Annotated in this window: 41 protein-coding genes and 1 pseudogene (1 of these 42 only partly in view); 23 read left to right on the top strand and 19 right to left on the bottom strand. The window is 73.0% G+C overall.

The window, feature by feature from the left end:
* The first annotated feature begins 88 nt into the window (after nucleotides 1-88).
* From ABD369_RS03500 to ABD369_RS03490, 3 genes are all read left to right on the top strand, one after another.
* Complete coding sequence (locus tag ABD369_RS03500) at nucleotides 89-559, top strand: PH domain-containing protein (RefSeq protein WP_344634686.1); 471 nt, start codon at nucleotides 89-91, stop codon at nucleotides 557-559.
* Nucleotides 560-830: 271 nt separating this feature from the next.
* Nucleotides 831-2,162 carry a hemolysin family protein gene (locus ABD369_RS03495; protein ID WP_344634685.1) on the top strand — a complete coding sequence of 444 codons (1,332 nt, stop codon included), beginning with the start codon at nucleotides 831-833 and terminating at the stop codon, nucleotides 2,160-2,162.
* A complete protein-coding gene (locus ABD369_RS03490; RefSeq protein WP_344634684.1) occupies nucleotides 2,159-3,202 on the top strand; it encodes a hemolysin family protein in 1,044 nt (347 codons plus the stop codon). The genes ABD369_RS03495 and ABD369_RS03490 overlap by 4 nt, the downstream gene beginning before the upstream one ends.
* Nucleotides 3,203-3,275: 73 nt before the next feature.
* Here ABD369_RS03490 and ABD369_RS03485 read toward each other — a convergent pair whose 3' ends face one another.
* The 3 genes from ABD369_RS03485 to ABD369_RS03475 all read right to left on the bottom strand — a co-directional run bounded on the left by ABD369_RS03485 (nucleotide 3,276) and on the right by ABD369_RS03475 (nucleotide 7,219).
* Nucleotides 3,276-4,019 (bottom strand): SDR family NAD(P)-dependent oxidoreductase, encoded by a 744-nt coding sequence (locus ABD369_RS03485; RefSeq protein ID WP_344634683.1) that lies wholly within the window; start codon nucleotides 4,017-4,019, stop codon nucleotides 3,276-3,278.
* Between the two features lie 120 nt (nucleotides 4,020-4,139).
* Nucleotides 4,140-6,218, bottom strand: coding sequence for an AAA family ATPase (locus ABD369_RS03480; RefSeq protein ID WP_344634755.1), 2,079 nt, complete (start codon nucleotides 6,216-6,218; stop codon nucleotides 4,140-4,142).
* A gap of 419 nt (nucleotides 6,219-6,637) precedes the next feature.
* Complete coding sequence (locus ABD369_RS03475) at nucleotides 6,638-7,219, bottom strand: uridine kinase family protein (RefSeq protein ID WP_344634754.1); 582 nt, start codon at nucleotides 7,217-7,219, stop codon at nucleotides 6,638-6,640.
* 288 nt (nucleotides 7,220-7,507) lie between these two features.
* Here ABD369_RS03475 and ABD369_RS03470 point away from each other — a divergent pair, with 288 nt between their 5' ends.
* Entirely contained in the window at nucleotides 7,508-8,668 is a 1,161-nt protein-coding gene (locus ABD369_RS03470; RefSeq protein WP_344634682.1) for an acyl-CoA dehydrogenase family protein, read from the top strand.
* A gap of 199 nt (nucleotides 8,669-8,867) precedes the next feature.
* On the opposite strand, the gene ABD369_RS03465 is transcribed toward ABD369_RS03470, so the two are convergent.
* The gene (locus ABD369_RS03465) at nucleotides 8,868-9,320 is read right to left on the bottom strand and encodes a hypothetical protein (protein WP_344634681.1); all 453 of its coding nucleotides are present in this window, start codon (nucleotides 9,318-9,320) and stop codon (nucleotides 8,868-8,870) included.
* Between the two features lie 320 nt (nucleotides 9,321-9,640).
* Between ABD369_RS03465 and ABD369_RS03460 the strand changes: the two genes are divergently transcribed.
* The 4 genes from ABD369_RS03460 (at nucleotide 9,641) to fxsA (ending at nucleotide 14,427) form a co-directional block, all read left to right on the top strand.
* Nucleotides 9,641-10,081, top strand: a complete 441-nt coding sequence (locus tag ABD369_RS03460) for an Lrp/AsnC family transcriptional regulator (RefSeq protein ID WP_344634680.1) — start codon at nucleotides 9,641-9,643, stop codon at nucleotides 10,079-10,081.
* A 50-nt stretch (nucleotides 10,082-10,131) separates the two neighbouring features.
* The gene (locus tag ABD369_RS03455; RefSeq protein WP_344634679.1) at nucleotides 10,132-11,733 is read left to right on the top strand and encodes an amidohydrolase; all 1,602 of its coding nucleotides are present in this window, start codon (nucleotides 10,132-10,134) and stop codon (nucleotides 11,731-11,733) included.
* 260 nt (nucleotides 11,734-11,993) lie between these two features.
* Entirely contained in the window at nucleotides 11,994-13,808 is a 1,815-nt protein-coding gene (gene lnt / locus ABD369_RS03450; RefSeq protein WP_425557529.1) for an apolipoprotein N-acyltransferase, read from the top strand.
* 49 nt (nucleotides 13,809-13,857) lie between these two features.
* Nucleotides 13,858-14,427 (top strand): FxsA family membrane protein, encoded by a 570-nt coding sequence (fxsA, locus tag ABD369_RS03445; protein ID WP_344634678.1) that lies wholly within the window; start codon nucleotides 13,858-13,860, stop codon nucleotides 14,425-14,427.
* Nucleotides 14,428-14,610: 183 nt separating this feature from the next.
* Here fxsA and ABD369_RS03440 read toward each other — a convergent pair whose 3' ends face one another.
* The 3 genes from ABD369_RS03440 to ABD369_RS03430 form a co-directional block, all read right to left on the bottom strand.
* The gene (locus ABD369_RS03440) at nucleotides 14,611-14,985 is read right to left on the bottom strand and encodes an RNA polymerase-binding protein RbpA (RefSeq protein ID WP_045300891.1); all 375 of its coding nucleotides are present in this window, start codon (nucleotides 14,983-14,985) and stop codon (nucleotides 14,611-14,613) included.
* A gap of 241 nt (nucleotides 14,986-15,226) precedes the next feature.
* Nucleotides 15,227-16,855, bottom strand: coding sequence for a P-loop NTPase family protein (locus ABD369_RS03435; protein ID WP_344634677.1), 1,629 nt, complete (start codon nucleotides 16,853-16,855; stop codon nucleotides 15,227-15,229).
* 94 nt (nucleotides 16,856-16,949) lie between these two features.
* Nucleotides 16,950-17,144: a hypothetical protein gene (locus ABD369_RS03430; protein WP_344634676.1), complete on the bottom strand. Its 195-nt coding sequence runs from the start codon at nucleotides 17,142-17,144 to the stop codon at nucleotides 16,950-16,952.
* A gap of 310 nt (nucleotides 17,145-17,454) precedes the next feature.
* Between ABD369_RS03430 and ABD369_RS03425 the strand changes: the two genes are divergently transcribed.
* Both ABD369_RS03425 and ABD369_RS03420 read left to right on the top strand, forming a co-directional pair.
* On the top strand, nucleotides 17,455-17,898 hold the full coding sequence (locus tag ABD369_RS03425) for an ankyrin repeat domain-containing protein (RefSeq protein WP_344634675.1): 444 nt from the start codon (nucleotides 17,455-17,457) through the stop codon (nucleotides 17,896-17,898).
* A 44-nt stretch (nucleotides 17,899-17,942) separates the two neighbouring features.
* Entirely contained in the window at nucleotides 17,943-18,428 is a 486-nt protein-coding gene (locus ABD369_RS03420; protein ID WP_344634674.1) for a GNAT family N-acetyltransferase, read from the top strand.
* 43 nt (nucleotides 18,429-18,471) lie between these two features.
* Here the strand turns inward: ABD369_RS03420 and aspS are convergent, their stop codons facing one another.
* The 3 genes from aspS to ABD369_RS03405 all read right to left on the bottom strand — a co-directional run bounded on the left by aspS (nucleotide 18,472) and on the right by ABD369_RS03405 (nucleotide 21,744).
* Complete coding sequence (gene aspS / locus ABD369_RS03415) at nucleotides 18,472-19,746, bottom strand: aspartate--tRNA(Asn) ligase (protein WP_344634673.1); 1,275 nt, start codon at nucleotides 19,744-19,746, stop codon at nucleotides 18,472-18,474.
* 342 nt (nucleotides 19,747-20,088) lie between these two features.
* On the bottom strand, nucleotides 20,089-20,916 hold the full coding sequence (locus tag ABD369_RS03410; protein ID WP_344634672.1) for a DsbA family protein: 828 nt from the start codon (nucleotides 20,914-20,916) through the stop codon (nucleotides 20,089-20,091).
* 195 nt (nucleotides 20,917-21,111) lie between these two features.
* Nucleotides 21,112-21,744: a hypothetical protein gene (locus ABD369_RS03405; protein WP_344634671.1), complete on the bottom strand. Its 633-nt coding sequence runs from the start codon at nucleotides 21,742-21,744 to the stop codon at nucleotides 21,112-21,114.
* A gap of 485 nt (nucleotides 21,745-22,229) precedes the next feature.
* Between ABD369_RS03405 and ABD369_RS03400 the strand changes: the two genes are divergently transcribed.
* The 3 genes from ABD369_RS03400 to ABD369_RS03390 all read left to right on the top strand — a co-directional run bounded on the left by ABD369_RS03400 (nucleotide 22,230) and on the right by ABD369_RS03390 (nucleotide 23,873).
* On the top strand, nucleotides 22,230-22,448 hold the full coding sequence (locus ABD369_RS03400) for a hypothetical protein (RefSeq protein WP_344634670.1): 219 nt from the start codon (nucleotides 22,230-22,232) through the stop codon (nucleotides 22,446-22,448).
* Nucleotides 22,445-22,831, top strand: a complete 387-nt coding sequence (locus ABD369_RS03395; protein WP_344634669.1) for a hypothetical protein — start codon at nucleotides 22,445-22,447, stop codon at nucleotides 22,829-22,831. The genes ABD369_RS03400 and ABD369_RS03395 overlap by 4 nt, the downstream gene beginning before the upstream one ends.
* A gap of 199 nt (nucleotides 22,832-23,030) precedes the next feature.
* A complete protein-coding gene (locus ABD369_RS03390) occupies nucleotides 23,031-23,873 on the top strand; it encodes a CHAD domain-containing protein (RefSeq protein ID WP_344634668.1) in 843 nt (280 codons plus the stop codon).
* A 44-nt stretch (nucleotides 23,874-23,917) separates the two neighbouring features.
* Here the strand turns inward: ABD369_RS03390 and ABD369_RS03385 are convergent, their stop codons facing one another.
* Nucleotides 23,918-24,691 (bottom strand): uracil-DNA glycosylase, encoded by a 774-nt coding sequence (locus ABD369_RS03385; protein WP_344634667.1) that lies wholly within the window; start codon nucleotides 24,689-24,691, stop codon nucleotides 23,918-23,920.
* A 161-nt stretch (nucleotides 24,692-24,852) separates the two neighbouring features.
* Here ABD369_RS03385 and ABD369_RS03380 point away from each other — a divergent pair, with 161 nt between their 5' ends.
* Both ABD369_RS03380 and ABD369_RS03375 read left to right on the top strand, forming a co-directional pair.
* The gene (locus ABD369_RS03380; RefSeq protein WP_344634666.1) at nucleotides 24,853-26,010 is read left to right on the top strand and encodes a slipin family protein; all 1,158 of its coding nucleotides are present in this window, start codon (nucleotides 24,853-24,855) and stop codon (nucleotides 26,008-26,010) included.
* Nucleotides 26,007-26,435, top strand: a complete 429-nt coding sequence (locus ABD369_RS03375; protein ID WP_344634665.1) for a CBS domain-containing protein — start codon at nucleotides 26,007-26,009, stop codon at nucleotides 26,433-26,435. Before ABD369_RS03380 ends, ABD369_RS03375 begins: the two co-directional genes overlap by 4 nt.
* Nucleotides 26,436-26,580: 145 nt before the next feature.
* Here the strand turns inward: ABD369_RS03375 and ABD369_RS03370 are convergent, their stop codons facing one another.
* The gene (locus ABD369_RS03370; RefSeq protein ID WP_344634664.1) at nucleotides 26,581-27,330 is read right to left on the bottom strand and encodes a Mut7-C RNAse domain-containing protein; all 750 of its coding nucleotides are present in this window, start codon (nucleotides 27,328-27,330) and stop codon (nucleotides 26,581-26,583) included.
* Nucleotides 27,331-27,908: 578 nt separating this feature from the next.
* On the opposite strand from ABD369_RS03370, the gene ABD369_RS03365 reads away from it, so the two are divergent.
* The gene (locus tag ABD369_RS03365; RefSeq protein WP_344634663.1) at nucleotides 27,909-28,865 is read left to right on the top strand and encodes an adenosine kinase; all 957 of its coding nucleotides are present in this window, start codon (nucleotides 27,909-27,911) and stop codon (nucleotides 28,863-28,865) included.
* A 265-nt stretch (nucleotides 28,866-29,130) separates the two neighbouring features.
* On the opposite strand, the gene ABD369_RS03360 is transcribed toward ABD369_RS03365, so the two are convergent.
* Entirely contained in the window at nucleotides 29,131-29,700 is a 570-nt protein-coding gene (locus ABD369_RS03360) for a nucleoside-triphosphatase (RefSeq protein WP_344634662.1), read from the bottom strand.
* Nucleotides 29,701-29,715: 15 nt separating this feature from the next.
* Nucleotides 29,716-30,663, bottom strand: a complete 948-nt coding sequence (locus ABD369_RS03355; protein ID WP_344634661.1) for a formylglycine-generating enzyme family protein — start codon at nucleotides 30,661-30,663, stop codon at nucleotides 29,716-29,718.
* Between the two features lie 538 nt (nucleotides 30,664-31,201).
* On the opposite strand from ABD369_RS03355, the gene ABD369_RS03350 reads away from it, so the two are divergent.
* From ABD369_RS03350 to ABD369_RS03340, 3 genes are all read left to right on the top strand, one after another.
* Nucleotides 31,202-33,559, top strand: a complete 2,358-nt coding sequence (locus ABD369_RS03350) for an arylsulfatase (RefSeq protein ID WP_344634660.1) — start codon at nucleotides 31,202-31,204, stop codon at nucleotides 33,557-33,559.
* Nucleotides 33,560-34,059: 500 nt separating this feature from the next.
* Nucleotides 34,060-34,686 (top strand): DUF6230 family protein, encoded by a 627-nt coding sequence (locus ABD369_RS03345; protein ID WP_344634659.1) that lies wholly within the window; start codon nucleotides 34,060-34,062, stop codon nucleotides 34,684-34,686.
* Between the two features lie 69 nt (nucleotides 34,687-34,755).
* A complete protein-coding gene (locus ABD369_RS03340; protein WP_344634752.1) occupies nucleotides 34,756-35,253 on the top strand; it encodes a DUF6114 domain-containing protein in 498 nt (165 codons plus the stop codon).
* Between the two features lie 180 nt (nucleotides 35,254-35,433).
* Here ABD369_RS03340 and ABD369_RS03335 read toward each other — a convergent pair whose 3' ends face one another.
* Entirely contained in the window at nucleotides 35,434-35,775 is a 342-nt protein-coding gene (locus tag ABD369_RS03335; protein WP_344634658.1) for a hypothetical protein, read from the bottom strand.
* 94 nt (nucleotides 35,776-35,869) lie between these two features.
* On the opposite strand from ABD369_RS03335, the gene ABD369_RS03330 reads away from it, so the two are divergent.
* The 3 genes from ABD369_RS03330 to ABD369_RS03320 all read left to right on the top strand — a co-directional run bounded on the left by ABD369_RS03330 (nucleotide 35,870) and on the right by ABD369_RS03320 (nucleotide 37,618).
* Nucleotides 35,870-36,337 carry a hypothetical protein gene (locus ABD369_RS03330; protein ID WP_344634657.1) on the top strand — a complete coding sequence of 156 codons (468 nt, stop codon included), beginning with the start codon at nucleotides 35,870-35,872 and terminating at the stop codon, nucleotides 36,335-36,337.
* Nucleotides 36,338-36,406: 69 nt separating this feature from the next.
* Nucleotides 36,407-37,081 carry a hypothetical protein gene (locus ABD369_RS03325; RefSeq protein WP_344634656.1) on the top strand — a complete coding sequence of 225 codons (675 nt, stop codon included), beginning with the start codon at nucleotides 36,407-36,409 and terminating at the stop codon, nucleotides 37,079-37,081.
* Between the two features lie 189 nt (nucleotides 37,082-37,270).
* Nucleotides 37,271-37,618 carry a YidH family protein gene (locus ABD369_RS03320; RefSeq protein WP_344634655.1) on the top strand — a complete coding sequence of 116 codons (348 nt, stop codon included), beginning with the start codon at nucleotides 37,271-37,273 and terminating at the stop codon, nucleotides 37,616-37,618.
* A 51-nt stretch (nucleotides 37,619-37,669) separates the two neighbouring features.
* On the opposite strand, the gene ABD369_RS03315 is transcribed toward ABD369_RS03320, so the two are convergent.
* The 4 genes and pseudogenes from ABD369_RS03315 to ABD369_RS03305 all read right to left on the bottom strand — a co-directional run bounded on the left by ABD369_RS03315 (nucleotide 37,670) and on the right by ABD369_RS03305 (nucleotide 40,297).
* Nucleotides 37,670-38,242 carry a hypothetical protein gene (locus ABD369_RS03315; RefSeq protein WP_344634654.1) on the bottom strand — a complete coding sequence of 191 codons (573 nt, stop codon included), beginning with the start codon at nucleotides 38,240-38,242 and terminating at the stop codon, nucleotides 37,670-37,672.
* Between the two features lie 446 nt (nucleotides 38,243-38,688).
* Nucleotides 38,689-39,582 carry a hypothetical protein gene (locus ABD369_RS03310; protein WP_344634653.1) on the bottom strand — a complete coding sequence of 298 codons (894 nt, stop codon included), beginning with the start codon at nucleotides 39,580-39,582 and terminating at the stop codon, nucleotides 38,689-38,691.
* A 157-nt stretch (nucleotides 39,583-39,739) separates the two neighbouring features.
* Nucleotides 39,740-39,997: pseudogene (locus tag ABD369_RS41055) on the bottom strand (AfsR/SARP family transcriptional regulator); the annotation flags it as partial.
* A 165-nt stretch (nucleotides 39,998-40,162) separates the two neighbouring features.
* Nucleotides 40,163-40,297, bottom strand: coding sequence for a hypothetical protein (locus ABD369_RS03305; protein ID WP_344634652.1), 135 nt, complete (start codon nucleotides 40,295-40,297; stop codon nucleotides 40,163-40,165).
* Nucleotides 40,298-40,641: 344 nt separating this feature from the next.
* Here ABD369_RS03305 and ABD369_RS03300 point away from each other — a divergent pair, with 344 nt between their 5' ends.
* Nucleotides 40,642-41,075: the 5' end (the start) of an FAD-binding oxidoreductase gene (locus ABD369_RS03300; protein WP_344634651.1), read on the top strand. The gene runs 934 nt beyond the window's last position; only the first 434 of its 1,368 coding nucleotides appear in the window; the start codon lies at nucleotides 40,642-40,644; its stop codon lies off the right edge, out of view.

Here is a 41,075-nt window from a genome sequence, read left to right as displayed (position 1 = left end):
CCCGCGACGCCGCGGGCCCTGTCGCCGGCCGGTCTTGGACGACCCATCGGGCGGGGACCGGCCCCCGCCCGCACTCGGGAGAAGCACCGTGACCACCTCCACCCAGCCCACCACCACGCCCGTCGAGTCCGTCGCGCTCCCGGTCACCTGGGCGCCGCGCCGCAACCGGGCCGTGCTGCTCACCCTCTGCTCGGTACTGCTGGTGCTCTTCACCGCGATCGCCTTCGCGATGCCCGACAACTGGCAGCTCAACGACCGGGTGGCGATGGTCTGCAGCGGTCTGCTGTTCGCCGCGGTCGGTCTGATGCTGGCCCGGCCCCGGGTGAGCGCGGACGAGCAGGGCGTCACGGTGGTCAACTTCGTCCGCAGCCGCCGACTGGCCTGGGCCGAGATCCTCCGGGTCAACCTGCGCCAGGGTGACCCGTGGGTCACCCTCGACCTGGCGGACGGCACCGCGCTGGCCGCGGTCGGCATCCAGCCCGCCGGCGGCCGGGACCAGGCGGTCCGCGCCGCCCGCGCACTGCGCGACCTGGTCGAGGAGCGCGGTACCTCGCGCTGAGCACGGTGCCCGGAGCCTGCCGGGGAGGTGGCTTCCACCGGCCGGGGCAGGCAGCACCCTGCAAGATCCTTACCCGCGCCCCGGTATCGTCTACGCTGGTAAAGCCGGGGCAAAGGCCCCGCCGGTCTTCGCATGCCTTCCGGCCCCGTGGCCTTCGAAGGCGAGACCGTTTCACCCCATGACCTGAGGAGTGACACCTCCCCTCGATGGACGATCCGTCCGGTAGTACCCGCGCCGCCTCACTTCCGGCCCCCGGAAGGCGGGCGGCACTGTGATCACCGCCTGGCTGCTGCTGTTCGCAGCCTTCCTGCTCATCCTCGCCAACGGCCTCTTCGTGGCCGCCGAGTTCGCCCTGATCACCGTGGACCGCGGCAGCGTCGAACGCGCCGCCCAGGCCGGTGACCGGAGGGCGGCCGGTCTGGCGAAGGCCCTGCGCAAGCTCTCCTTCCAGCTCTCCGGTGCCCAGCTCGGCATCACCGTCACCTCGCTGGTGGTCGGTATGCTCGCCGCGCCGGCGCTCTCCACGCTGCTCACCCCCGCGCTCACCGGGGTCGGACTGCCCCGGGCCGCCGCGGCCACCGCCGCCGTGACCGGCGGCATGGTGCTGGCCACCGTGCTGCAGATGGTGATCGGCGAGCTGGTCCCCAAGAACTGGGCGATCTCCAGGCCGCTCCAGGTCGCGTACGCCGTGGTCGGACCGCAGCGGCTCTTCTCGGCCGTCTGCCGTCCGCTGATCAGCTTCCTGAACGGCTCTGCCGACCGCATGGTGCGGGCACTCGGCATCGAGCCGCAGGAGGAGCTCGGCCACGCCCGCACCCCGGCCGAGTTGGTCTCGCTCGCCCGGCACTCCGCGAGGGCCGGAGTGATGGACGAGCAGTCGGCCCGGCTGTTCGTCCGCACCCTGGGCCTCGGCGAACTGACCGCCGAGAGCGTGATGACCCCGCGCGTGGACGTCGTCGCCCTGCAGCGCCACGCCAGCGCCGCCGACGTCCTCAACCTCACCCGGGCCACCGGCCTGTCCCGGTTCCCGGTCTACGGGCACAGCCTGGACGAGGTCAGCGGCACCGTGACCCTCAAGGACGCCCTCGCCGTCCCCGCCGATCGGCGCGCCCGGATCCGGGTCGCCGATCTGGCCTCGGCACCGCTGCTGGTCCCCGAGACGCTGCCCGCCGAGCGCCTGCTCGATCAGCTGCGCCGCCAGCAGCCGATGGCCATCGTGGTCGACGAGTACGGCGGCACGGCCGGCGTGGTCACCATCGAGGACATCGTCGAGGAGATCGTCGGCGAGGTGCAGGACGAGCACGACCCCGAGGACATCCCCGAACTGCGTCAACTGCCGCCCGCCGACGGCCACCCGGTCTGGGAGGCCGACGGCCGCGCCCGGCTCGACCAGCTGGAGGCCATCGGCCTGCAGGCCCCGGACGGACCGTACGAGACGCTCGGCGGCCTGCTCGCCGACCTGCTCGGCAAGCTGCCCGACCCCGGCGAGCGCGCGAGCCTGCCCGGCTGGCGGTTCACCGTGCTGGAGGTCGAGCGGCACCGCACCAGCCGGGTGCTGATCGAACGCCGCCTTGACGACGAGGCCGAGGAGACCGACCGATGACCGCCCTGCAACTGGTCGCCTCCCTGCTGCTCCTGCTCGGCAACGGCTTCTTCGTCGGCGCCGAGTTCGCGGTGATCTCGGTCCGGCGCAGCCAGATCGAACCGCTCGCCGAGGCGGGCGACAAGCGCGCCCGCACCGTGCTGCACGCGCTCTCCAACGTCTCCGCGATGCTGGCCGCCGCCCAACTGGGCATCACCGTCTGCTCGCTGCTGCTCGGCGCGCTGGCCGAGCCGACCATCGCCGGACTGCTGGAAGGCCCCTTCCAGGTCGTCGGCCTGCCGGAGTCGCTGGTCCAGCTGGTCGGCTACGCGCTGGCGCTGGCGCTGGTGGTCTTCCTGCACATGGTGGTCGGCGAGATGGTCCCCAAGAACATCGCGATCGCCGGTCCGGAGAAGGCCGCGCTCTGGCTCGGCCCGCCGCTGGACCGCCTCGCCCGCTGGCTCGGGCCGGTCATCCGGCTGCTGAACGCATTCGCCAACGGTGTGCTGCGCCTGGTGAAGGTCGAGCCCAAGGACGAGGTCGCCTCGGTCTTCACCGACGAGCAGCTGCTCCACCTGCTGGCCGACTCCCGGGCGGCCGGACTGCTGGACGAACGCCGCCAGGAGCGCCTGGAGGACGCCCTGGAGCTCGGTCGCCGACCGGTCACCGACGTCCTGCTGCCGGCCGACCAGCTGGTCACCGTGGGCCCCTCGGTGACCGCGCTGGAGATAGAGCGGCGGGCGGTGGAGACGGGTTTCTCCCGTTTCCCGGTGATCGACGAGGCCGGGACCCTGCACGGCTACCTCCACGTCAAGGACATCCTGGACGTGGACGACCCCGAGGCCCCGCTGCCGGCCCGCCTCTGGCGCCCGGTGACCGTGCTGCGCGCCGGCATGCCGCTGGACGACGCGCTCGGCGCCATGCGCAGGGCCGCCGCCCACCTGGCCGCCGTGGTCGACCAGGAGGGCCGTCGGCTCGGCCTGGTCGCGCTGGAGGACGTCCTGGAGGAACTGGTCGGCGAGATGCACGACCCCGACCACCGCCAGACGGCCCGCGCCTGAGGCCGACTGCTCTCCGGCGGCAGCCTCCGGTCGGAGGCCTCGCGGGGGCGGCGGGATGCCGCCCCCGCGAGGCTCAGGCGGCGAAGCCGCCGTCCACTGAGATGGCGGCGCCGGTGATGTACCGGCCGCCGTCTCCCGCGAGATGGGCCACGGTCGCGGCGACCTCCCAGGGCTGCCCGTACCGGCCGAGCGCGGTGAGGCTCCGCTGCAGGTCGGCCGACGGCCCGTCGGCGGGGTTCATGTCGGTGTCGATCGGTCCGGGGTGGACCAGGTTGACCGTGATGCCCCGCGGGCCCAGTTCGCGGGCGAGCGACCCGGTCAGGCCGATCAGGGCGGTCTTGCTCAGCGCGTACAGCGAACCGCCGCCGAACGCGGCCCGCTCGGCCATGCAACTGCCGATGTTGATGATCCGCCCGCCCTCGCCCAGGTGCCGCACCGCGGCCTGGCAGACGAGGAACGGCGCCCGCACGTTGACCTGCAGCACCCGGTCGACGTCCGCCGGCCGCAGGCCCTCGAGGGGACCCAGCACACCGATCCCCGCGTTGTTCACCACGACGTCCAGCCGTCCGAACTCCGCGGCGGCCCGGTCCACCGCCTCCCGCACCGCCGACGCGTCCGCGCCGTCGGCCCGCACCGCCCAGGCCCGCCGACCCAGCGCCCGGGCCTTGTCGACCACCTCCGCCGCGCGCTCGGCGCCGTCCCGGTAGGTCAGTGCTACGTCGGCCCCGTCCTCGGCCAGCCGGAGCGCCACCGCCTCGCCGATGCCCCGGCTGCCGCCGGTCACCAGTGCCACCTTGCCGTCGAGTACCGCAGTCATGCTCGCTCGATCCTCCTGTCGGGTTCGCGGACATGACGATGCTGCCGCGCCGGCACGCGGATCTCCGGCGGCATTCGGACGTCGCGTTGGACGGCCGGTCCCGCGATCGCGTACCCCCGGCTACCGGCGGCCGTCGATCAGTTCGCCATAGGCCTGGAGCAGATCGGGCAGGCGGAGGGTGGCCAGGTCCTCGCGGGTGGGCAGGGAGCGGAGCGAGGAGAGCCGCAGGTCGCGGTAGGCGCAGGACTTCTCGTACAGGGTGCGGATGAAGCGCCCGTTGCCGAGCTCGTCGATCCAGCCCTCGTGCACCACATGGCCGCAGATGCTGGCGAGTTCGTCGGCGGCGTCCGCGTCCCAGCCGTCGCCCCCGGAGGAGGCCAGGGCGCGCCCGATGGCGGTGAGCTCGGCGGGGCGGTAGCTCGGGAAGTCGACCCGGGTGGTGAAGCGGGAGTTGAGGCCGGGGTTGGTGGCCAGCAGCCGGTTCATGCCCTCGGGGTAACCGGCCAGGATCACCACCAGCCGGTCGCGGTTGTCCTCGGCCCGCTTCAGCAGCACCTGGAGCGCTTCGTCCCCGTACGCGTCGCCCTTGCTGTAACCGGAGTTGGAGAGGCTGTACGCCTCGTCGATGAAGAGGACGCCGTCCAGCGCCGAGTCGATCAGTTCATTGGCCTTGACCGCCGTCTGGCCGAGGAACTCGCCCACCAGGTCGGCCCGTTGGGCCTCCACCAGGTGGTCGCCGGAGAGCAGACCGAGGGAGTGGAAGACCTGGCCCAGGATGCGGGCGACGGTGGTCTTGCCGGTGCCCGATGGGCCGGAGAAGACGAAGTGGCGCTTCGGCGGCTGCACCGGCAGGCCCTGCTCGGCGCGCAGCCGCGACATCCGCAACTGCGCCGACAGCGCCCGGACCTGGCGCTTCACCGGCTCCAGGCCGACCATCTGCTCCAGCGCGCCGAGCGCCGCGTCGAGCCCCTGCTGACCGCGCAGTCCGCCCCGGTGCGGGGAGCCGGCCGGCGGCGCGGCGCGCTCACCGCCGTCCCCTCTGGGCGGCGGCCCGGGGGCGGGGTCGGCCGCCGCGCCGGAGCGCTCGGGTGCCGCCTTGGGTGCCGGCGCCCCGGTGGCGGCCGGAGCGGCACCGGACTCGCCGATCCGGTAGTCGGCCTCCGTACCGAAGTCGCCCTCGCCGCCGTACCCGTCGCCCGGACCGTACCCGTCGCCCGGACCGTACCCGTCGCCCGGACCGTACCCGTCGCCGTCGGCGAACTCCCCGTCGTAGCCGGCACCTTTGGCGTACCCGCTCCCGCGGTCGTACCCGCTCTCGCCGTCGTACCCTGCGGCGGGGCCGTATCCGGGCTGGTACTCGCCGTCCGGCCCGAACTCGGCCACGGGCCCGCTGCCCGGCGCCCCGGCCGACTCGAAGCCGGCCTCCGCGATGGCCAGTTCACCAGGAAGCGTGGAATCGTCCCGGCCGTCGCCGAGCAGGCCCTCGACCACCCCGTCCTCGGTGGTGATCGCCGCCAGCCGGGCCGCCGTGTCCATGAAGGCCGGGTCGGCCCGGTGCACCGCCCGGTACAGCGGCAGGGCCGCGGCGCTGCGTCCGGCCCCCTCGTAGGCCCGGGCCAGCCAGTACCGCAACTCCTTGCGCTGCGGCTGCTCCGAGCGGCAGCGGGCCAGTGACGCGGCCAGCGGCCGCTGCGCCTGGGCGCACATGTCGAGGCGGACCCTGGCCATGCCGGCGAACAGCCCGGCCTCGATGCCGAGCATCGGGTCGTCCAGCAACCGGTCGGTGTCGCGGATGAGTTGCTCCCAGTCCTTCAACAGGTAGGAGCGGCAGGCGTGCAGGAAGCGCACCGACGGATCCCGGTCTGGCGGCGGGCAGGCCGTGAGCGCCCGGTCGAGCTCGGTCAGGTGACGGCCGTCCAGCCAGTGCGAGGCGTGCGCCAGGGCCAGGTCGCGAGTGTCCTCCAGCACCGGCTGGACCCACCAGCCCAGCCAGTACCACGAACTGAGTGGCCGCCCGTGCCTGGCGCGCTGCTCGCCGAAGCGGTCCTGATGGCGGTGCATGGCCAGCAGGGCGCCCGAGGTGTCGCAGCGCAGCGCGTGCAGCCCGAGCCAGGCGTCCGCCATGCCGTGGTCGAGCCGTACCGCGGTGCGGAACTCCTCCTCCGCCCTCACATAGGCACCTGCGGCGTAGGCGTCCATCGCCCGCAGCCAGGCGCGGTCGGCGAGCCGATCCGGCCCGGTCGTACTGGAACTCTCCACCGTCACTCACGCCCCCCGCTCGGTGCACCGAGGCTCGGCGGCCGAGGGGCGTGGCCAGGGTGGTGCCCGCCCACGCCGACGCCCCCGGCACGCATCCGTGCCTGCCACGAATCGTACCGGCGCGGGGCTGATCCGGAAGGGTGTCGCACGGTGTCAAATCGCAGTACCCGCCGGGTTGTTGGAGTCCGACCGGAACCCGACGGTCGGCGTCGATCGCGGCAGGTGGGGAGAGTGGCGCGACGGATGCGGAGCGCGACGCCTCCGGCCCACGGGGGAACGAGCCGGAGGCGCCGCGTCCGGTGTTGCGAGATCCATACGGCCCGCGACGGTGAGAACCTACGGGTTGAGGACCTCCCAGGTCAAAAATCGGACAAGGGTTCACCAAGAGAAGTGAAAAGGACTCGGCCGGTGAGTCCGTCCACCCGCAGATTCGCGTACGGACGGCTCGGGTTCGCGGCGAAGTGCGCCTGCTCGGCCGCAGTCCAGCCGACCCAGAATTCGGCCAACTCCGGTCCGTCGCGCAGCTCCCCGCGTGCCCGGGCGGCCGTCGCGTCCAGTTCCATCCAGATCAACCGGCTCAGCAGTGGCCTCAGTTCACGCCGGCCGGCGCCGACTCCCTCGATCAGCACCACCGGGGCGGGCGGCACGGTGCGGAAGTCCGCGAAGCGCCGCAACGTCCAGTCGTAGACGCGGTGCCGGGCCGTCAGCCCGGCCGCCAGCGGCTCCAGCACCTCGGTCCGCAGCAGCTCCACCCAGCCGAACGGCTCGGCGTGGGTGGCGAGATCGTCCAGGTGCACCACCGGTGCCCGGCCGAGCGCGGCGGCGAGGTGGGCGGCGAAGGTCGTCTTCCCGGCCCCGGCGTGACCGTCCACGGCCACCAGTCGGACCGGGCCGCAGGACGGCGGCAGCGCGAGCAGCTGCCGCGCCAGCCGTACGGGAATCCCGCCGTCCCCCGACGGACCCGCCGGTGCGACGGAAGCCCGAACACCGGCCCCGGCAACGGCCGAGCCGTCGCCGAGCTCCGCACTCCCGTCCCGAACAGCCACGCACCCACTCTACGGGCGGTGCGTTCCCGCAGGTCGTGACGGACCGGCCGGTATCGGGCATACTCACTTCGCCACGCCCGTGAACGACCGTTCACCGCAACCCGGTGCCCGGTCCGACACGCCTGCCGTGCCGTGTCCCACCACCCGTGGGCCCGGCACCCCGACCGAGGAGGCCCGCCCGTCATGAGCCCCGCTCCCGCCAAGCCCGTCGACCGTCAGCTCCCCAGTGACGAGGCCCGCGAGCTGCTGAGCCTCACCAGGGACCTGGTCCAGCGCGAACTCAAGCCCCGCGCCGCCGAGGACGAGGCCGCCGGCCGGTTCCCGCGCGAGGTCTTCCGCACCCTCGGCGAGGCCGGTCTGCTCTCCCTCCCGTACGAGGAGCGCTACGGCGGCGGCGAGCAGCCGTACGAGGTCTACCTGCAGGTCCTGGAGGAGCTCGCGGCCGGCTGGCTCGCGGTCGGCCTCGGCGTCAGCGTGCACACCCTCTCCTGCTACGGGCTGGCCGCCTTCGGCACCGACGAGCAGCGGAGGCGCTGGCTGCCCGGGATGCTCGGCGGCGAGCAGCTCGGCGCGTACTGCCTCTCCGAACCGCAGTCCGGCTCCGACGCCGCCGCGTTGCGCACCCGGGCCGAGGCGGACGGCGACGAGTACGTGGTGAACGGCACCAAGGCATGGATCACGCACGGCGGCCGCGCCGACTTCTACAGCACCATGGTGCGGACCGGTGAGGACGGCGCGCGGGGCATCAGCTGCCTGCTCGTCCCGGCCGACAGCGCCGGGCTCTCCGCGGCGCAGCCGGAGCACAAGATGGGCATGAACAGCTCGCCCACCGCCCAGGTGCACTTCGACGGCGTCCGGGTGGCCCGGGACCGGCGGATCGGCGAGGAGGGCCAGGGCTTCCAGATCGCCCTGTCCGCACTGGACTCCGGCCGGCTCGGCATCGCCGCCTGTGCGATCGGCGTCGCCCAGGCCGCGCTCGACCTCGCCGTCGACTACGCGGGCACCCGGCAGCAGTTCGGCCGCCCGATCGCCGACTTCCAGGGGCTGTCCTTCATGATGGCCGACATGGCCACCCAGATCGAGGCCGGCCGCGCGCTCTACCTGTCCGCCGCCCGCCGCCGCGACGCGGGACTGCCGTTCTCCAAGGAGGCGGCGATGGCGAAGCTGTTCTGCACCGACGCCGCGATGCGGGTCACCACGGACGCGGTCCAGGTCCTCGGCGGCTACGGCTACACCCAGGACTACCCGGCCGAGCGCTACATGCGCGAGGCCAAGGTGCTCCAGATCGTCGAGGGCACCAACCAGATCCAGCGCCTGGTCATCGGCCGCCACCTGAGCCGCTAGGGCCTGTCGGGGGAGGGGGAACCGCCGTCGGATCCCACCCCCCGCGGCGGATGGCAATCAGCAGGGACGCGGGGAACCGCGCGCGGACCGGCCACTTCCATCGAGGGCCGGCCGCGCGGTCCCCGCGCCCCTGAAGAGCTCACCCCTGACCGAAGTTCCCCCGGTGCGGCGGGAGTTCACCGGTGCGAGGCGAAGGGCGTCAGCGCCGCACCAGGCGCCCGCGCTGCGCCGGAACCCGCACCCGGCGCACCGGCACCGCCCCGGGCCCGCCCACGTGCGAGAACGGCTGGGTGCGCCAGTCGAGTTCGGCCGGCAGCGCCAGCAGGGCCTCGGCGCCGGGTGCGGCCTGGTCGGCGGCCAGGTCGTCGCACTCGGCCAAGTCCTCGGTGGGCGCACCCGAACCGGGGCAGAGCGCGGGGGAGAAGGGGTGCCAGGCGGTCGGCAGTACGGCGTGCTGCGGCAGCCGCTCCTCGTCGCCGATCAGGGCGATCGGACGGTCGCAGGCGGGGCAGTGCACGCGGGCGATCTCCCAGCTGTCCATGTCGCCGGGGTCGACCCCCGGGAACCCGGACCCGGCGAGGTCGAAGTCGGCGTCGCGGTCGAGGCGTTCGTCATCCTCCACGGCGCGGGAACGCTGGTCAGTAGCAAGCATCTTGATCCCCCTCGGATCGGGCCGGGCTCGCGTCGGCCCTGGCCACAAGCAGCCCTTCCCTGCGCCACAGCGTCATAACCCTGCACTGCGGTGCACTGTGATGCACGGGATGTGTCGTTCGCCACATTCCAGCGGCACATGCCCCGTTCATGCGCCGCGTCTGCTGGAGCTCGTACGCCGGTCGCACCGCGGTGGTGCTCACCGATGGCGCCGGAGATCGGGTGTGGGCCCCACGATATGCGCGGCCGATCACTCACCGAAAACGGAAGAGTGCACACCGGCTCGGCAAGCCGGCCCAAGGGGAAGTAGGTTTGCGCCTTGTGGAGGATCTCGATCAGCGCATCGTCCGGCTGCTCCTGCAAGACGGCCGGATGAGCTACACGGACCTGGGCAAGGCCACCGGCCTGTCCACCTCGGCGGTGCACCAGCGCGTGCGCCGGCTCGAGCAGCGCGGTGTCATCCGCGGCTACACGGCGATCATCGACCCGGACGCGGTCGACCTCGCGCTGACCGCCTTCATCTCGGTGAAACCGTTCGACCCCAGCGCGCCCGACGACACCCCGGAGCGGCTGGCCCCGTTGCCCGAGATCGAGGCGTGCCACAGCGTCGCGGGCGACGAGAACTACATCCTCAAGGTGCGGGTCGCCGCCCCCGGCGACCTGGAGGACCTGCTGGCCCGCATCCGCAGCGCCGCCGGGGTCTCCACCCGCACCACGGTGGTGCTCTCCACTCCGTACGAGGCACGCCCGCCGAGGCTCTGAGACGCGCCCCGGCGCTCCGGCCGCATTCGGTCGGGTGCAGACTTGGGCCCATGACCGAACGCACCAACCGGACCGTGCTCCTCCGCGGCGGCGCCGTCTACAGCCCCGCCGACCCGTTCGCCACCGCGATGCTGGTCGAGGGTGAACACGTCGCCTGGGTCGGCAGCGACGGCGCCGCCCAGGCGTACGCCGAGACCGCCGACGAGGTGGTGGAGCTGGCCGGAGCCCTGGTCACCCCCGCCTTCGTGGACGCCCACGTCCACGCCACCTCGGCGGGACTGGCCCTGACCGGTCTGGACCTCACCGGCTGCCCTTCGCTGGCCGAGGCGCTGGAGCGGATCTCCGCCTTCGCCCGGTCCGCGGACGACGGCGTGCTGCTCGGCCACGGCTGGGACGAGAGCGGCTGGCCCGAGGGCCGCCCGCCGACGCTCGCCGAACTGGACGCCGCGGCCGGCACCGCCGCGGTCTACCTCTCCCGTACCGACGTCCACTCGGCCCTGGCCAGCACCGCACTGCGCGAGCTGACCGAGGGCCTCGCCGAACTGCCCGGCCACCACCCCACCGCGCCGCTCACCCGCGACGCCCACCACGCCGTACGGCAGGCGGCCCTCGCGCACCTGACGCCGGAGCAGCGCCGGGCCGCCCAGCGCGCCGCCCTGCGCCGGGCCGCCGAACTGGGGATCGGCGCAGTCCACGAGTGCGCCGGACCGGAGATCTCCTCCGCCGAGGACCTGGCCGCGCTGCTCGCCCTCGCGGCCGAGGGCGAGGGCCCGGAGGTCTTCGGCTACTGGGGCGAACTCGGGGGCATCGAGACCGCCCGCCGGCTGGGAGCCGTCGGCGCCGGCGGCGACCTCTTCGTGGACGGCGCACTCGGCTCGCACACCGCCTGCCTGCACACCCCGTACGCGGACGCCGAGCACACCGGCACCGCCTACCTGACGGCGGAGCAGGTCGCCGACCACGTCGCCGCCTGCACCGAGGCCGGGCTCCAGGCCGGGTTCCACGCGATCGGGGACGCCGCGCTGACCACCGTCCTGGAGGGCGTCCGGGCAGCGGCCGACCGGGTCGGCCTGGCCCGCGTCCGCTCGCTGCGCCACCGGGTCGAGCACGCCGAGGCGCTGGACGACAAGACCATCGCCGCCTTCGCCGAGCTCGGCCTCACCGCGTCCGTGCAGCCCGCCTTCGACGCCTGCTGGGGCGGTCCGGACGGCATGTACGTCCAGCGGCTCGGCGCGGAACGGGCCGCCGGGCTCAACCCGTTCGCCGCGATGCTGCGCGCCGGGGTCCCGCTGGCCTTCGGCTCGGACGCCCCGGTCACCCCGCTCGACCCCTGGGGCACGGTACGGGCGGCCGCCTTCCACCAGACCCCGGAGCACCGGATCTCGGTCCGCGCGGCGTTCACGGCACACACCCGGGGCGGCTGGCGCGCGCTCGGCCGCGACCAGGACGGCGTGCTGGTACCCGGCGCCGTCGCCAGCTACGCGATCTGGGAGGTCACCGACCTGGTCGTGCAGGCCCCGGACGACCGGGTCGCCGGCTGGTCCACCGACCCCCGCTCCGGCACCCCCGGACTCCCGGACCTCACCCCGGGCGTGCCGCTGCCGACCTGCCTGCGCACCGTCGTCCGCGGCCGCACCGTCCACCAGCGCTGATCCGCCGCAGGACGGGCCGACCGGGCACCGACCGGGGCGCGAACCTCGTGGGGCCCGCTGCGACGGCGTACGGCCGCTCCAACGGGCCCCGCGCCATGCCCGCGGGGATGTCGTCGCTGATCAGGCACCCTTGAGGGACGGCCGGTAGCCGTCCGGGGTACCTTTCTCCGACGGCTCTCGGCACCGAGTGGCCCGGTCGACCAGACGGCACTCGCAGAGCGAGCGAACGGCACAGCCAGAGAGGTGGTGCGCAGGTGGCACTGCCCGAGAACCAGGGGCAGCCGACGGCGGACTCGGAGGCGGCTGCCCCGGCGGTCCCCGAGCAGAGCCCGGGACGGCTGGGCCGCCGCTGGAGCAGGTTCTGGGCCGGCCTGCCCAGAACCGCCCTGGCCGCGGCTGCCGGGCTGATGCTGGCCCTGGCCTTCCCGCCGTTCGACCTCTGGCCGCTGTCCATCACCGGCGCGGCCGCCCTCTCCCTGCTGACCCGGGGGCGGACGGCCCGCCAGGGAGCGTGGACGGGCTTCGCGTTCGGGTTCCCGTTCTTCCTGCTGCTGCTCGACTGGATGCGGGTCATCGGCCTGGACGCGATGGCCGGGCTCGCCTTCCTGGAGGCCCTGTTCCTCGTCGCGCTCGGCGCCGGCCTCGCCGTCACCTCCCGGCTGCGCACCTGGCCGCTGTGGACGGCCTGCCTCTGGGTGGCCGAGGAATGGGCGCGTGACCGGCTTCCGCTCGGCGGCTTCCCGTGGGGCCGGCTGGCCTTCGCCAACACGGCGAGCCCGTTCACGCCGCTGGCCGCGCTCGGCGGCGCCCCGCTGGTGACCTTCGCCGTCGCCCTGGCGGGTGCCCTGCTGGCGTACACCGCCGTCCGCCTCGGCCCGGCGCCGGGGACGGCTCCCGGTGATCCCGCAGTTGGCACCGCCTCCGCTGACTCCGCTCCCGTCGACTCCGCTGACGCCGCCCCCGCGGACACCGGGGACGCCCCCGCCCCCGCCGTCCGGACAGCCCCCCGCCCCGCTCGCGCCGCCGTGCTGGCCGGAGCCGGCATCGCGGCGACGGTCCTCGTCGGATACCTCGTTCCGGTGCCGACCGGTGCCCACGCCGCCGACACTTTCAAGGTGGCCGTCATCCAGGGCAACGTGGCGCACCCGGGCATGGACTTCCTCGGCCGCCCGATGATGGTGCTCGACAACCACGCCTCGGCCACCGAGCGCTTCGCGGCCGACGTCGCCGCCGGCCGGGCCGAGCGCCCGGACGTGGTGATCTGGCCGGAGAACTCATCCGACCTCAACCCCTTCGCGGTCCCGGAGGCGTACGACCGGATCGACCGGGCCGTGAAGGCCGTCGGCGTGCCGACCCTGGTCGGCGCCCTGGTGGACGGCCCGGACAGCCAGCACGTCCAGAACGAGGGCATCGTCTGGGACCCGAAGAACGGCCCCGGCGACTACTACGTCAAGCAGCACCCGGTGCCGTTCGGGGAGTACGTGCCGTTCCGCGCCGAACTCTCCAAGGTGATCACCCGACTGCAGCGGGTGGCCCGGGACTTCTACCCGGGTACCCACGACGGTGTGATGCAGCTCGGCCCGGCCCGGATCGGCGACGTGATCTGCTTCGAGGTCGCGTACGACGAGATCGTCCGAGACACCGTCAACGACGGCGGCCGGGTGTTGGTGGTCCAGACCAATAACGCCACGTATGCCAAGAGCGGGCAGCCCGAGCAGCAACTGGCGATGTCCCGGTTGCGCGCGGTCGAGCACGGCCGGGCGGTCCTGATCGCCGCGACCAGCGGGATCAGCGCGATCATCGCCCCGGACGGCTCGGTGGAGAGCCGCACCCAGGAGCTCACCCCGGCCGAACTCAGCGCCACCGTGCCGCTGCTCGACGGCCGGACGGTGGCCGACCGGGTGGGTGCCGCGCCCGAGTGGGTGCTCTCCATCACCGGCCTGCTGGCGTGCGGCGCGGCGGTGGCCGGCGGGATCCGGCGGCGGCGCGGTGGCGGCGAGACGGCCGGAACACCGGCCAAGGTCGAACCGTTGAGCGAGGTGGAGGACGCGGCAGCGGCTGCCGTCCCCCGTTAGGCCGTCGCCGATCTGCGCGGAGAGCACCGCGCTGGAGTGGATTCGTACCGTGACCCAGCAAGCATCCCAGGTCCGTCCGGCCCCGCGCAGCCGTCTGCGGCGGGTGCTGCCGTTGCTGATCGCCGCCTGGCTGGTGCTGGAGATCTGGCTGCTGACGGTCGTCGCGGGCGCGGCCGGCTGGTTCACGGTACTGGTCCTGCTGGTGGCCGGGGCCTTCCTGGGCGGTTCGCTGATCAAGCGGGCCGGGCTGAAGGCATTCTCGGCGGTCGTCGCGCAGAGCCGCGACCCCGAGTCGCAGCAGCCCCGGACCGGCACGAGCCTGACCGTCCTGGCGGGCCTGCTGCTGATCCTGCCCGGCTTCCTGTCCGACCTGGTCGGTCTGACCCTGCTCCTGCCGCCCACCAGGGCGATGTGGCGCGCGCTCGGGCGCCGGTTCGCCAGGACGGCGCTGCGCTCCACCGCCCGGCCCGGGGCGGGCCACTTCGCGGACGCCATGCGAATCCAGGAGCAGCTGCGCATCCACCGCCCGGACGGCAAGGTCGTCCAGGGTGAGGTGGTCGATCCCCGGACCGGTCCCACCGGCCCGGACACCGACTACCGCCCGCCGATCACCGGCTGACCGGGGCCCACCGGCCGGTCGGGACGGCGCGCCCGCCGGGCAGCGTGTCATGGGACGGCGGCTCCACGGATCAGCCCCCGTACCCCCGTGTGCGGCGCGGCGACTGACTCGGGTCGAATCGAAGGGGCCCCGGGCGATTGCCCGGGGCCCCTTCGAAGTCCTCCGCCGAGGCGGAGGGTGTGATCACGCGCTCTTGCGGGTGTCACGCGGGTGAACCGCGAGGTTCATCCCGCCGGAGCGGAGCACTGCCAGCCGCTCGGCCAGCACCTCCTCCAGCTCCTCCCGCGTGCGACGCTCCATCAGCATGTCCCAATGGGTACGCGTCGGCTTGGTCTTCTTCTCCTCCGGCTCATCGCCGTCGAGCAGGACTGCCTCCTGCCCGCAGAAACGGCATTCCCAGATCGAGGGAATCTCCGCCTCAACGGAGAAAGGAACCTCGAATCGGTGTCCGTTCTGACATGCGTACTCAACGGTCTGGCGGGGAGCCAGATCGATTCCACGGTCGGTCTCGTAGCTAGTGGCCCCGAGTCGCGTGCCGCGGAGAGCTCGCTCGCTCATGAATCGTGCCTCCCGGGCTTATGGCCCACAGGACTAGTGGTCGCTGTCATCGTCGTTCGGTCAACGCTCGGCCGCCGACGAAGATTCCCGTCCCGGGACATGCGTCGCCTGTCGTGCCGCCCCTGTTTGTACCCATCCCCGCCCGATTTGTCACATCTGGGCCCGAATATCACCCAGAGTGTCACCAATTGTGCACACAGCTAGCAATTCAGCCCAGTGGCGGCCGCCCAAGTTTATCCGCTCACACTCGCCAGGCCGTACGCGGGCGCACCGGCGCCGTGTCCTTGGTCAGCTCGACCACCGGGCCGCGGGCCGCCGCCTCGGCCGGCACGGAAGCCTGTGCGGCAGGTTGGGTGGGAGCCGGTTCCACGTCGGCATCCGCCTCGGTCCTGGTGTCCCGGTGCGGCAGCAGGGTGATCACCGCGTCCCGCAGCTGGGGCGGCGCCTCCTCGTCCAGCGGGTCCACGGTGGCCGGGACCTGGAGCCGTACCGGCAGCGCCGTGCCGATCCGGGCGTAGCCGCGTCCGGGTGGCATCTGCGCGGCGGGTGCGATGTCCAGTGGGACGCCAAGGGCCGCCTCGGCGGCCTCGGCGCCGGGCGGGCCGAGTACCACGCGGGCCCTGGTGGTGGCCCGGACGGTGGTGGAGATCCGGTCGCGGGCCGCCAGGTCGTCGGCGATCACCACCGTCACTCGGGCGGCCCGGCCCTGGCGGAGCGGGACCTCCAGCAGATCCTGCGGGTCGGGGCGGCCCTCCGCGTGGGCGAGTTCGCTCAGCTCGGTGGGGTGGTCGAGCAGCAGCCAGAGGGGGCGGCTGACGTCCTCGGGCGGGGTGACGCCGTGATGGCGGGCGGTGCTGAGGGCGGCGATCCGGCGCTCGGTCTCCTTGGCGGCCCACTCCAGCGCGGCCAGCGCGCCGTGCAGGCTGGTTTCCACGGTGTACACGCCGGGGCGGTTCACCAGGCAGGCGTGCTCGCCGGTGCCGGCGCCGTCGATCAGCACCAGATCGCCGTACGGAAGTGCCTGGAGCGCGATCGAGCGGATCAGCGTGGACGTTCCCTGGCCGGCCGCGCCGAGGGCCAGCAGGTGCGGCTCGGCGGAGCGCGGGCCGGTCCGCCAGATCACCGGTGGCTGCTGGACGGTGTCGCCGCCCTGGTGCACCGGGATGGTCCGGTGGCTGCCGAGCTCGTCGGTGAAGCCGAGCACGATCTCGCCCGGGGTGGTGACGAAGTGCTGGGCGGCGATGTCGGTGGGCAGCGGCGCCAGGGCGGTGATCCGCAGCCGGTTCGACTCCTCGTCCCAGTCGAAGCGGTACTCCCTGGCACGGCCGGCCTTGCTCTGGACGACCTGCTCGATCTTGGCCCGGGCACTCGCCTCGGTGTCGGTGAAGTAGGCCGGGTAGGCCAGGTCGAGCGCGGTCATCCGGCCCGCGGCGTCGAACTCCCAGGCGCTGAAGGCGGACTTGTAGCTGCCGTCCAGGCTGTAGAGGGGCGAGGGTTCGTCCACCCCGCCCAGATAGGGGGTCAGTGCGGCGTAGAGGGCGGTCAGTCTGAGGTCGGCGGCGTCCGGCCCAGGCTCGGCGGGGGCGGCTTTGGGGGCGCGGCCGGCCCAGGCGGCGCTGGCCATCAGGGCGAGCACGGCGATCAGCGGACCGTGCGGCAACAGGTAGATGCCGAGCAGGACCGCTGCGGACAGGAACAGGGTGGGGCCCCGGCGGTCCTTGGGGGTGGCCGCCCACCGGCCCCTGGCCCAGTCGGCCTGGACGCGCAGACCGCGCCCGATCACGGTCAGCGGGGCGAACATGTCGGAGGCGCAGTCGCTTGCCGAGCGGGCGAGGTCGCGGCCTCGGTTGAAATGGCGGGTGAGGGACATTCCTGACTCCCCGGGCGGGTGGGACGAGCGGGACGGTGCCGACAAGGCCCGGGGCGGTGGGATCCGCGCCCGGGCCGTGACTGAGGGGGATCGGTCAGAACTTGAGGCCGCTCAACAGGGTCGCCAGACTCGCGCCGCCCGCCGTGATGCTCGGGGCGATCGAGGAACCCGCGACGTAGAAGCCGAACAGGGCGCAGACCAGCGCGTGCGAGACCTTGAGGCCGTCCCGTCGGAAGAAGAGGAATGCGATGGTGCCGAACAGGACGATGCCGGAAATCGAGAGGATCACGTGTTCTGCTCCTCGGTGAGGGGGGACAGGGGACGGAGCGAAAATGGGCTACCGAAAGCGATCTAATCGTGACAAAAAGTAATAGATGACGGAACGGGGCAAATGGGTGTACCTGGCACTCGGGTGAGCGTGGGAGGTGTACGTGCGGCCCTTCGCCCGCACCGGAATTCCGCTCTCTCGGGTCCCCAGTGCGCCGTCTCCCGCGCGCATCCGCCGGGAGAAGATCACTCGTACGGATGCGTTGCATCCGTACTAACGCGTCATCCGCTACGGTGCGTACGACACTGCGCACCGGATCCGAAAGGCCGTCATGACCGACTCAGCTCCGCAGACTTCCCAGAACCCACAGGCCGGGCAGGTGCAGGGCGCCGTGCCGGACGACGAGGTGATCGAGCTGGCGGGCAGGCTCTTCGACGCCGCCCGCAACGGCGACACGGCGCTGCTGGCCGGGTACCTCCGGGCCGGCGCCCCCGCCGACCTGGCCAACGACCGGGGCGACACACTGATCATGCTCGCCGCCTACCACGGCCACGCGGAGACCGTCGAGGCCCTGCTGGCCGGCGGCGCCGACCCGAACCGGGTCAACGACCGGGGCCAGACCCCGCTGGCCGGAGCCGTCTTCAAGGGCGAGGACAAGGTGATCGCCGCCCTGCTGGCCGGCGGCGCCGACCCGCGGGCAGGCGCCCCGTCCGCCGTGGACACCGCCCTGATGTTCGGCAAGGACGAGCTGGTGGCCCGCTTCGAGGGCCGCTGACCCGGGCGCCGGCCGGCGGTGGTGGCGACGTAGGCTTGCCGGCCATGGAGATACGCACCACCGGTTACGGGCACCCGGATGCCGTACGGCTGTCCGCCGAGGTCCAGCAGGAGTACGTCCGCCGCTACGGCGACGCGGATGTGACCGTCATGCACCCGGACCACTTCGAGCCGCCGGCCGGGATCTTCGTGGTCGGCTACCTCGACGGGCAGCCGGTCGCCTGCGGCGGCTGGCGGGCCAAGGAGACGGACGGCGCCGGGGTGCGCGAGGGCGACGCGGAACTCAAGCGGATGTACGTGACGCCGGCGGCCCGTGGGCGCGGCCTGGCCCGCGCGGTGCTCCGCCATCTGGAGCGGACCGCCGCCGAGGCGGGGCGCACCCGGGTGATCCTGGAGAGCGGCACCGAGCAGCCCGAGGCGCTGGCGCTGTACGCCTCCGAGGGGTACGAGGCGATCACCAAGTTCGGCGTCTACAAGGACCACCCGCAGAGCGTCTGCATGGGCAAGCCGCTGGTGCCCGAGGCCGGCTGAGGCCGGCCGCCGGAGACTGCGGCGGCCGGCCTCACCGCTCCGCTCAGGGCGTCAGACGGTGCAGGTCGCGGGGGAAGAGCGTGGTGCGCCGTACGTTGTCGGCACCGGTGAGCCGGGCCGTCCAGCGTTCGAGGCCGAGCGCGAACCCGCCGTGCGGGGGCATCCCGTGGGCGAAGGCCTGCAGGTAGCTCGCGTACGGCTCGACCGGTTCGCCGCGTGCGGCCAGTGCGGCGAGGTAGTCCTCGTGGCGGTGCAGCCGCTGGCCGCCGGTGACCAGTTCCAGACCGCGGAAGAGCAGGTCGAAGCTGTTGGAGTAGGCGGGCCTGGCCGGGTCCGGGTGGGTGTAGAAGGGGCGCTTGGCCATCGGGTAGCCGACCACGAAGAGGAACTCGCTGCCGTGCTCCCGCAGCGCCCACTCACTGAGCCACCGCTCGTGCGCCGGGGCGAGGTCGGGCTCGTCCGTCCCCAGCATCCGCATCGCCTCCGCGAAGTGCACCTGGGGGATCTCGGCGGGCACCTCGGGCAGCTTCACCGCCAGCGACTCCACCGCCCCGGCGGCACGTCCGGCGACCGCGGCGGTCATCCCGGCGACCGCCTCGCGCACCACGGCCATCACGTCGCGGTGGTCCGTGATGAAGCCCAACTCGGCGTCCAGGCTGGTGTACTGGGCGAGGTGGCGGGCGGTGTCGTGGGGCTCGGCGCGGAACACCGGGCCGGTCTCGTAGACCCGCTCGAAGACGCCCACCATGGTCTGCTTGAAGAACTGCGGGGACTGCGCCAGGTACGCCGTGCTGCCGAACCAGTCGAGCTTGAAGACGTTCGCGCCGGACTCGGTGGCCGAGGAGACCACCTTGGGAGTCTGGATCTCGGTGAACCCGAGTTCGTCGAGGGTTCCGCGGAAGCCGGCCACCGAGGCGGCGGAGATCCGGTGGACCGCGGCCAGCCGCGGATGCCGCAGGGTGACGGGGGCGCTGTCCAGGATCACCGGTAGGGCGGCCGGGACGGTCGGCCGGAACAGGCTGACCGGCGGTGGGACGGCGAGGCCGGACAGCACGGTGAACTCGGGACCGGTGAGCTCGATGCCGTCAGGGGCCTGGGGGTTGGCGGTGACGGTGGCCCGGACGCGGAGCACGGTCTCCTCGGGGAAGTCCACGCCGGGCCCGGCCACCACCTGGGCGAGGCCCGAGCGGTCCCGGATCACCAGGAAGGTCACGGACTTGAGCCCCCGGCGGCGGTGCAGCCAGCCGGAGATCTCGACTTCTTCTCCCACGTGGCCGGGCAGTTCGGCGGCCAGTACGCGGGTCGTAGGGTGGATCATCGCTGCCCTCCAGGGGCGTCGTCATGATCCCTTCGGGGTGCGGGCGAGAAGGGGGACTCGCGGTGCCACCGCACCTGCGCCGCAGCCCCGGGGCCGCGGCCTCATTGCGGCCCGGTGACGGGGGCCGGCCGGCGAGGCATTTCCTCCTCGCACTCAGGAGTGTCTTCCCACCGGGGCGTGAGACCGCCTTCCCAGCTGCCGGCGGCTCTCTGTGCTCATGCGGACCCGGAGGTACTCGTCTCCCTCAACGCGTTGTCGCAGAGGCTACGGCCGACGTCCGGTGGTCGCAACACCGTTTTCCCGGACGCCGGCCGTCCGGCGGTCGCAGCCGCCGCGCGGGCGTCAGTTCCCGACGGCCTGGCGGACGACGGCGGTGAACTGCTCGCCGGTCATCGGGGTGCCCTGGGAGTCGAAGAGCTCGAGCGGCTTGCCGTCGAGCTTGATGGTCGGAGTGCCTCGCACACCGCTGCTGTTGAAGTCGGCGGCGACCTTGCTCGCCCAGGGGCGGAAGGTGCCCTCAGTGACGGCTTTGGTGAACGCGTCGGTCTTCAGCCCCGGCACCTGGCCGGCCAGTTCGAGGATGCGGTTGACGTCACCGAAGCCGTCCACCCGCTCCTCGGGCTGGTTGGCGTACAGCACGTCGTGGAACTGCTTGAACTTCTCGGGACCGCCCTGGTCGAGGGCGGCGCCGACGGCGGCCAGCGCGGTGTTCGAGCCCCGCCCGCCGAGATTGTCGTCGAGGAAGGCGGCCAGGTGGTACTCGATCTTGTACGTACCGTCGTCGGCCAGCCGCTGGACGGCCTTGCCGGTCGAGTTCTCGAAGATCTTGCAGATCGGGCAGCGGAAGTCCTCGAACACCTGGAGGGTGTGCGGGGCGTCGGTCTTGCCGTAGACGATCACGGTGCCGTTGTGGCCAGAGGTGTTGGCGGGGGTGGCGACGGTGGGGGAGGTCGCTATGGTCTCGGACTTGTCGTCGTGGCTGCCGACGCCGTCGCTCGCGGCGGTGACCGCGAGGGTGGCCGCGGCGGCCAGGGCGAGGGCGCCGACGACCGATCCGCCGATCACCGCCCGGCGGCGGAAGGCGGCGGTACGGGCCTCGCGCATCCGGGCCTCGAGCAGGCGCTCGCGCGGGGTGGGCCGGCCGGACTGCTGGGACTGCTGGGTGCTCATGCGGTGGTCGACTCCTGGGAGCAGGGGCAGGGCGCGGCGCCGGTCGTGCGGGATCGCAGAACCGGTGCGTGGCGGCCGAGGCCGGGGCCCGCCCGTCGGGGGAAGCGGTCAAAGAAGCTGACTGTCCGTCAGATACGCGCCTGGCGGGTCATGCGGGCCGGTGGCCCGGCCTGGACCCGGGGGCGGTGGGCGCCGTCAGCGGGCGAGGGCGAACGCCGTCTCTGGCGGGCCGCGCCGGGGTGCGGGGGTGAGCACCACGGCCACCCGCCGGAGGCGGGAGTGCCGGGCCTGCGGTGCGGGCGCGAGGGAGACGGGGCAGTTCGGCAGCGGCGCGAACAGCAGCATCCGCAGTGGAGCGGTGAGCAGTTCGCCGAGTGCGCGGCGCGCCTCGGTGAGGTCGTGCAGGGCGGCCTCGCCGAGACGCAGCCAGAGCGCGGCGGCGAAGGCGAGCAGCAGGTGCACCACCAGGACCAGCGCCTGGGCCGTGCCCGGGGCGCTCGCGGTGAGGAGCGACTGCTTGACCGAACTCCCGCCGCAGACCAGCAGATCGACGCCGCGTGAGGGAGCGGCACAGGCGTCCTGACCGAGGTTGAAGGCGGTGTTCAGCAGCAGTTCGACCGGTACCAGGACCGCCGAGATGTGCAGGAAGCGCCGCTGGCCGCCGCAGGCGGGCAGCGCGGCCAGGAAGACGGCCGCCGTCGCCACCGCCACCAGGCTGAGCGGCAACGGCCGTCCGGTGATGACGACTTGGCCGAGTGCGGAGAGCGGAACGGCGAGGGCGGTGAACACCGCTGCTCGCAGCGCTCTGGTCGTCCGGCCGTCAGTCATGGTGCTCGGAGTATTTCACGGGCGTGTAGCCGCTGACGAAGCCGCCCGGGGGCGGACGGGCGCCCGGGGGTGCGCGGTGGTGCTCTGCAGGGTGGGATGAGGTCCGGTCGAACGTTCTTTGCAGGTCAGGTGCCTTTGCCCGCAGACCAGTTCGGGTGCGATCACTCGCGGGGGCGATGATCCGGCGATGGACGGAGGATCCGCTGCCGGGCTGCCGGGTACGGAGCGACAATCAGCCGATGGACGATCCCCCCGACTGTCCGACCGAGGTCCCGACGCCTCCGCCGACCTCGCCTCCACCGACGCCGCCCGAGCCACCGCACCCGACGCCTCCGCATCCCTCGCCGCCGCCGACACCCGCTCCGCTGCCGACGCCGTCAGTGCCGCCGAGCCCGACGCATCACCACCCTTCGCCCACGCACACGCACACTCCGAAGCCGGCCAGGAGCACGGCGGCAGCCGTACTGCACGTACGGAAGCCCTCCGTGCCGCCCGAACCGGACCCGGCCCCCACGTACAGCGCTCTGCCGACCCCGGTGGCAGCCCCGGCGGCGACCACCGCCGCGGCCGTACCGCCACCGCCGGCCCCCGCGCCGCACCTGGATCCGGTGGTGTGGACGGCGGTCGTCCTGGTCGCCGTCCTCCTTCCGGCCGCGCTGGCGGCCGTCGCGCACTCGTTCCCCGTCATCCGGAGCCGCAGTTGAACCCCATCCCGATCATCGGCGCCGCCGCGGCCGCCACCGTCGCGCTCGGCAGCCTCGCCATCGCCCAGCGCCTGCGTCCCGCCGCGAACCCGGACGGCGAGGACGACTCGCCGCACCCCGCACTCTCCAGCATCGGCGCGGGCCTGCTCTCCGGCTTCGTGCTGCTCACCGGCTTCCTGGTGGCCACCGGCTGGGCCGCGCGCACCACCTCCGTGGTCCCGCCGACCGGGCTGTACGTCGCCGACGGCGCCGCCGCGATCGCCGTACTGCTCTATCCGTCACTCGCCGCCCTCCCGTTCACCGCCCGGCACGCCACCGCCGTGGCCTTCTTCGGTGCACTCGTCGGCTACACGCTCTCGCTGGCGGTGCAGCTGCGGCCGTAGTCCTCGACGCCCGAGGCGGCTGCCGCGACGGGGTCCCGGCCGCCGGGTCGGGGCCCGGTCGCGCGACCGGTGCGGAGTGCGGGGATCAACCGGCTGTGACCGCCGGTGCACGCTCATGGTGCCGCCGGGCAGCCGCCAGGCCGGTCGGCTTAGCCTGGAACCCCAGCAGGAGCTGGCAGCCCGGGAGAAGGCGGACGGCATGCCACGCACGGCGGTTCGGACGGCGGGGCACCTGCTGCATGCCCGGATCGCTGAGCAGACCGAGGAGCTGGCCGGGCTCGAGCCCGACGTCCGGGCGAACGCGCCGGACGCCGTCCACCGGATGCGGGTCGCCAGCAGGCGGCTGCGCGCCGCGCTGCGCCCCTACCGGCCCAGGCTCGCCGAGACCGGTGGGGAACTGCGCTGGCTCGCCAACTGCCTCGGACCGGCCAGGGACACCGAGGTGCTCGGTGAACTGCTGATCGCCCAGGCTCGCGAGCTGCCGGCCGAGTGCGAACCGGAGGCGCTGGTGGCGGCGCTCGAGGGCTGGTGGCGCGAGCGGCACCGGCGTGCCTGGCCCGCGGTGCCGGCCGCGCTGGACAGCCCGCGTTACGCCGCACTGCTCGCCGCACTGCGGGAGTTGGCGGAGCGTCCGCCGTCCGCCGCAGGGCTGCCGACGATCGGGCAGGTGGCGAAGCGGGAACAGCGCCGCATCGCGTCCAGGATCAGGGCGGCCAGGCGGGCGGTGCCCGGCGAGGAGACCGACCTCGCGTTGCACGAGGCGCGGAAGGCCGCGAAGTGGGCCAGGTACGCGGGGGAGACGGCCGGGCCGGAGGGGGAGCCGTTCACGGCGCGGATGAAGGCGCTGCAGGAGGTGCTCGGGGCGCACCAGGACAGCGTGGTGGCGCGGGCCGCCCTGCGGGAGCTGGCCGCCGGGGCCGGGGTCGGGCAGGCGTTCGGGTACGGGGTGCTGTACGGCGGGCAGCTGGCGGTGGCCGAACGGGCGCGGGAGCGGCTGCCGGAGGTGTGGCGCCAGGCGCGGAAGTCACCGGGGTTCGAGTAGCGGCGCGAGGCCCGCCGCCCACGTGTCCGGCGGGGCACGCTCGGTCAGTGCGGCGGGGGGCTGGTGGAGAGGCCGGCGGAGTGGGCGGCGTCGGTGAGGAGTTGGCGCAGCATGGCGGTGGTGAGGCGGCCGGTGTTGGTGTTGCGCGGGCTCACGTGGTAGCAGCCGAAGAGCTCCAGTGGCGGGCCGCCGTCGGCGGCCGGGAACAGGACGCGGGCGCCGTGGCCGAACACGGGGCGCGGCCGCGGGACCTCCCAGCCGGCCGAGGCCAGGGCGGGCAGCAGGGATTGCCAGGCGAAGCCGCCGAGGGCGACCACGGACCGTACGGTCGGCCGGAGGAAGGCCAACTCCCGGGCCAGCCAAGGCCGGCAGGTGTCCCGCTCGGTCACGGACGGCCTGTTGTCCGGGGGCGCGCAGCGGACCGGGTCGGTGATCCGGACGCCGTACAGTTCCAGTCCGTCGTCACGGCTGACGGCGGTCGGCCGCGAGGCCAGGCCGATGGCGTGCAGGGCGGCGTAGAGCAGGTCGCCGGAGGGGTCGCCGGTGAAGATCCGGCCGGTGCGGTTGGCGCCGTGCGCGGCAGGGGCGAGGCCGACCAGGACGAGGGCGGCGTCGCGCGGTCCGAAGCCGGGGATCGGGCGGCCCCAGTACTCCCAGTCCTGGTAGGCGCGGCGTTTGACCCGGGCCGCCTCCTCGCGCCACTCGACCAGTCGCGGGCAGGCCCGGCAGTGCGTGACCGCGGCGTCCAGCTCGGCGAGGCTGCGCATGGAGTCCGCCGGGTGGCGGGGGGACGGTGGCGGGGCCGGGACGGCGGTCATGGGCGAATCCTAGGCGCAGCGCGGTGGCCACTCGGGCGAAGTGCGGCGACCGCTCGGGCGGAGAGCGGTGGCGGCCGGCGGGCAGCGGTGATCGCCGGGGGCCTGGGCGGAGTAGCGTGGAATGGGCCAGCGCTTAAGTCGGGTAGGCCGAGGTGACGGCGATGCTCATCGTTGACGCGATTCTGGGCGCGGCCGGTGTGCTGGGCCTGTGGGCGGGGCTCAGTATCCGGGTCGTGCAGCAGTTCCAGCGCGGTGTGGTGTTCCGGTTCGGCAAGGTGCGGGAGCACGTCAGGCAGCCGGGGCTGGTGATGCTGATGCCGGTGGCGGACCGGATGAGCAAGGTGAACGTCCAGATCGTCACCATGCCGATCCCGGCGCAGGAGGGCATCACCCGGGACAACGTCACGGTGCGGGTGGACGCCGTCGTCTACTTCAAGGTGGTCGACCCGGTGCGGGCGGCGGTGAACGTCCAGGACTACAAGTTCGCGATCTCCCAGGTCGCGCAGACCTCGCTGCGCTCGATCATCGGCAAGAGCGAGCTGGACGACCTGCTGGCCAACCGCGAGCCGATCAACCAGGGACTGGAGCTGATGTTGGACAGCCCGGCGCTCGGCTGGGGCATCCAGATCGACCGGGTGGAGATCAAGGACGTGGCGCTGCCGGAGTCGATGAAGCGGTCCATGTCCCGGCAGGCGGAGGCCGAGCGCGAGCGGCGGGCCCGGATCATCACGGCGGACGGCGAGTACCAGGCCTCGGCACGGCTGTCCCAGGCCGCGACCATCATGAGCGAGGCGCCGGCCGCGCTGCAACTGCGGTTGCTGCAGACCGTGGTCGAGGTCGCGGCGGAGAAGAACTCGACCCTGGTCCTGCCCTTCCCGGTGGAGCTGTTGCGCTTCCTGGACAACGCGAGCCGGCGCGGGGAGAGGACCGTAACCGGGGGCGGGGAGGAGAAGGGCGGCGGCGCGGCGGCGGTTGGGCCCGAGATGCCCGCGCCGCCGCCCGCGGCCCGTGGGGTGGAGCAGCTGGAACTGCCGTCGCTGGACGAGGTGCTCACGCGCTCTCCGCTGCCCGACACCGTCCCGATCGATCCCGCGCGCACTGACGCCGCCGCAGCTGCCGCATCCGGTATGTCCGGCACGCCTGGCGGATCCGCCGAGCCCGCCGAGCCCGCCGGGCCCGCCGAGCAGGGACGGCCCGGTGCGGAGGACGAAGGGGAGTGGGCGGCGCGGGACGGCGCCGAGCCCGGTGGCGGTGCCGGAGGGCCCGGACCACGATGGAGTAACGGGGCTGTGCACTCACGGCAGGAGGCCGGACAATGACCACCGCAAAAGACATCATGCACTCCGGTGCCGAGTGCGTCCGGGAACACGAGACCCTCGCCGAGGCGGCCCGGATCATGAAGGAACGCGATGTCGGCGCGCTGCCGATCTGTGGTGAGAACCAGAAGCTGCTGGGCATCATCACCGACCGGGACATCGTCCTGAGGTGCGTCGCCGACGGGCTGGATCCGGCACGCACGACCGCCGGTCAACTCGCCCTGGGGCGGCCGCTGGTGGTGGAGGCGGACGAGGACGTCGAGCAGGTGCTGCAGGTGATGGAGGAGCACCGGATCCGCCGACTGCCGGTGATCAACCACCCCGAGCACAAGCTGGTCGGCATGATCAGTGAGGCCGACATCGCCCGGGGACTTCCGCAGGAACGGGTGGCGGAGTTCGTCTCTGCGGTGTGCGCGGAGAGGACGTGACCGGGCAGGCGAAGGTCTGACGCGAGCGGGCGGTGACCTGCGGTGTTCGCCGGCCGCTCCCGTCCGTCCTTCGCCGTCCGCTCCCGGCCCGGGGAGGCGTACACCGACACCGATCGCCCAGGTGGAAAGGTTGTGTGACTGACCGTCAGTTCGTAGTGGTGGCAGGCCGCGACTGCGTACCGAACTCGCGTACGGCCTCGTCGACGATCGCGTTCAGCCGGGCGTGGTGGGCGCCGCGCCAGTAGGCCTGCCCGCAGTCGGTGCACTGCGCGAACGTGTCGTACGAGCGCTCGGTGCCGTCCTTCAGCTGCTGGTGCACCGACTCCTTCGCGGCGGTTCGGAGCGTTCCGTTGCAGGCCGTGCACCTGGTCCAGGGAGCGAGGGCGGGTGCGAAGCGGGAGAGTACGTCCCGGAGTTGGTCGGCGGGGCGGTGGCTGTAGACGTAGGCGCCGGCCCAGATCTCCCGACGCCTGAGCAGCCCGCGGTCGCGGGAGAGCAGCACCCGTTGCTCGGCGGCCGAGCGCGCGGCCAGTGCCGCGTCGCCGATGTCCGGGTTCTCGTACGCGGCGTCGATCCCCAGCAGGCGCATCCGCCTGGCGAGGGTGCCGAGATGGACGTCGAGCAGGTACCGGGCCGGTCCCGCGAGCCGCTGCGGCCTGGTCACGGCATGCACCGAGACCTCCTCGCCGCCCCTGGGGACGTACGAGGTGCGCACCGGCTGCCCGTCCGCGAGGAGGGCGCCGACCTCGGTGAGCGGGACCCCGAGGGACTCCACGACGTGCCCGAGCGTCGAGACGCCGTCGGTGCGCACCGGCGACCGCTCTGCCCGTTGTGCCACGGCGACGAATATGTGCAGCTCAGGGGCGAACCTGAGCCAGATCTCCGGTCTCTCCACGCGGTCAGCATGCCAGTGGAGCGCCGAGTGCTGCCAGCGGTTTCCCGGTGGCCGTACCCCGCGGGAGGGGCGGCGGCCGAGCAGGCGTCAGGGCGCCGGTGCACTGGGGCATCGGCGACCAGGCCTTCGCCGGCAACAGCGTGCTCGGCTGGTCCCCGTACTGCTACCGCTGCCCGCTCGACCTCGAACACCCCTCCTGTGGGGTGCGCTGCGCGACCCTGGCGCGGCGGCACGTCGCAGTCGGGCTGCTGCACGGGCTTGGAGTTCGTGCGCAGCCGGGCCAGCCGGGCCCTCGCCGTCGCCGAGCTCTACCGTGAACTGCCCTTCGAAGGTTGCGAGGACTTGCGGGAAGCTTCTGCAAATTCTTGCCAACCCACTGATCGCCTGCTTGACTCACCTGTCGTTGACCGCAGTTGACGTTGCGTCCGGTCGGCCGGGTGGTCGGCCGAGAATCGTGACGGGCCGAGCGGTCGCGGCGCCCCGTGCGTCCGCGGCCCGGCCGGGGCGCACGGGGCCGTCAAGCGCCGGTAGCCGGACGGTCGACTCCAGCCCCGTCCCAAGATCCGGGAGGAGCATCGATGAGCACTGAGACCGACGTCCTCGTCCTGGGAGGTGCCGGTGTCGACACCATCGTGTACGTGCCCGAACTGCCGCTTCCGTTCGCCGACGGCTACACGGTGCCCCGGATCGAGACCCGGGCGGGCCAGACCGGGGACTTCGTCGCGGTGGGCGTGAGCGCCCTCGGCCTGCGCACGCACCACCTCGACATGATCGGCGACGATCACCACGGCGACCTGGTCCGGACGCTGCACCGCGACCGGGGGATCGCACTCACCGAGGTCCCGCTGCCGGGCGGCACCAAGCGCGCGGTGAACCTGGTCGGCCCCGACGGGCGGCGGCTTTCGCTGTACGACGACACCCGCTCGCACGAGGCGGACCGGCTGCCGGAGGAGAAGGTCCGGGCCCTGGCCTCGGTGAGCCGGCACGCCCACGTCTCCATCACCTACCCGTGCTCCTTCGCCCTTCCGGTGCTGCGCGAGGCCGGGATGACCATCTCGACCGACCTGCACAACTGGGACGGCGTCAACCCGTACCACGAGCCGTTCGCCCACCAGGCCGACCTGGTCTTCGTCTCCACCACGGCCCTGGCGGACCCGGAGCGGACCATGCGGCAGATCGTCGAGCGCGGCCGGGCGCGGACGGTGGTCGCGACCGCCGGGGCCGACGGGGCGTTCCTGCTGACCGACGGCGAACTGACGCACATCCCGCCGGTCGCACCCCCCGGACCTGTGGTGGACTCCAACGGCGCCGGTGACGCCTTCGCCTCGGGCTTCCTCTTCGGCTGGCTGGCCGGCGAGCCGCCGCAGCGGTGCGGCCGCTACGGCGCGATCGCCGGAGCCTACGCCTGCACCGTGCCGGGTACCCGGATGGACGCCATCAGCCGCGACGAACTCCTCGCCAGGGAAGCGGAGTTGGCGAAAGCACCGGCCGCTCAGCGGCCCGGCGGAGCCGAACCGGCAGGGGCGGGCGCATGACCGGCTCGGCTACGACGTCGTCATCCTCGACGGGGGAGTGACGGGCTGCGTGCTGGCGGCCCGCCTGAGCGAGGACCCCGGCCGGTCGGTCTGCCTGGGAAGGCCGGCCCCGACTACGGGTCGGAGTAGCGGTCCTGGCCGCCGGAGCCGCACGCCCGCACCCTGCCGCGCGACGACGTCTGGGAGCGGCACACCGCGGTCCACCGGATCCGCGCCCGGGTGCTCGGCGACTCGTCCCGCATCAACGGCGTTGGACCAGGCGTCCTCACCTCCCGGCGAGCCGCGCCGCCAACTCCTGCGCGAGGAAGGCCCGGTTGGCCGAGGTCACCCGGACGACCTCGACGTCGACCCGTCGTTTGAGGGCGTCGGTGAACGGATCGTGGTGCGCGTGGACGGTGGCGACCACATCGGTGTCCGCCGCGAACAGGGCCTGCACGGCGTCCCGGAACGCCGGGCAGGCCAGCTCCATCCGCCCGAGCTCGTCGATGAGCGCGAGCTGCCGGGGAGTTGACGCCGCCTGCTCCAGACACGGCACGGCCAGCCGTTCCAACACGGCCAGGTCGACGCCGTACCGCCCGACCCGGGGCGGCCCGGGAAGGCCGACATGGGCGAGGACCGCCCGCCGGCCCGCCAGCGTCTCCAACGCGAAACCGACCCGGCTGCCGCCCTGCCGGATCTCCTCGCTGGTGAAACCGACGACGCCGCGGGCGGGGAGCAGCGCGGCCAGCCGACGCAGAACGGTCGTCTTGCCGATGCCGGGACGCCCCTCCAGCAGGATCCTCGTCGGCGTCCGGGGCCCCGTGTCCGGGATATCCCCTGCAGTGTGCCGAGCCATGGGCGGACCGTCCACTCAGGCCCGGCCCGCGCAGCGGAAGCCGATGTTGCCGGTGGAGGTCTCGGGGGTGTTGGGCATCCTGGCGCTGACCCGGTAGCGGCGGCAGTAGGAGGCGTGGCAGAGGTAGGAACCGCCGCGCAGGGCACGGGCGGTGCCGGTGGGCGGGCCGGCGGGGTTCTCCAGGGGCCCGGTGGCGTGCCAGGCGGGGTGGAACCAGTCGGCGGTCCACTCCCAGACGTTGCCGGTCGTGTTGTACAGGCCGTAGCCGTTCGGAGGGAAGGCGTCCACCGGACAGGTGCCGAGATAGCCGTCCTCCAGGGTGTTGCGGGCCGGGAAGTCGCCGTTCCAGACGTTCATCCGGTGCTCGCCGCCGGGCCGCAGCTCCTCACCCCACGGGAAGGGCCGGCCCTCGAGAGCGCCGCGTGCGGCGTACTCCCACTCGGCCTCGGTGGGCAGCCGCTGACCGGACCAGACGCAGTACGCGACGGCGTCGTACCACGAGACATGGACCACCGGGTGGTCCGCGCGCCCCGCCAGGTCCGAGCGCGGCCCCTCCGGGTGCCGCCAGTCGGCTCCGGGCACCTCCCGCCACCACGGGGCGGCCGCCACCGCCCGGGTGGGCGGGAAGCCGTCGGGAAGCAGCCCGCCGAAGACGAACGACGCCCCGTACCGCTCCGCGTCGGTGACGTGCCCGGTGGCCCCGACGAAGGCGTCGAACTGTGCGTTGGTCACGCACCGCGCGGCGATGGAGAACCGGTCGACGCGGACGCGTCGTACCGGTCCCTCGCCGTCCTGCCGGTAGGCCAGCGCGTCGTCGCTGCCCATGGTGAACCAGCCGCCGTCCAGGTGGACGGCGCCCGGGCCGGCGGGCCCACCGCTCGTCCCCGCCGAGGAGGCGGGACGAGGGCGCGGAGCGCCGGCGTCGCGCCCCGGGGTGCAGCAGACAGGGGTGTCGGGTGTCATGGGCGGTCCTCCGCGGGTCTCGGGCCGTGCCCTCCCACCGGAGAGCCGACGGCCGGTCCACCCACCGGTCTGCCGCGTCCGACCGGTTCCCGCAACTCGGGTACGCCGCGCGGGTCGGGACCGGCCGGCACGCGCCGCCGCGGGCCCTTCCGCCGGCCGGTCCCAACCCAGCCGTTGCCGACACCCCCTCAGCCTCATAGGCTGGGACACGGTCAAGCGCACACCGGACCCGCCTGCTACGCCGCTCGCCGGCGCACGCACCACGTGGTCCGGGTGATTCGGTGCCGTCTGCGGCAGGTTCTGACGAGTACGCCCGTACGAGACCGACGACACGAGTACGCGCGGCGCACGGGGCAGTTCTCCTCAGGCGGGGTCGGGCCGTCGGCGACTGCCTCCCGGGCCGTGCCGCGCGATCAAGTGAATTTCCCAACTCGGCCGCCCGGGAGCTCGGCGGTCACCGGTCGCCGCCGTCCTGACCGCTCGTGAGGCGCACTGCCGGTGAGGCCGGAACCGGACGGCGTGCGAGGAGGCGTCCTCCATGACCAAGCGATTCCGAGGTGTCGCCAACCCCGACATCCGCGACTCGATCCCGGACTGGGGCCCGTACGAGCAGCCGAAGGCGAAGTCCGGCACACCGAACGTCCTCTACATCGTGCTGGACGACGTGGGTTACGGCGCCATGAGCTGCTTCGGCGGCCCGATCGAGACGCCCAACATCGACAGGATCGCCGCGAAGGGTCTGCGCTACGCGCAGTGGCACACCACCGCGCTCTGTTCGCCGACCCGCTCCTGCCTGCTCACCGGCCGCAACCACACGGTCAACGGCATGGCGTGCATCAGCGAGTGCGCCGTCGGCTTCCCCGGCGCCAACGGCCACGTCCCGCCACAGTGCGCCACCCTCGCCGAGATGCTGGTCGACCAGGGCTTCAGCACGGCCATGGTCGGCAAGTGGCACCTGTGCGCCGAGGACGAGATGAACCTGGCCTCCACTAAACGGGACTGGCCGCTCGGCCGCGGCTTCGAGCGCTTCTACGGCTTCCTCGGCGCGGAGACCAGCCAGTACTACCCGAACCTCGTCCACGACAACCACCCCGTCGAACAGCCCGCCACACCGGAGGAGGGCTACCACTTCAGCGTCGACATCACCGACAAGGCCATCCAGTACATCGACGACGTCAAGGCCATCACCCCCGACCGCCCGGTCTTCCTGTACTACGCACCGGGCTGCGCGCACGCCCCGCACCAGGTGCCCAAGGAGTGGGTCGAGCGCTACCGCGGCCGGTTCGACGCCGGGTACGAGGAGATCCGCCGGCAGACCCTGGAGCGGCAGAAGGAGATGGGACTGCTCCCGCAGAACACCGAGATGCCGCCCGTCAACCCGATCGGGACCCCCGAGACCCGCACCGGCCCGGACGGACAGCCGTTCCCGCCCCTGGACCACACCCGGCCGTGGGACACCCTGAACGACGACGAGAAGCGGCTCTTCGCCCGGATGGCCGAGACCTACGCGGGCTTCCTCTCGCACTGCGACGACCAGATCGGCCGCCTGCTCGCCTATCTGGAGGACATCGAGCAGCTGGACAACACCGTCATCGTGGTGGTCTCCGACAACGGCGCCAGCGGCGAGGGCGGCCCCAACGGCTCGGTCAACGAGAACAACATCGCCAACAGCATGCCCGACGACCTGGCCCAGAACATGGCCATGCTGGACGACCTGGGCAGCACCAAGACCTACAACCACTACCCGAACGGCTGGGCGATGGCCTTCAACGCCCCGTTCAAGATGTGGAAGCGCTACTCGTTCAACGGCGGCATCTGCGACCCGTGCGTCATCTCCTGGCCGAACGGCATCGAGGCCCACGGTGAGATCCGCGAGCAGTACCACCACGCGATCGACATCGTGCCGACCCTGCTGGACTGCCTGGACGTCGAACAGCCCGAGACGGTCAAGGGCTACACCCAGCACCCCATCCAGGGCGTCAGCATGCGCTACAGCTTCGACGCCGCGAACATCCCGACCGCCAAGCACACCCAGTTCTACTCGATGCTCGGCACCCGCGGCATCTGGCACGACGGCTGGAAGGCCGTCACCACCCACCCCGCCATCAGCGGCTGGGGCCACTTCAGCGAGGACACCTGGGAGCTGTACCACACCGACCAGGACCGCTCCGAGATGCACGACCTCGCCGAGCAGGAGCCGGGCAAGCTCGCCGAGCTCGTCGGCCTGTGGTTCCACGAGGCCGGCGCCAACCAGGCGTACCCGCTCGACGACCGCTCCGCCGTCGAGATCCTCACCACCCCGCGCCCCCAGATGACGGCGCCGCGCAACCGCTACGTGTACCGCCCCGGCGGCTCGGAGGTGTCGGAGTCGGCCAGCCCAAGCGTCCGCAACCGCTCGTACGTGGTCGGAGCCGTGGTCGACCTGTCCGTACCGGGCGCGTCCGGAGTGCTGTTCGCGCAGGGCAGCCGCTTCGGCGGCCACAGCCTCTACGTCAAGGACAACCGGCTGCACTACGTGTACAACTTCCTCGGCAGGGAACTGCAGCACCTCAGCGCCACCGAGGACCTGCCGACCGGTGAAAACCTGATTCTCGCGGCCTCGTTCGACCGGGAGGGTGAGGACAGCCCCGGTGTCGCCCGTGGCACCCTCAGCCTCTACTACGGCGAACGGAAGGTCGGCGAACGGAGCATCAGGACCCAGCCCGGCAAGTTCGGCATCGCGGGTGAAGGCCTCAACATCGGTTGCGACCGGGGTGACCCCGTCACCGACGACTACCCCGGTGCCGCCCCCTGGGCGTTCACCGGAGGAACCCTCAAGCGGGTCGCCGTCGACCTCAGCGGCGAGGCGTACGTCGACCTGGAACGTGAAGCCGCCGCCATGCTCTCGCGTGACTGACCGTACGCCGGCGTGACCGGTGTTCATGCGACCGGAAGGTGCCTCCGCCCAGCGGGGACGAGGAGCCTCCAACTCCTTGTCACGGCATCGGCGGAGGCACTCGTCCGCTGCGCGGGCCGGGGACACCAGCGGTGGTCCGGACAGGGGGAAGAGGCCGCCGGAAGGGGCCGGGACGCCGGATTCCGCGGGCGCGCCCGCGCCGGTCCGTGCGACATGGGCCGACCGAGTGGCCTGGAGCACCGGTTCGGCACCAGCGCTTGCATGGCCGCACTGATTAACCCATGATCGGCCGTGACGGAACGTGGTCAGTCGACTACGCGGTCGTTCGCCCTCCTGGTCATTCCACTCCCCGTAGTGCCGCGGCCGCCGGCCGTCGCTCCGAAGCGGTCTCCGGAATTTCCGGTCCAGGGTTCTGCGCGGAAGTGCACGACCAGCGGCCCGCCTGCCGCCGGAGAGTCCGTGCCGACGGATGCCTTGGCACCCGAGGAGAAGAGAAGGCCATGCCCAGAGACCTCGGCGGAACCCGCTGGAAGCGCTTCGCCTGTGTGCTCGCACCGAGCATGCTGGCCGCCGCGGCCCTCACCGTCAGCCTGGCCCAGGGGGCGCTGGCGGTCTCGTTCTTCATCTCGGGCGAGAGGTTCAAGGTCTTCACGAGGACGCTGACCGGCGAGGGGGTGAGCCTGTACGGCATGGTGGACCGGACCAGGAGCGGCGAGCTGATTCCGGTCCTGGTCGCGGGGATCGAGAGGGCGAAGATCAACGGGCTGTGCCAGTCCCTGGTCGTTCCGATCCCGCTGCTCGGCCCGTACACGCTCAGGCTCACGTCGGCCGAGGACGGAACTCCCGCCAGGGCGAAGGACCTCTTCCTGGACATCACCGACGGGCGCGCCGGCCACGCGTCCCTCCACGACGTCGACATCGGCATCGCGGCGGGCTCGCTCACCACCGGCCCCGTCAGCCCGGGCGACCGCCGCTCGCCGTTCTTCGACCCCAACGGCTTCGCGGCGCAGAGCGGCTCGGCGACGCTGACCGACGTGCGCGCCACCGGCGTCGCCGGTTCGGCCGCCACCCTCGACCTGCCCGAGACACACCTGTCGCTCAGGCCCGGCAAGAACGAGTGCTTCTGAGCCGGTGGCGGACCACCGGGCACGGCGCGTACCAGGAGCTGCCACGTGAGGAACACGACCACCCATGACCTGTCCGGGCTGCCCGGCCGCGCTGCCGGAGCGTGGCGAAGGTTCCGGACCTGGCGCGGCACCCGCCCCTTCTGGGCCGGGCTGCTGACCATCTCGGCGAGCGTCCCGATCATGTACTTCCCCTACGTCCACCTCTCCCTGGGCGGACTGCCGATGGCACTGTCCACCACCGCCGGGGCGGGATCACTGCTCATCGGGGTCCTGCTCATCGTGCTGGGCGTCACCCTGTGGCTCCAGCAGCAGGTGCGGATCTTCGCCGGAGTCGCGGTGATCGTGCTCGCGCTGGTCTCCGTCCCGGTCGCCAACTTCGGCGGATTCCTGCTGGGCATGCTCCCCGGGCTCGTCGGCGGCTCGCTCGCGTGCGCGTGGGCTCTGCCGGACGAGGTACGGGAGGGTTCCGGACCGGCGACGGTGGTGGAGCGGTTCGCGGGGCACGACGTGGAGACGGCGGGACCGGCCCCCGCGAACCTGGTGAGCGGGGGACACGGTGGGGAGTGACCGCAGCCGGGACGGCCGGATGGACGCGGTGCCGGGCGCACGGCGCGCCGCCGCGCGGCCCGTGGCCGGCCAGTGCACCCGGTCGCGGCGACCCGTGGGGAGCGTGCTGGCACTGACCGCGGTACCGGCGGCGCTGCTGATGGCCGCGACGGCTCCGCCCGAGGCGCTGTCCGCCGCCGGTCAGCCGGCTCCGCGCGGCACGGTCGCCGCCCGGTCCGGATCCGCCGACGGGTACCACGAGGACGGCTGTGCCCCCGGCCCGGCGGTGCCCTCGCAGCGCGGCGCCGACCCCACCGCGGAGGGGCCACCGGCGCCCACCGTTCCCGTCGCGTCCTCGTCGGCGACCCCGGAGGTGAGCGGCTCGGCGTCGAGCGGCACCCGGCATCGGGAGGAGCCGAGGTCCGGCGCCCCGGAGCCGGCCGGTGCGGGCGGCCAGGGCCGGCCCGGGGCGACCGGTACGGGCATCCCGAGTCCGGCGTGCGGTTCTCCCACGCCGACCCGTACCGCAAGCAGCGCGACCACCGGCCGGAGCTCCGCTTCCCCCGCACGGTCGGAGAGCGCCGACCCCGGGCGGAGTGTCAGACCCGGCGCGCCGAAGGACGGAGAGCCCGGTGGGATGCCACAAGCCCGGTGGAGCCTGAAGTCACGCAGGCTGGTACTCCACGAGAGTGTGCTCAGCGTGGTGACCGTGGGCACCCCGACCGAGCCCCGGCGGGTGCTGAAGTTCACCGCACGGTCGGTGGACATCGGCGACCTCGACCTGGCGATCGACGAGGACGGCTCGGCCCGGCACCTGCGGGCCGGGCCCGGATCCACTTCCACCCTGGCCGGCGGCTCGGTGACGCTGTACGCGGAGTCACTCTCCGGCAGGATCACCGGCCTGGACGACGGCCCGCTCCCGGCGGACCGCTCGGCGGTGGTCACCCCGGACGCCGTTCCGCAGTGGCTCTACGGTCCGGACCCCTCGGCGCCGCACTCACCCGAGCGGACGCTCACCTTCGAGGACGTGGCCGTCCGCCAGGCGCGGCTGCTCGGCCCGGACCTGGCCGTTCCCGGCATGCGGCTCAACGAGGACCGGGCCTGAGCCGGGACCGCCCTTGAGCGACCCGCCGACCGCTACGCCCGTGGGCGGAGCCCTGTAGAGGAGGACCCCATGCGAACCGCCGAGGGGACACCGGAGAAGGCACTGCGGACACCGCGCGCCGCGGGCGTCGCCGGAATCCTGTGCGCGCTGGTCCTGGCAGCCGCGATCGTGCTGATCCGCATCGCGCTCCCGGCCGGACCGGCCGGGAGCGCCGGCCGGCTCACCGGCTCCGCGCACCGGGACACCCTGCAGGTGGTGCTGAATCTGGTGCCGTTCGCCGGGGTGTTCTTCCTCTGGTTCATGGGCGTCGTACGCGACCGCGTCGGCAAGGCGGAGGACAGGTTCTTCGCGACCCTGTTCCTGGGGAGCGGACTGCTGTTCGTGGCGATGCTCTTCGTCCTCGCCTCGGCGGCCGACAGCGTGCTCGCCGTCACCGATCCGTCCCGGGCAGCCGGCCCGCCACCGTCCTGGCAGTACGGGCGACACCTCACGATCGCCATGCTCTCGAGCTACTCCACCCGGATGGCGGCCGTGTTCACCGTCTCCACCACGACGATCGGCCGGCAACTCGGGATCTTCCCCCGCTGGCTCGCCTGGCTGGGCTACCTTGCGGCGTTCTACCTGATGTTCCTCGCCAGCGTCGTGCCCTGGTCCGAGCTGGTGTTCCCGGTCTGGATCCTGGCCGTCAGCTGCTTGCTGCTGCTGGCTGACCGCCGGTCCCCGGGTGCACGTGACACTCCGTGATCCCGTGCTGCCGGACGGACGGAGCCGCGGGCCACCACCACCGGGGCCGGTGTCCACGTCCGCACGGTTGCCACCGGGAGAGGGAACACGCCGTTATCCTCACACTCCGTCAGGCTCTCTTCTGAGGGGCACGGCGGTGGCGCGCCAGAGCACGGGCACAGGACCACAGCGCAGGCACAGGAGAGACAGATGGGCCACGACACTCCCAAGGACGCACCTCCGAACACCGGCAGCCGCGCCCGGGACCACCTGGCCAACGAGCGGACCTACCTGGCATGGCTGCGCACCGGCATCAGCGTGGCCGCGCTCGGTGTGGCCGTCGCCAAGTTCGCCCCTCACCGGGGGCTGCATGCCGTGGTCTCCGGAATGATCCTGATCTTCGCCGGCCTGCTGGTGAGCGGGTACGGCACGGCCCGCTACCGGTCGGTCGGGGAGCAGCTGGAGGCCGGTGTCTACGCTCCGGCGCGATCCGCGGTGATCACCGCGGCCACGGTGGTCACCCTCCTCGCGCTGATCGCCGTCGTGGTCCTGGTCTGACGGTCCGACCCGCAGCCCGTTCCCCGCGCACCGCAGTTCGCGCCCCGTGCCTCAGCCCGCCGCCAGGACCGTCGCTCCCACGAGGACGAGCACCGCCGACGACAGCCACGGTCGGCACCTTCGCACCAGCCGGCTGCGGCCGCAGCAGGCGCGGACACCGGTCGCGACCGTGACCAGCGCCGGTGCCAGGGCGAGCTGCACTGCGGCCAGCAGTACCGCCTCGCCGGGAGTCAGCCGTGCGAACGCCACGGCGAACACACTCACGTTGTCGGCGCCGGTGGCCAGCACCAGAAGGAAGTACCACCCGAGATCACGACAGCCCGCCAGCGCCGACGCGGGTGCGGCGGCACCGCCTCTCCTGAGCAGGCCGTGTAAGCCCAGTGCCACCGGAATGACACCGAGTAGCCGCAGGTCCGAGGGCGTCAGCAGTCGGCCCGCCAGGCCGCCCAGCGCCCCGAGGCCGAGGGTCACGACCAGGGCCAGGAGGAGTGCCGCCGTCAGCAGGCCGGTGCGCACCTGCCGGTCGGCCAGGGACAGTGCGACCAGCAGTCCCCAGGTGTCGATGTTCGTGGCGCAGAAGACCACGACGCCCAGGGCCAGTGCGTACAGGGCTTGGTGCAGCATTCGGGCAACCCGGTTGTGGCACACGGACGATCGGTGGACGGCCGCCCGCCTCGCGCCGAGGCGTGTGGGTCCACCTGCCTGACTCACTTCAGGCTTTCACGACCCGCTCGCCCGCGCGACTCGCGAGGCGGGAGCGGCGCGGGACCGTGCGTGCGCGGAGTGAGGTCGGCGGGAGGCGTGCGTCAGCTTGTTCCCAAGGGCACGGGATGAAGAGTGGGGGTGCGGCGGCGCGTGGGGTCGTCGTCGGGGGGCCGGCCGTCGGGCTGGGGGGCGGTGGTCCCTGACGTCGCGTCATCGCCGCGTCCGCGGCCCGGCATTCGGCAGGCCTGCGCTCAGCGTGCCCGGTTCCGATTCCCCGGCCAGGTGAGGCAGGTAGGTCGGCCCGTTGCAGCCACGGCCGGCCGGTCGCGCGGGTGTCGTGCGCCCGGCCGGTGGTCGCCCGGCCCTCATGCGCAGGTGGCCAGGGTGCGGTGGACCTCGCCGATGCGCCCCGCGGCGTCGACCGCGCGGAACAGCCGCAGCGCGCGGTGCAGTTGGAAGCGCGCGGTCAGGATCTCGCCCATGGCCGTCAAGGACCGGCCGATCTGGAAGTAGCTGCAAGCCTGCGCCATCGGATCGTCCAGGCGCTTCGCGGCCGCCAGGGCCATGCGGGACAGCCGGAGCTCCTCGTCGTACCGGCCGCGGATCGTCAGACCGCAGGACTGCGACGCCGCCAGCCGCCACGCGTAGGCGTCCGCGCCGTGCCCCGCGGCATGGGAGACGAGGGTCGTGAGGACCTGCTGCTCGGCGGCCATCCAGGCCAGGCCCGCATCGCGGTCGGTGAAGCCCGGCGGCTCCAGCCCCGGTGGCAGGGGCACATGGTCGGATTCGACGTCGATCGGCAGCGCGGTGTAGCTGCGGTCGGCCGCGATCGCCCAACGCAGGTAGTAGTCGTAGAGCCGGTGCTCAGCGGCGGCTCGCACCGGCCCGTCGGTCTCGTCGGCCAGCAGCTCGGCCGCGAAGGCCCGCAGCAGTCCGTGCATCGAGAACCGCCCCGGGGCCCGCTCGGCCACCAGGTTCATCGCGGCCAACTCGCCGACGAGCGGCACCGCCTCGGACAACGGGACGTCGGCCAGTGCCGCCGCGGCCGCCGCCGTGATCTCCGGCCCGGGGTGCAGGCCCAGGAAGCGGAAGACGCGCGCGGCGGGTTCCGGAAGCCTCAGGTACGACCACGACAGGACATTGCGGACGCTGCTCACCTCGTCCCCGGCGCTGAGCATGCCGAGCGCCCCGCCGTCCAGTTGGTCGGCGAGCACCGACAGCGGGACCGCGGTCATCGACGCGGCGCGCGCCGCAGCCACCGACAGCGCCAGCGGAAGGTGCGCGGAGCGCCGCGTCGGCCTGCTGCTCGCCGGCCCGCCAATCCCCCTCGGAGAGCGCCGTCCTGGCCCGTTTCTCCAGCTCGGCGGCGTACACGTGGTCGAGCTCGATGTTCTCGTGGATGTCGAGCCGGTAGCCACCCGTGGACGTCTGCAACCGCTCGGCGGCGTCCAGGAGTCCGCGTCGCAGCCGGGCCACGTAGTTCAGCACCCCCGCCCTGGCGCTCGGCGGCTTCTCATCGGGCCATAACGCCTCCATGAGGGCCTCGGTGGAGACGGTGCGGTTGGGGCGGAGCGCCAGACTGGCCAGGATGGTGCGCTGCTTCGGCGCCGCTACGGCGATGCGAACGCCACCACCTGTGACGACCTCCAGCGGTCCCAGCAACCCGAAGCGCATGACAGGCCCTCCCGTCCCCCCACGTCCTGCTCAACACGGTAACTTGACCCGCCGTACCGGCACGGCACCAGCACCTGTCTTCGGTTGTGGTCAAATCCGTTTCGGTCCCATCTGAGGCGGGTGGCCAGGTTTGAATCCGGGTGTGCCGCGTGCACAACTCACCGGTTACGAGCGGCGGTTGGTCGAGCCGTTCTTGCCGGCCGGCGGGTCGGCCGGTACCTCGAGCGGCTGCGGGCGCAGTTCGAGGGGCCCGAACCGGGAGTGGAACGGCGGTGGCTCGGTGGCGCGATACCACGCCATACCGGTACGTCGGTGCGGAGTTGGCGATCGCTGTCCGACTGGGGGCAACGGCAAACCGCAGCCTGAAGGACCGACTTCCGGTGAGCGGTGGGGCGCCCGCCGTCCGAACTGCGGCACCCCACCCGCCTCGACGTGGCGGGGCCACCGGGCGATGATGCCGTGTCGAGAGACCCGGCGACCCGGACGCCTGCCCCGGATGCGGCCGCCTCCTGGCGGTGAGCAGTGCCACGGGGCCGGGCGTAGCGTGGAGGAGGGCCGACCCGACCGTCGGCCGTGGCGTGATCCGGCCGGCCGGCGCTTCCGTAGGGTTTCCGCGCGGCTTCCGCAGGGCTGGAGAGAGCGTCATGGGCAAGCAGTCGGTTGAAGAGTTGACGAGCCGGGTGCACGGTGCGGTGATCACTCCGGGTGACGCCAGGTACGACGAGGCACGCCGCGTGTACAACGCCATGATCGACAGGAAGCCGACGGCGGTCGTGCGCTGTGTGAACGCCGGGGACGTGCTCGCCGCCGTCGGGTTCGCCCGGGAGAACGGGTTCGACCTGGCGATCCGCGGTGGCGGCCACAGCGTGCCGGGCTACGGGACGTGGGACGACGCCGTGGTGGCCGATCTGTCGGCGATGCGCGGGGTGCGGGTGGACCCGGTACGGCGGACGGCGCGGGTCGAAGGCGGTGCGACACTGGCCGATCTGGACGCGGCGACGCACGCCTTCGGACTCGGGGTGACCGGCGGGGTCGTCTCGACCACCGGCGTGGGAGGGCTCACCCTCGGCGGCGGCTT

Origin of the sequence: Kitasatospora cystarginea (assembly GCF_039533515.1) — a bacterium.
GTDB classification, from domain to species: Bacteria; Actinomycetota; Actinomycetes; order Streptomycetales; family Streptomycetaceae; genus Kitasatospora; species Kitasatospora cystarginea.
This window is presented reverse-complemented; position numbering and strand designations above follow the sequence as displayed.

Bases quoted from the DNA above. Each gene is read 5' to 3' on its own strand.
- aspS (WP_344634673.1), bottom strand. From the start codon at position 19,746: ATGATCCACCCTACGACCCGCGTACTGGCCGCCGAACTGCCCGGCCAC.
- ABD369_RS03330 (WP_344634657.1), top strand. From the start codon at position 35,870: ATGCCACAAGCCCGGTGGAGCCTGAAGTCACGCAGGCTGGTACTCCAC.
- ABD369_RS03365 (WP_344634663.1), top strand. From the start codon at position 27,909: ATGAGCACTGAGACCGACGTCCTCGTCCTGGGAGGTGCCGGTGTCGAC.
- ABD369_RS03390 (WP_344634668.1), top strand. From the start codon at position 23,031: ATGCCACGCACGGCGGTTCGGACGGCGGGGCACCTGCTGCATGCCCGG.
- ABD369_RS03315 (WP_344634654.1), bottom strand. From the start codon at position 38,242: ATGCTGCACCAAGCCCTGTACGCACTGGCCCTGGGCGTCGTGGTCTTC.
- ABD369_RS03455 (WP_344634679.1), top strand. From the start codon at position 10,132: ATGACCGAACGCACCAACCGGACCGTGCTCCTCCGCGGCGGCGCCGTC.
- ABD369_RS03485 (WP_344634683.1), bottom strand. From the start codon at position 4,019: ATGACTGCGGTACTCGACGGCAAGGTGGCACTGGTGACCGGCGGCAGC.
- ABD369_RS03410 (WP_344634672.1), bottom strand. From the start codon at position 20,916: ATGAGCACCCAGCAGTCCCAGCAGTCCGGCCGGCCCACCCCGCGCGAG.
- ABD369_RS03350 (WP_344634660.1), top strand. From the start codon at position 31,202: ATGACCAAGCGATTCCGAGGTGTCGCCAACCCCGACATCCGCGACTCG.
- ABD369_RS03355 (WP_344634661.1), bottom strand. From the start codon at position 30,663: ATGACACCCGACACCCCTGTCTGCTGCACCCCGGGGCGCGACGCCGGC.
- ABD369_RS03480 (WP_344634755.1), bottom strand. From the start codon at position 6,218: ATGGACGCCTACGCCGCAGGTGCCTATGTGAGGGCGGAGGAGGAGTTC.
- ABD369_RS03425 (WP_344634675.1), top strand. From the start codon at position 17,455: ATGACCGACTCAGCTCCGCAGACTTCCCAGAACCCACAGGCCGGGCAG.
- ABD369_RS03465 (WP_344634681.1), bottom strand. From the start codon at position 9,320: ATGCTTGCTACTGACCAGCGTTCCCGCGCCGTGGAGGATGACGAACGC.
- ABD369_RS03385 (WP_344634667.1), bottom strand. From the start codon at position 24,691: ATGACCGCCGTCCCGGCCCCGCCACCGTCCCCCCGCCACCCGGCGGAC.
- ABD369_RS03305 (WP_344634652.1), bottom strand. From the start codon at position 40,297: ATGGCGTGGTATCGCGCCACCGAGCCACCGCCGTTCCACTCCCGGTTC.
- ABD369_RS03405 (WP_344634671.1), bottom strand. From the start codon at position 21,744: ATGACTGACGGCCGGACGACCAGAGCGCTGCGAGCAGCGGTGTTCACC.
- ABD369_RS03375 (WP_344634665.1), top strand. From the start codon at position 26,007: ATGACCACCGCAAAAGACATCATGCACTCCGGTGCCGAGTGCGTCCGG.
- ABD369_RS03470 (WP_344634682.1), top strand. From the start codon at position 7,508: ATGAGCCCCGCTCCCGCCAAGCCCGTCGACCGTCAGCTCCCCAGTGAC.
- ABD369_RS03360 (WP_344634662.1), bottom strand. From the start codon at position 29,700: ATGGCTCGGCACACTGCAGGGGATATCCCGGACACGGGGCCCCGGACG.
- ABD369_RS03325 (WP_344634656.1), top strand. From the start codon at position 36,407: ATGCGAACCGCCGAGGGGACACCGGAGAAGGCACTGCGGACACCGCGC.
- ABD369_RS03345 (WP_344634659.1), top strand. From the start codon at position 34,060: ATGCCCAGAGACCTCGGCGGAACCCGCTGGAAGCGCTTCGCCTGTGTG.
- ABD369_RS03435 (WP_344634677.1), bottom strand. From the start codon at position 16,855: ATGTCCCTCACCCGCCATTTCAACCGAGGCCGCGACCTCGCCCGCTCG.
- ABD369_RS03320 (WP_344634655.1), top strand. From the start codon at position 37,271: ATGGGCCACGACACTCCCAAGGACGCACCTCCGAACACCGGCAGCCGC.
- ABD369_RS03380 (WP_344634666.1), top strand. From the start codon at position 24,853: ATGCTCATCGTTGACGCGATTCTGGGCGCGGCCGGTGTGCTGGGCCTG.
- ABD369_RS03440 (WP_045300891.1), bottom strand. From the start codon at position 14,985: ATGAGCGAGCGAGCTCTCCGCGGCACGCGACTCGGGGCCACTAGCTAC.
- ABD369_RS03420 (WP_344634674.1), top strand. From the start codon at position 17,943: ATGGAGATACGCACCACCGGTTACGGGCACCCGGATGCCGTACGGCTG.
- ABD369_RS03490 (WP_344634684.1), top strand. From the start codon at position 2,159: ATGACCGCCCTGCAACTGGTCGCCTCCCTGCTGCTCCTGCTCGGCAAC.